At 63.6% G+C, this 55918-nt stretch carries 53 protein-coding genes (2 of these 53 running past the window's edge); 20 read left to right on the top strand and 33 right to left on the bottom strand.

What is annotated here, in order from left to right; translation table 11 throughout:
• Both cobA and ACQ4WO_RS20085 read left to right on the top strand, forming a co-directional pair.
• Positions 1-263: the 3' end of a uroporphyrinogen-III C-methyltransferase gene (gene cobA / locus ACQ4WO_RS20090; protein ID WP_436482947.1), read on the top strand. 502 nt of this gene lie to the left of the window's left edge; 263 of the gene's 765 nt are visible here — the last part of the coding sequence; the start codon falls outside the window, past its left edge; it ends in the stop codon at positions 261-263.
• 245 nt (positions 264-508) lie between these two features.
• Positions 509-1159 (top strand): hypothetical protein, encoded by a 651-nt coding sequence (locus tag ACQ4WO_RS20085; protein WP_436482946.1) that lies wholly within the window; start codon positions 509-511, stop codon positions 1157-1159.
• Here ACQ4WO_RS20085 and ACQ4WO_RS20080 read toward each other — a convergent pair.
• The 4 genes from ACQ4WO_RS20080 to lptF are packed head-to-tail and all read right to left on the bottom strand — an operon-like array spanning position 1156 to position 4851.
• On the bottom strand, positions 1156-2136 hold the full coding sequence (locus ACQ4WO_RS20080) for a stealth family protein (RefSeq protein WP_436482945.1): 981 nt from the start codon (positions 2134-2136) through the stop codon (positions 1156-1158). The two genes, ACQ4WO_RS20085 and ACQ4WO_RS20080, sit on opposite strands and share 4 nt — an antisense overlap.
• Positions 2133-2540 (bottom strand): sirohydrochlorin chelatase, encoded by a 408-nt coding sequence (locus tag ACQ4WO_RS20075; protein WP_436482944.1) that lies wholly within the window; start codon positions 2538-2540, stop codon positions 2133-2135. The genes ACQ4WO_RS20080 and ACQ4WO_RS20075 overlap by 4 nt, the downstream gene beginning before the upstream one ends.
• On the bottom strand, positions 2540-3709 hold the full coding sequence (lptG, locus tag ACQ4WO_RS20070) for an LPS export ABC transporter permease LptG (RefSeq protein WP_152251680.1): 1170 nt from the start codon (positions 3707-3709) through the stop codon (positions 2540-2542). Before lptG ends, ACQ4WO_RS20075 begins: the two co-directional genes overlap by 1 nt.
• Positions 3706-4851 (bottom strand): LPS export ABC transporter permease LptF, encoded by a 1146-nt coding sequence (gene lptF, locus ACQ4WO_RS20065; RefSeq protein WP_128140144.1) that lies wholly within the window; start codon positions 4849-4851, stop codon positions 3706-3708. The genes lptG and lptF overlap by 4 nt, the downstream gene beginning before the upstream one ends.
• A gap of 68 nt (positions 4852-4919) precedes the next feature.
• On the opposite strand from lptF, the gene ACQ4WO_RS20060 reads away from it, so the two are divergent.
• Positions 4920-6413, top strand: a complete 1494-nt coding sequence (locus ACQ4WO_RS20060; protein ID WP_128140145.1) for a leucyl aminopeptidase — start codon at positions 4920-4922, stop codon at positions 6411-6413.
• Positions 6414-6504: 91 nt separating this feature from the next.
• On the opposite strand, the gene ACQ4WO_RS20055 is transcribed toward ACQ4WO_RS20060, so the two are convergent.
• Genes ACQ4WO_RS20055 through ACQ4WO_RS20040 form a run of 4 tightly spaced genes read right to left on the bottom strand, consistent with a single transcriptional unit; the run spans position 6505 to position 8115 of the window.
• Complete coding sequence (locus ACQ4WO_RS20055; RefSeq protein ID WP_436482942.1) at positions 6505-7029, bottom strand: hypothetical protein; 525 nt, start codon at positions 7027-7029, stop codon at positions 6505-6507.
• An 11-nt stretch (positions 7030-7040) separates the two neighbouring features.
• A complete protein-coding gene (locus tag ACQ4WO_RS20050; protein ID WP_128140146.1) occupies positions 7041-7511 on the bottom strand; it encodes a CreA family protein in 471 nt (156 codons plus the stop codon).
• A gap of 33 nt (positions 7512-7544) precedes the next feature.
• A complete protein-coding gene (locus tag ACQ4WO_RS20045; RefSeq protein ID WP_034751545.1) occupies positions 7545-7733 on the bottom strand; it encodes a DUF1653 domain-containing protein in 189 nt (62 codons plus the stop codon).
• 10 nt (positions 7734-7743) lie between these two features.
• Positions 7744-8115 (bottom strand): phiTE_015 family protein, encoded by a 372-nt coding sequence (locus tag ACQ4WO_RS20040; protein ID WP_034751548.1) that lies wholly within the window; start codon positions 8113-8115, stop codon positions 7744-7746.
• 569 nt (positions 8116-8684) lie between these two features.
• Here ACQ4WO_RS20040 and xth point away from each other — a divergent pair.
• Positions 8685-9449 (top strand): exodeoxyribonuclease III, encoded by a 765-nt coding sequence (gene xth / locus ACQ4WO_RS20035; protein WP_436482941.1) that lies wholly within the window; start codon positions 8685-8687, stop codon positions 9447-9449.
• Here xth and ACQ4WO_RS20030 read toward each other — a convergent pair.
• Positions 9446-13105: a sensor domain-containing protein gene (locus ACQ4WO_RS20030; RefSeq protein ID WP_436482940.1), complete on the bottom strand. Its 3660-nt coding sequence runs from the start codon at positions 13103-13105 to the stop codon at positions 9446-9448. The genes xth and ACQ4WO_RS20030 overlap by 4 nt on opposite strands.
• Positions 13106-13316: 211 nt before the next feature.
• On the opposite strand from ACQ4WO_RS20030, the gene prpR reads away from it, so the two are divergent.
• From prpR to ACQ4WO_RS20005, 5 genes are all read left to right on the top strand, one after another.
• Entirely contained in the window at positions 13317-14942 is a 1626-nt protein-coding gene (gene prpR / locus ACQ4WO_RS20025) for a propionate catabolism operon regulatory protein PrpR (RefSeq protein WP_436482939.1), read from the top strand.
• Positions 14943-14966: 24 nt separating this feature from the next.
• Positions 14967-15905, top strand: a complete 939-nt coding sequence (locus ACQ4WO_RS20020; protein WP_436482938.1) for a phytanoyl-CoA dioxygenase family protein — start codon at positions 14967-14969, stop codon at positions 15903-15905.
• A 90-nt stretch (positions 15906-15995) separates the two neighbouring features.
• Entirely contained in the window at positions 15996-16868 is an 873-nt protein-coding gene (locus ACQ4WO_RS20015; RefSeq protein WP_436482937.1) for an alpha/beta fold hydrolase, read from the top strand.
• A gap of 3 nt (positions 16869-16871) precedes the next feature.
• A complete protein-coding gene (locus ACQ4WO_RS20010; protein WP_223279161.1) occupies positions 16872-17930 on the top strand; it encodes a sensor histidine kinase in 1059 nt (352 codons plus the stop codon).
• Positions 17927-18646, top strand: coding sequence for a LytR/AlgR family response regulator transcription factor (locus ACQ4WO_RS20005; protein ID WP_436482936.1), 720 nt, complete (start codon positions 17927-17929; stop codon positions 18644-18646). The genes ACQ4WO_RS20010 and ACQ4WO_RS20005 overlap by 4 nt, the downstream gene beginning before the upstream one ends.
• Before the next feature lie 5 nt (positions 18647-18651).
• Here the strand turns inward: ACQ4WO_RS20005 and ACQ4WO_RS20000 are convergent, their stop codons facing one another.
• Positions 18652-22005: a S41 family peptidase gene (locus ACQ4WO_RS20000; protein ID WP_436482935.1), complete on the bottom strand. Its 3354-nt coding sequence runs from the start codon at positions 22003-22005 to the stop codon at positions 18652-18654.
• A 37-nt stretch (positions 22006-22042) separates the two neighbouring features.
• On the opposite strand from ACQ4WO_RS20000, the gene ACQ4WO_RS19995 reads away from it, so the two are divergent.
• On the top strand, positions 22043-22252 hold the full coding sequence (locus ACQ4WO_RS19995; protein WP_436482934.1) for a hypothetical protein: 210 nt from the start codon (positions 22043-22045) through the stop codon (positions 22250-22252).
• A gap of 49 nt (positions 22253-22301) precedes the next feature.
• Here the strand turns inward: ACQ4WO_RS19995 and clpA are convergent, their stop codons facing one another.
• Together clpA and clpS are read right to left on the bottom strand one after the other, a co-directional pair.
• Positions 22302-24602, bottom strand: coding sequence for an ATP-dependent Clp protease ATP-binding subunit ClpA (gene clpA, locus ACQ4WO_RS19990; protein ID WP_034751575.1), 2301 nt, complete (start codon positions 24600-24602; stop codon positions 22302-22304).
• Complete coding sequence (clpS, locus tag ACQ4WO_RS19985; protein WP_034751577.1) at positions 24599-24901, bottom strand: ATP-dependent Clp protease adapter ClpS; 303 nt, start codon at positions 24899-24901, stop codon at positions 24599-24601. Before clpS ends, clpA begins: the two co-directional genes overlap by 4 nt.
• A 321-nt stretch (positions 24902-25222) precedes the next feature.
• Between clpS and cspE the strand changes: the two genes are divergently transcribed.
• Positions 25223-25426 (top strand): transcription antiterminator/RNA stability regulator CspE, encoded by a 204-nt coding sequence (gene cspE / locus ACQ4WO_RS19980; RefSeq protein WP_010395943.1) that lies wholly within the window; start codon positions 25223-25225, stop codon positions 25424-25426.
• Positions 25427-25515: 89 nt separating this feature from the next.
• Here cspE and icd read toward each other — a convergent pair whose 3' ends face one another.
• A complete protein-coding gene (icd, locus tag ACQ4WO_RS19975; protein ID WP_070303844.1) occupies positions 25516-26769 on the bottom strand; it encodes an NADP-dependent isocitrate dehydrogenase in 1254 nt (417 codons plus the stop codon).
• Positions 26770-27052: 283 nt separating this feature from the next.
• On the opposite strand from icd, the gene ACQ4WO_RS19970 reads away from it, so the two are divergent.
• From ACQ4WO_RS19970 to ACQ4WO_RS19960, 3 genes are all read left to right on the top strand, one after another.
• Positions 27053-27616, top strand: a complete 564-nt coding sequence (locus tag ACQ4WO_RS19970; protein WP_436482933.1) for a pseudouridine synthase — start codon at positions 27053-27055, stop codon at positions 27614-27616.
• A gap of 109 nt (positions 27617-27725) precedes the next feature.
• Complete coding sequence (locus ACQ4WO_RS19965) at positions 27726-28004, top strand: hypothetical protein (RefSeq protein ID WP_436482932.1); 279 nt, start codon at positions 27726-27728, stop codon at positions 28002-28004.
• 132 nt (positions 28005-28136) lie between these two features.
• A complete protein-coding gene (locus ACQ4WO_RS19960; protein WP_436482931.1) occupies positions 28137-28580 on the top strand; it encodes a DUF192 domain-containing protein in 444 nt (147 codons plus the stop codon).
• Positions 28581-28748: 168 nt separating this feature from the next.
• On the opposite strand, the gene rpsT is transcribed toward ACQ4WO_RS19960, so the two are convergent.
• On the bottom strand, positions 28749-29015 hold the full coding sequence (gene rpsT, locus ACQ4WO_RS19955) for a 30S ribosomal protein S20 (RefSeq protein WP_010395935.1): 267 nt from the start codon (positions 29013-29015) through the stop codon (positions 28749-28751).
• 297 nt (positions 29016-29312) lie between these two features.
• Between rpsT and murJ the strand changes: the two genes are divergently transcribed.
• Positions 29313-30860 (top strand): murein biosynthesis integral membrane protein MurJ, encoded by a 1548-nt coding sequence (gene murJ / locus ACQ4WO_RS19950; protein WP_436482930.1) that lies wholly within the window; start codon positions 29313-29315, stop codon positions 30858-30860.
• A gap of 95 nt (positions 30861-30955) precedes the next feature.
• Here murJ and ACQ4WO_RS19945 read toward each other — a convergent pair whose 3' ends face one another.
• The 12 genes from ACQ4WO_RS19945 to gspG form a co-directional block, all read right to left on the bottom strand.
• Positions 30956-31435, bottom strand: coding sequence for an FxDxF family PEP-CTERM protein (locus ACQ4WO_RS19945; protein ID WP_230515353.1), 480 nt, complete (start codon positions 31433-31435; stop codon positions 30956-30958).
• Between the two features lie 240 nt (positions 31436-31675).
• Positions 31676-32326, bottom strand: coding sequence for a type II secretion system protein (locus ACQ4WO_RS19940; RefSeq protein ID WP_436482929.1), 651 nt, complete (start codon positions 32324-32326; stop codon positions 31676-31678).
• 5 nt (positions 32327-32331) lie between these two features.
• Positions 32332-32724 carry a type II secretion system protein gene (locus tag ACQ4WO_RS19935; protein ID WP_436482928.1) on the bottom strand — a complete coding sequence of 131 codons (393 nt, stop codon included), beginning with the start codon at positions 32722-32724 and terminating at the stop codon, positions 32332-32334.
• A 3-nt stretch (positions 32725-32727) separates the two neighbouring features.
• The gene (locus tag ACQ4WO_RS19930; RefSeq protein WP_436482927.1) at positions 32728-33219 is read right to left on the bottom strand and encodes a type II secretion system protein; all 492 of its coding nucleotides are present in this window, start codon (positions 33217-33219) and stop codon (positions 32728-32730) included.
• On the bottom strand, positions 33216-35243 hold the full coding sequence (locus tag ACQ4WO_RS19925; protein WP_436482957.1) for a secretin GspD/PilQ domain-containing protein: 2028 nt from the start codon (positions 35241-35243) through the stop codon (positions 33216-33218). Before ACQ4WO_RS19925 ends, ACQ4WO_RS19930 begins: the two co-directional genes overlap by 4 nt.
• Complete coding sequence (locus ACQ4WO_RS19920) at positions 35243-35764, bottom strand: hypothetical protein (protein ID WP_436482926.1); 522 nt, start codon at positions 35762-35764, stop codon at positions 35243-35245. Before ACQ4WO_RS19920 ends, ACQ4WO_RS19925 begins: the two co-directional genes overlap by 1 nt.
• The gene (locus ACQ4WO_RS19915; RefSeq protein ID WP_436482925.1) at positions 35761-36336 is read right to left on the bottom strand and encodes a hypothetical protein; all 576 of its coding nucleotides are present in this window, start codon (positions 36334-36336) and stop codon (positions 35761-35763) included. The genes ACQ4WO_RS19920 and ACQ4WO_RS19915 overlap by 4 nt, the downstream gene beginning before the upstream one ends.
• Complete coding sequence (locus ACQ4WO_RS19910; RefSeq protein WP_436482924.1) at positions 36333-36881, bottom strand: hypothetical protein; 549 nt, start codon at positions 36879-36881, stop codon at positions 36333-36335. The genes ACQ4WO_RS19915 and ACQ4WO_RS19910 overlap by 4 nt, the downstream gene beginning before the upstream one ends.
• The gene (locus ACQ4WO_RS19905; protein WP_436482923.1) at positions 36878-37696 is read right to left on the bottom strand and encodes a hypothetical protein; all 819 of its coding nucleotides are present in this window, start codon (positions 37694-37696) and stop codon (positions 36878-36880) included. Before ACQ4WO_RS19905 ends, ACQ4WO_RS19910 begins: the two co-directional genes overlap by 4 nt.
• A complete protein-coding gene (locus ACQ4WO_RS19900; RefSeq protein ID WP_436482922.1) occupies positions 37689-39383 on the bottom strand; it encodes a GspE/PulE family protein in 1695 nt (564 codons plus the stop codon). Before ACQ4WO_RS19900 ends, ACQ4WO_RS19905 begins: the two co-directional genes overlap by 8 nt.
• A complete protein-coding gene (locus ACQ4WO_RS19895; RefSeq protein WP_436482921.1) occupies positions 39380-40585 on the bottom strand; it encodes a type II secretion system F family protein in 1206 nt (401 codons plus the stop codon). Before ACQ4WO_RS19895 ends, ACQ4WO_RS19900 begins: the two co-directional genes overlap by 4 nt.
• 36 nt (positions 40586-40621) lie before the next feature.
• Complete coding sequence (gspG, locus tag ACQ4WO_RS19890) at positions 40622-41065, bottom strand: type II secretion system major pseudopilin GspG (RefSeq protein WP_034751618.1); 444 nt, start codon at positions 41063-41065, stop codon at positions 40622-40624.
• A 465-nt stretch (positions 41066-41530) separates the two neighbouring features.
• On the opposite strand from gspG, the gene ACQ4WO_RS19885 reads away from it, so the two are divergent.
• The 4 genes from ACQ4WO_RS19885 (at position 41531) to ACQ4WO_RS19870 (ending at position 47053) form a co-directional block, all read left to right on the top strand.
• Complete coding sequence (locus ACQ4WO_RS19885; protein ID WP_436482920.1) at positions 41531-42292, top strand: NF038120 family PEP-CTERM protein; 762 nt, start codon at positions 41531-41533, stop codon at positions 42290-42292.
• 45 nt (positions 42293-42337) lie between these two features.
• Entirely contained in the window at positions 42338-45490 is a 3153-nt protein-coding gene (locus ACQ4WO_RS19880) for a S8 family peptidase (RefSeq protein ID WP_436482919.1), read from the top strand.
• A 140-nt stretch (positions 45491-45630) separates the two neighbouring features.
• Positions 45631-46599 (top strand): IS1595 family transposase, encoded by a 969-nt coding sequence (locus ACQ4WO_RS19875; RefSeq protein WP_436482918.1) that lies wholly within the window; start codon positions 45631-45633, stop codon positions 46597-46599.
• Between the two features lie 34 nt (positions 46600-46633).
• The gene (locus tag ACQ4WO_RS19870) at positions 46634-47053 is read left to right on the top strand and encodes a protease inhibitor I9 family protein (protein WP_436482917.1); all 420 of its coding nucleotides are present in this window, start codon (positions 46634-46636) and stop codon (positions 47051-47053) included.
• Here the strand turns inward: ACQ4WO_RS19870 and ACQ4WO_RS19865 are convergent.
• The 4 genes from ACQ4WO_RS19865 to ACQ4WO_RS19850 all read right to left on the bottom strand — a co-directional run bounded on the left by ACQ4WO_RS19865 (position 47050) and on the right by ACQ4WO_RS19850 (position 52257).
• Positions 47050-47721 carry a LuxR C-terminal-related transcriptional regulator gene (locus tag ACQ4WO_RS19865; RefSeq protein ID WP_436482916.1) on the bottom strand — a complete coding sequence of 224 codons (672 nt, stop codon included), beginning with the start codon at positions 47719-47721 and terminating at the stop codon, positions 47050-47052. The two genes, ACQ4WO_RS19870 and ACQ4WO_RS19865, sit on opposite strands and share 4 nt — an antisense overlap.
• A complete protein-coding gene (locus tag ACQ4WO_RS19860) occupies positions 47718-48431 on the bottom strand; it encodes a winged helix-turn-helix domain-containing protein (RefSeq protein WP_436482915.1) in 714 nt (237 codons plus the stop codon). Before ACQ4WO_RS19860 ends, ACQ4WO_RS19865 begins: the two co-directional genes overlap by 4 nt.
• A gap of 186 nt (positions 48432-48617) precedes the next feature.
• Positions 48618-49253: an NF038129 family PEP-CTERM protein gene (locus tag ACQ4WO_RS19855; RefSeq protein ID WP_436482914.1), complete on the bottom strand. Its 636-nt coding sequence runs from the start codon at positions 49251-49253 to the stop codon at positions 48618-48620.
• Positions 49254-49263: 10 nt separating this feature from the next.
• Positions 49264-52257, bottom strand: coding sequence for an ExeM/NucH family extracellular endonuclease (locus ACQ4WO_RS19850; protein ID WP_436482913.1), 2994 nt, complete (start codon positions 52255-52257; stop codon positions 49264-49266).
• A 597-nt stretch (positions 52258-52854) separates the two neighbouring features.
• Between ACQ4WO_RS19850 and ACQ4WO_RS19845 the strand changes: the two genes are divergently transcribed.
• Entirely contained in the window at positions 52855-53532 is a 678-nt protein-coding gene (locus ACQ4WO_RS19845; protein ID WP_436482912.1) for a PEP-CTERM sorting domain-containing protein, read from the top strand.
• Positions 53533-53602: 70 nt separating this feature from the next.
• Here the strand turns inward: ACQ4WO_RS19845 and ACQ4WO_RS19840 are convergent, their stop codons facing one another.
• From ACQ4WO_RS19840 to ACQ4WO_RS19830, 3 genes are all read right to left on the bottom strand, one after another.
• Positions 53603-54625 carry a TIGR03790 family protein gene (locus tag ACQ4WO_RS19840; RefSeq protein ID WP_436482911.1) on the bottom strand — a complete coding sequence of 341 codons (1023 nt, stop codon included), beginning with the start codon at positions 54623-54625 and terminating at the stop codon, positions 53603-53605.
• Between the two features lie 140 nt (positions 54626-54765).
• Positions 54766-55344 (bottom strand): FxDxF family PEP-CTERM protein, encoded by a 579-nt coding sequence (locus tag ACQ4WO_RS19835; RefSeq protein WP_102295176.1) that lies wholly within the window; start codon positions 55342-55344, stop codon positions 54766-54768.
• Positions 55345-55425: 81 nt separating this feature from the next.
• On the bottom strand, positions 55426-55918 hold the 3' portion of the coding sequence (locus ACQ4WO_RS19830; protein ID WP_436482910.1) for an FxDxF family PEP-CTERM protein. The gene runs 65 nt beyond the window's last position; the window shows 493 of its 558 coding nt (coding positions 66-558); its start codon lies beyond the right edge, outside the window; its stop codon occupies positions 55426-55428.

Here is a 55918-nt window from a genome sequence, read left to right as displayed (position 1 = left end):
TGGTGCAATACATGGGCGGCCGCGAAGCGATCGCCACGGCCCAGCGCCTGCTGGCCCAGGGCCGCCGTGCCGACACCCCGGTGGTAGTGATTGAAAACTGCAGCCGCCCGGACCAGCGCATCGTGCGCCTGACGCTGAGCGCGCTGGCGCATGGCCTCGACGCCAACCACGGCCCCGTGCTGGTGATGCTGGGCGACGCCATGGCCGCGCGCACGCACCAGGCCATCGAAGAAACGGCCGCAGTTCTCGCGCGCCATGCTTGAATAAACACAGCGTATTTTACCGACTTTAAAGTCAGTAACCGACGTCTTCCGTGGAAACATGATACGATGCTCACGCATCTTTTCTCGAGAAGTTGTTGCGTGATAGCAATAAATTCACGCTTCGCCCCGCCATAGCGCTTGCCATGCGGCCTCCCGGCTGACGGGAACCGTGGCAATCTCCCCGAAAAAAGCTGCGCCCGCAGGCTGCAATACCGCGCCGCGCAACTTTAGCCTTACGACCACACATGAATTTCACCTCCATGCGCGAAGCCATGACTTCGCTCAGCCGCAGCAATGTCGGCGTCGCCAGCGCTGTGCTGTTAAGCATGCTCGCCTCCATCGCCCTGTGGACAGTGTTTCCGAATATCGACGACGAAAACCATTTGCTGGAATGGCTGCAGGCGCTGTTCCTGGCTCTCGCTTGCACCGTGCACGGCGTGCGCGCCTGGCAAGAGACAGACCGCCAGTCCCTGCGCTTCCTCATGCATGCGGGCCTGTGCGCGCTGCTGTTCGGCTTCCTGCTGCGCGAACTCGATATCGACCAGTTCGGCACGGCGCCCGCGTGGGCGCAGCTGGAAAAAGCCCTGCGCGTGGTGGAGTTACTGATCCTGATACGCTTGCTGATCTTCTTCGCGCCGCGCGCGCGCAAGGTGTTTGCCCATGCGGGCCTGATTTTCAGCATGCGCATCACCATCCTGACGGCCATCGGCGGCTTGCTGATGGCCGCCGGCTGGCCCTTCGACAAGAAGGTCTTCCATGGCATGCCCGACGCCTACGCGCTGCTGGGCGAGGAAGTCTTCGAACTGGGCGCCTATCTGCTGCTGTTCCTTGCTTCGCTGTCCGACAGCACGGCCGCCGCCCGCATCAGCCTGGCGCCGAAGAAGAAATCGGCTTAACCGCCTTCAAATGAAGATGGCAGCGGCAGCAGCCGCTGCAAGGTAGCGGCCACGCGCAGCAGGCGCGGGTCGTCGTCCTCCGCCTCGTCGCAGGTGTCGTTGATACAGAAAAACGGCAAGCTGCCGAAACGCGCCGCCAGCTCCTCAAGCTGCCGCGGCGCTGCCACATCTCCGCTGGCGATATGCAACGGGTCGAGCATGCGCGAGCGCGCGAATCCCTGATGCACCATCCAGCGCGGCACCAGGTCGGGCAGCAATGCCGGCACCTGCCACGAGCGGAACACCGTTGCGCGCACGCCGGCAAACATGGCCGGCGCCAGCCCTTCCAGTGCATGCAGCGCGCTTTTCAGCATGGGCCGCGGCGCATGCGCATACAGGCGCGGTTCATGCAGGTATTCCGCATACTGCGCCGACAGCCATTGCCGCGACAGCGTAGCGCAGTTGACTGGCGCCGCCACGTCGGCGCGCAAGTCCTGCAGATCATCGTGCAGGTCATCCTGCAGCTCGCTCTCCGTGAAAACACTCAAACGCCCCTCCCCTTCCTCCCCGAACCAGAACGCGGGCTCGAACGGCGCGCCGAAAAATACGTCGTCGTTCAGGTAAAGGAAGCGTTCGGACAGGCCCGGAATATGGTGCAGATACGATTCGATATGGCCGGAGTCGAACACGGGCAAGGATGCATCAGGCATCAGGCTCGCATGGTCGATCACCGTCAGGCGCGGTGAGGCGCGCAGCCAGGCCGGCACTTGCCGATCCGTCAGCAGGTAGACATGGCCGTGGCCGGGGAAGAAGCGCTCGAGCGCGCGCAGGTTGTAGCGCAGTTCGCCGTTGTCGCGGTAGCGCCCCGCCACGTTGCCGTGCAGGGCCAGCTGGCCCGGATGCGCCTGCGCCCAAACGGCATAGGCGCGCTGCCGGCGCGCGCGCCAGGCGGGATCGGCGCCGTCTACCCACAGGTAGACGATGTCGATGCCGCTCAAGGGAGAATGCTGGAACCTGGCGCCGCCACGCAGTAATCAGCGATGGCGGCCAGCACGCTGGCGTTCTCGCCCACCGCCTCGGCCACCTTCAGGCGCAGTGCCGGATGCTGCTGGCGCAATTCTTCCAGCAGCAGCGGCAAGTCGCGCAGCACATGCCCGCCCTGCCCCAGGAACACGGGCACCACGGTGACGTCCAGGATGGCGCCGGCAGGCAGCTCGGCCAGCAGAGCCGCCACCAGTTCGGGCAGGCGTGGCGTCATCAGTTCCAGGAAGGCCAGGTGCACGCTGCTGCTCGGCATGCGCGCCTGGGTCAGGTCGCGCAGGCGCTCGAAGGGCGCGGCCCACGATGCGGCGCGCGCGCCATGGGCAAACAAGATCAGTGCCTGTTTCACGTTCGTCTCCATCAGTGCCGCTCCACCCACCACAGGGCACCCAGCGCCAGCAGCAGGTACAGGGCACTCGGCGCCACCGCCGTCAGGAAGGCCGGCCAGGTGCTGAGCAGCCCAAGATGCGAGAACAGGGTGTTGACCAGCATGAAGCTCACGCCGATCATGATGCCGATGAAGATCTTCAGGCTGATGCCGCCGCTGCGCGTATGCATGTAAGCGAACGGCAGCGCCAGCGCCATCAGCACGAAAATGGCCAGCGGATCGATCAGCTTTTTCCAGAAGGCGATGCGGAAACGCTCGGTTTCCTGCTTGTTCTCGGCCAGGTGGCGCGTGTACACGGCCAGTTCGCTGGCCGACATGCGCTCGGGATCGGACGCCGACACCGTCAGTATCTTCGGCGTCACTTCCGACATCATGTCCTTGCTGGCGCTTTGCACCGTGCGCACCAGGCTCGTTTCCTGCCCGTAGTAGTTCGCCAGCTTCGGCTCAAAGCCGGGGGACGTGGCCGCGCTGTTCGAGAACGAGGTTTCCGTCACATCGGTCAGGCGCCAGATATTATTGCCCTGGTACGTCGCCCCCTTGGCCACGGTCAGGGTACGCAAGCGCATATCGGTGTCGAATTCATACAGCTTGACGTTTTTCAGCTGGCCGTCCGGACGCGCTTCGCCCACATTGAAAAAGCGCGAGCCGGTGACGGTGCCCGTCAAGCCATCGCTCTTGACCATGTCCTTGGTCCACAGGCCCGAGCGAAACTCGCTCGACACGGCCGCGCCGCGCGAGGTCAGCTTGAGGCGTTCGGCCAGCGGTTCCGTGCGTGGCGTGATCAACTCGCCGAAGATAAAGGTAATGACGACGAAGACGATACCGATGCGGAACAGGAAACCGGCCGCCATCGCCGTCGACATGCTCGATGCGCGCATGATGGTGAATTCGGAACTGGCGGCAAACTGCGCCATCGTGTAGATGGTGCCGATCAGCGCCGCAATCGGCATCACCTCGTACACGTGCCCCGGTACCAGCACCAGCACATACAGGAAGGCATACTGGATGGTATAGCCATTGCGGCCCACCTTGGGCAGCTCGCCCGTCAGGTCGATGAAGGCTTGCAGTGCCAAAAAGGCCAGCAGCACGAACAGCACCGCCTGGAATATCGAGACCGCAAAATAGCGCTGTAAAATCTTCATTTCGGTACCGCTTTACTTGTATTGCCGGCGCGGCGCGCGCGCTTGAAAGCCGCCAGCAGGACCAGCGGATGATAGCGGTGGTTCACATTCAGACGCCACGCAAACAGCAGCACCACGGCCAGCGCCGCCAGCAGGTGCAGCGGCCACCAGGCCAGGCCGAAGGTCAGGCGGCCCTGCTTCACGCTCGCTTCGATGACCTTGATCAGGTTGCTGTACGTAAAGAAAATCAGCAGCGCGATAATCAGATTGGCCGAACTGCCGGCGCGCGGATTGACAAAGCCCAGCGGAATGGCCAGCAGGATCAGCATCAGGCCGATCAGGGGCGCGCTGACCCGCCACAGCAATTCGGCCATGGTGAACTGGTTGTTCGCCTCGACCAGCGCCATGGTGCTCATGGCGCGCACGCCCAGATCCGCGCCCATCTCCTGCTGCTTGCTCTCGATGCGCATGATGTACTGTTCGAATTCCATGGTCTGGAAGTCCGCCTGCGTCGGCACGCCCTGGTAGCGGCGGCCGCTCTTGAGCACGAGGAAGCGTTCGCCCTTGGCGTCGGTATTGATCACGCCTTCCTTGGCGACGACGACGACCGCGCTGCCTTTTTCATCGACGGTATTGACGAAGACGTTCTGCACCACGTTCTTCTCGCCGCTGACGCCCTCGACGAAGAAGATGCGGTTGCTGCCGGCCGATTCGCGGAACTGGCCCGGCGTGACTTTCTGCAGGTCTTCGCGCTTTTCAAAGCGCGCCACATATTCATCGCTTTTCTTTTGCGCCCACGGCGTGGCGTACAGGCTCAGGACGCCCGTGGCCAGCACCAGCGGCAAGCCGAAACTGAGCACGGGCCAGATCCAGCGCGACAGGCTCAGGCCGGAGGCGAACCACACGACCATCTCCGACTCCTTGTAGCTGCGCGTGACGACCATCAGCACCGAAATGAATCCGGTGAGGATGATGATGGTGGGCAGCTGCATCAGGGCGGAAAAAACCATCAGCGACATGACGTCGGACGACGCGATCTTGCCGCCCGCCGCCTTGCCGAGAATACCAATCAGCATCCAGGTGAGCAGGATGCTGAACAAAACTGTGAAGGTGGCCCCGGCGGCACTAGCCAATTCACGTCGAAGGGCGCGTTGAAAGATCATTCGGAGTTTATAATTCGGATCAGTTAGTTGAGTAACACGTTACTAGTAAAATGAAAACGGAGAACCAAATGGACTTTAGCATAAAAGCATTCGATACCAAGAGCACCCTCGGCACGGCCAAAAGCGGATGCATCGCGGTTGCGGTATTCGAAAACAAAAAACTGTCGCCAGCGGCAAAATCGCTGGACAGCAAAGGTGCGATTTCCGCTGCGCTGAAGTCCGGCGACATCAGCGGCAAGCCTGGCAGCACCTTGCTGCTGCGCGCAGTCGATGGCGTCGCCGCCGAACGTGTTCTGCTGGTAGGCATGGGCAGCGATGACACTGTCAGCGAAAAAAGCTTCACAACCGGCGTACAAGCCGCACTGAAGGCCTTCGGCTCGCTGGGCGCTGCGGACGCCATTATCGCACTACCGCTGGCTGAAGTGAAAGAGCGCGACGTAAATTGGGCAATCCGTTGCGTGGTGCAAGCCGCCCACGACAGCGAATACCGCTGCGACTCGCAAAAAAGCAAAAAAGATCCGGCGCCGGCAGGCGTGCGCAAGATCGTCCTGGCAGCGCCAGCGACAAGCGCCACGCGCGGCGCGCTGGCGCAAGCCATCGCCATCGCCAACGGTTCCGACCTGACGCGCAACCTGGGCGACCTGCCTGCGAACATCGCCAACCCGACCTACCTGGCCAACACGGCCAAGCAGCTGGCCAAGGATTACAAGTTCGAAGTCGAAGTACTGGACCGCAAACAGCTCGAAGCGCTGAAGATGGGCAGCTTCCTGTCCGTTACCAACGGCAGCGAGCAGCCGCCGAAATTCATCGTCCTGAAGCACATGGGCGGCAAGGCCAAGGATGCGCCGGTCGTCCTGGTCGGCAAGGGCATCACCTTCGACACGGGCGGCATTTCGATCAAGGCCGGTCCTGGCATGGATGAAATGAAGTACGACATGTGCGGCGCCGCCTCCGTGCTGGGCACCTTCCGCGCCATCGGCGAAATGAACCTGAAGCTGAACGTCATCGGCGTCATCGCCGCGTGCGAAAACATGCCATCGGGCCGCGCCACCAAGCCGGGCGACATCGTCACCTCCATGAACGGCCTGACCATCGAAGTGCTGAACACGGATGCCGAAGGCCGCCTGGTGCTGTGCGACGCGCTGACCTACGCTGAACGCTTCAAGCCGGCAGCCGTCGTCGATATCGCCACCCTGACGGGCGCTTGCGTCGTGGCCCTGGGTCACCACAACAGCGGCCTGTTTACGCGCAGCGATGCGGCGCATGACCAGCTGGCCAATGAACTGCTGGCAGCGGGCAAGCAGTCGAGCGACACGGCATGGCGCATGCCGATCGAAGAGGCGTACAACGAGCAGCTGAAGTCGAACTTCGCCGACCTGGCCAACATCGGCACGCCAGGCGGCGGTTCGGTGACGGCAGCGGCCTTCCTGGAAAACTTCACCAAGAAGTACACCTGGGCGCATCTGGACATCGCCGGCACGGCATGGAAATCGGGCGGCGCAAAAGGCGCGACCGGCCGTCCAGTACCGCTGCTGACGACGTTCCTGATCAACCGGGTCTAAGTTGACGCCTTGCCGGCAGCGCCAAGCTGCTGGCAAGACGACGCAGCCGCCACGGTCACTGACCATGGCGGCTTTTTTATGTGTATTTGAATCAGTAGACGACGGGATTGGGCAAAGGCGATGGCGCTACCTTGGGCTGCACCACCGTTTCCGGCACGGCGGCCGGCGGCGGCTTCACGGCTACGGGCGCGGGCGGCGCCAGGCGCGCGGGGTCTTGCATGACGATGGTCAGAATCGACGGGTAGTCGAAGCCGGCGCCCGTGTTGCGGTCGACGAAATAGCCGACGCCCAGGGTCAGGATGACATTGCCCCAGACGCTGCCATTGAGCTTGGGGTCGATATGGTCGTCCGTCGCGATGGCGGGCGAACCATGCTTGCGGCAATCGACCTTCAACGGTTCCTGGCTCTTGCGGATGGTGATGCGCCCGGGCGTGGTGACGAACCACTTGCCCACGTCATTGCTGAGGATGCAGCCGGCACCGGTCAGCTCGCGGTTGTCCTGGATGGTTTGCACCAGCACCATCTGCTCGGTGTTGCCCGTCAGGGTGGCGCAGCCGCCCAGGCCAAACAGCACCAGCGTCCTGGCGGCAAGGGCTGCAGACGATGGGACGCGCATGGGTAGCTCGCTTAACGGACGGGAATCGGCTGGTCGCCGGGCACGGCGACGGCGGTGACGCTGTTTTTCGGACTGCCCTCGATCAGGCGGTCGGAATACACGAGGTAGACGAGCGCATTGCGCTTGCTGTCGACCATGCGCACGACGCGCACATGCTTGAAGAAGATCGAGGCACGCTCGGTAAACACTTCTTCCTGGCGCGGCAGCTTGCCCTTGAATTGCAGCGGCCCCACCTGGCGGCAGGCCACGGACGCATCGGCCTTGTCTTCGGCCAGCCCGACGGCACCCTTCAGCCCCCCGGTCTTGGCGCGCGACAGATAGCAGCTGACGCCGGCAACGCGCGGATCGTCATACGCCTCGACGACGATCTTGTGGTCAGGGCCGATCAGCTTGAACACCGTGTCGACCGAACCGATGGTTTCGGCCTGTGCCGCAGCGCAGGCAAAGCCCAGCACCAAAGCGGCAGGCAGCAATTTACGCATGAAGAAAATCCCGGGCACGCACGCAGGCGGCCATCAGTTGATGGGAGCGAAACGCTGGACCATGACGCCTTCGACTTCGATCAGTTGAAAAAACACGTCTTTCGGCCGGGTCCAGATGGAACCGTCCTCGGCGCGATAGACGATCATCGGCGTCAGATCCGCTTCCAGCGTGGCTTCGCACACCAGTTCGTAAATGCCGCCCTTGTAGTGCCGATAACGCATCGCCATCCCCTCAAGCCGTTGAATCTTCGCTCTTGTCGTCGGCCAGCGCCTTCTGCTTCTGCTTCAGGCCCTGGATCACTTTCAGTATGCCTTCCATGCCGGCCGCGCCATCGGCGCCGCTGAAGGCGTCGAGCACTTCATTGAGCACCTTGTTGCGCACGGTCGCTTCATCGGAGGACATTTCCAGCGCGCGCTGGGCTTTCGCCGCCTTTTCGGCCGCGCTCACGCGCGGCTTGGCAGCCGTCTTGCCATGCGTCAGAGCTGCCTGCCAGATAACCCAGCGGCGCTGGGTCTCGAAAATCAGGTACTCATCCGGTTTGTCTTCTCTTCGCCGCACAATGTGGCCGTCACGCTGCGCCCACGCTTCAAATGCAGTTCGCATTTTCTTCCTTTGCAAATGCTACGCGCAAGTCTCACTATTAAAACTGCAACATTTCAAAATAGTACCATCTATTGATGTCGCAAAACAGTCTCATAGATACAGTACTGCAATTTATATAACAAGTCTGGCGGCGCCCGGAATGGAATTGACACTCCATCCCCGGCACAGTGGTCATGTAATCGGAATAGCAATTACAACTAATTACAACTGCTTCCTGTTCGGTTCTTAACTGGGCTGTAACAAAGCCGTATGACACAGTTGTTACATTGTGCCATTTTAGTAGTTTTTATCGCGTTTTAGCGAGAAACTTTACACCTTTGTCGCGCTACATGGCGAGACGCAGCCTGCCGCGCCAGCCACTTATGCCAAATCAAACATAGGGGTTGATCAATGATACACAAAAACATAATATTCATGCGCCACGATTGGTTAAATACAAATACTTTATTGGCACCCCTTTTTTCCTGCCAGTAAATAAAGCCATGCCCGGCAAGCGCGACAGGACGCCATCGACACGCATGCGGTAAGATTCGCGCCTATCGCCACCTATTCAAGCAAGGATTTTTCCCATGAAACTCGCCACCTGGAACGTCAACTCGCTCAAAGTGCGCCTGCCGCAAGTGCTGCAATGGCTGGCCGACAACCCGGTCGACATACTGTGCCTGCAAGAGACCAAGCTCACGGATGACAAGTTCCCCGTCGCAGAGATCGAGGCGGCCGGCTATCAGGTGGTCTTCAGCGGCCAGAAAACCTACAACGGCGTGGCCATCCTGTCGAAGCTGCCGATCACCGACGTGGTCAAGAACAACCCCCGCTATGAAGATGCGCAGCAGCGCATCCTGGCCGCCACCGTCAAAGGCGTGCGCGTCGTCTGCGCCTACGTGCCGAACGGCCAGAGCGTCGATTCTGACAAATACGAATACAAGCTGGGCTGGCTGTCCGCCCTGCACGACTGGCTGGCCGAAGAAGCGCTGCAGCACCCGCAGCTGGCCGTCGTCGGCGACTACAATATCGCGCCCGACGACCGCGACGTGCACGACCCCGTCGCCTGGGCCGGCCAGGTACTGGTCTCGGACAAGGAACGCGCCGCCCTGCAGCGCCTGTTCGACATCGGCCTGACGGACGCCTTCCGCCTGTTCGAGCAGGCGGACAAATCGTTCAGCTGGTGGGATTACCGCCAGCTGGGCTTCCGCTTGAACAAGGGCCTGCGCATCGACCACATCCTGCTCTCGCCCGCCCTGGCCGGCCGCTGCAAGGCTTGCGTGATCGACCGCGTGCCACGCAAGTGGGAACAGCCGTCCGACCATGCACCGGTGGTGGCTACTATCGACTAAGCAGGCAAGCGTTCCAGCAGCGATTGGGCATTCGCTGCCGGTACCGGCGCGGAAAACAGATAACCCTGCGCATAGCGGCAGCCGTTCGCCTGCAGCAGCGCGAACTGTTCTTCCGTTTCCACGCCTTCGGCCACGGCCGACAATTGCAGGCTGTCGGCCAGCGCGATGATGGCCGCCACGATGGCGCGGTCTTCCGCGCTGTGCTCGAGGTCCTTGATGAAGGCGCGGTCGATCTTGACCTTCTTCACGGGGAAGCGCTTCAGGTAAGCGAGGCTGGAATAGCCGGTGCCGAAATCGTCGATCGACAGGCGCAGGCCCATGCCATTGATCTGCCGTAGAATCTCCAGCGTATGCTCGCCGTGCTGCATCAGCGCCGTCTCGGTGATCTCGAATTCCAGCAGCGACGGATCGATGCCCGTTTCCCGCACCACGGCGCCAATCGCCGCCACCAGGCCCTTGTGCATGAACTGGCGCGGCGACAGATTCACCGCCAGCGGCACCGGCTGCAAGCCCTGGCGCTGCCAGGCCATGCTTTGCTCGCAGGCCTGGCGCATCACCCATTCGCCCACCGGCACGATCAAGCCATTTTCCTCCATGATGGGAATGAAACGGTCCGGCAGCACCAGGCCGTGGCCGGGACGGCGCCAGCGCAGCAGCACTTCCATGCCGTGCAGGCGGCGCGTGGCGATATCGATGACAGGCTGGTAAACCAGCTCGAACTGCTGCAGCGCCAGCGCCGTGCGCAAGCTGCTTTCCAGATCAAAATGCAGGGCCGCCGCCTGGTTCATCGTCTGCGTGAAGAACTGGTAGTTGTTGCGGCCATTGCCCTTGGCGTGGTACATGGCCGCATCGGCATGGCGCATCAGGGCGTCGACGTCGCCGCCATCGTCCGGATACACGCAGATGCCGATCGATGGCGTCACGTGCAGCACATGGCCGTCGAGCGGAAAGGCGGGCGTGAGCGCCTCGATGATTTTCTCGGCCACGCGCGCCGCTTCGTCGCCGCCGCGGATGCCCGGCACCAGCACGACGAATTCGTCGCCGCCCAGGCGCGCCACCGTGTCGCTCGCGCGCACGGCGCCGCACAGCCGGGCGGCCACTTCCTTGAGCAGCAAATCGCCCGTCATGTGACCGAGCGAATCGTTGATCGTCTTGAAGCGATCGAGGTCGATGAACATCACGGCCAGCTTGCGTCCCGAGCGCTGCGAGGCCAGCATGGACCGTTCCAGCCGGTCCGACAGCAGCGCGCGGTTCGGCAAGCCCGTCAGGTTGTCGTGGTAAGCCATGTGGTGCACGCGCGCCTCGGCCTGGCGCCGCTCGGCGATTTCGCCCTGCAGCAGCAGGTTGGCGCCGGCCAGTTCGGCCGTGCGTTCCTGCACGCGCAGTTCCAGTTCGTCGCGCGCGCGGCGCACCGCCTCGGCCGCCTCACGGCGCGCCGTCACGTCGTCGACCAGCCACACGGAACGCCCATGCGCATGCGCCAGATCGAACGGCCGGCCGGACAGGCGCGCCCAGAAGCGGCTGCCATCCTTGCGCACCAGCTGGTATTCCGACATGTGGACCCTGCCCGCCTCAAAATCGCGCGCCGTCTCGCCGCGCGCCACCTTCCACGCGGCCACGTCCGGATACAGGGCCCGCACGGACAGGCCGTTGATCTCGCCCGGCCCATAGCCGAACAGCTCTTCCATCTTGCTGTTGGCGCGCAAATTGTAGCCGCCCTCTATCACCGAGATGCCCAGCACGGCGCTGTCGAGGATGGCCTGGTTTTCCAGCAGCGCGTTGCGCAGGGATTCTTCGGCGCGCTTGGCTTCCGTGCGGTCCTCGATGATCCAGATGGTGCCGGCGGCCGGGTCGTCCGGGTTGACGACATAGGCGATCAGCTGCGCCCACAGCGTGCTGCCGTCGCGGCGCATCATCTCCACTTCCGTCTGGAACGGCTTGCCGACGGACAGGAAAGGAAACGCGGCCGCGCCCAATAAATCGTACGATTGCTGCGACACGTACAGCGCGCGCCCGGGCAGGCCCAGCGCCTCGTCGCCGCGGTAGCCGAACATCGCGGCAAAGCCCAGGTTATAGCGCGTGATCTGGCGGTTCTTGGTGTACAGGATGCTGACCGAAGCATTCGTCATGATGGCCGCCACTTCCATCTGCGCCTGGCGGCTGGCCGTGATGTCTTCGAGGATCCAGATGGCGCCTTGCTCGCTGTGCGTCTGGTCGACGGCCTTGGCGCGGATGCGGCACCAGAACAGGCTGCCGTCGCGGCGGCGGAACAGCGACTCGTCCTGCTCGTACGGCAAGCCCTGTCCCAGCAGCGGCGTGGCCTGCACGCCAAACTGCTCGTAGGCGGCGGGCGAGGGAAACAGTTCGGCGGCGGGCAGGCCGATCATCTCGTCCTGCGTGTAGCCGAACATTTCGGCGAAGCGGGGATTGCAGCGCAGGATCAGGCGCGAACGCGAAAACAGGATGCCGACGGAGGCGTTGTCGAGGATGGCCTGCTGCTCGAGCATCAACTGGCGCGTCGCCTCCTCGGCCGCCTTCTGCGCGCTGCGGTCATCGAACAGCCAGATCGTGTCGCGCAGCGCGCGGTCGGGCTGGTTTTCCGGGTTCAGCACATAGCCGTAGGCCAGCGCCCAGAAGGTCGAACCGTCGCGGCGGCGCATTTCCATCTCGCCCTGGAACGGCAGGCCGCGCCGCAGCAGGGGCGCGGCCTGCCGCACGACGTTCTCGTAGGCCGCGCGCGACGGATACAGGTCGGCGACGGCCAGGCCCACGCCGCTGTCGCCATCGAAGCCGAAGCATTCGGCGAAGCGCCGGTTGTAGCGCAGCACGCCCTTGTCGCGCTGGAAGCCGATGGCCAGCGGCGCGTTGTCCATCACGGCCTGCATTTCCAGCATGGCGCGGCGCAGCTGGTCTTCATCGCGCCGGTGGTCGCTGATATCTTCGATGATCCAGACCGTGCCGTCATGCGTATTGAGGGGATCGACGGCGCGCCCGTGCAAACGGCTCCAGAACAAGCTGCCATCCTGGCGCCGCAATTCCAGCTCCGTGCGGTATGGCTTGCCCTTCGAGAGCAGCGGCGCCGCTTCCAGTCCCAGGGCACGGCAATGCTCGGCGGAGCGGTACAGCACCGCGCCCGGCATGCCCGTCAGCTGATGGCGCGCATAGCCGAGCATCTCGGCGGCGCGGATATTGCACTCCTCGATGAAGCCGCCCTTGGAAAAGATGATGCCGACGGCCGCGCTTTCCAGGATGGCCTGCTGTTCCAGCATGGTCTTGCGCAAGGCTTGCTGGTCGCGCTGCTGCACGCGGATGTCGGCAAACACGAGGGTCGCGCCCGGCAAGCCGTCGTCCACCAGCAGCGGCCTCGACCAGACCTGCACGGCGATGGCGCCCGATACCCCTTGCAGGCTGCTGTCCCACTGCCGCTCGCGCCCGGCCGCACCGAGCGCGCCGCGCAGCATGCTGGTGCTCGATGCGCGGTAGGCGTCCGTAAAACAGTCGGCCAGCAGCCGGCCCGCTATATCCCTGCCCAGCAAGGCGGTCAAGGCGCCATTCGCCGCCACCACCATGCCGCAGGCATCGCAGGCGCAAGCCGGCAAGGCGATCAACTGCAAGGCATCGGCGATGAAATCGGGACTGGTCGGTACGCGGTTCATGGACACCATGGGACGGTTAAGGACGAGATAAACATGTGCCTGGGCAAAAAATCTCTCAAGCATCATGGTGCTGTCAGATCATAAACCAGTTTCCCGGGGTTTTTTCATATTCCTCATTGGCAATATCTGAAACGCCACAGACCACTTGCAACACGTTCGTTGCAACCCCGTTGCATGGCAAAAAAATGAAACAAATCGTTTAGAATAAAGCATGCGCCGCCCTCCCCAACCTCCGCTCGATCACCGCGACAAACCCGTCATCTGGACCGTCTCCGTCTCGCGGCTGTTCGACCTGTTCCGCGACATCACGCTCGAGTATGACGACCTGGCGACGATAGAACCGATCAACCTGGGCTTCGACGACGCCGTTCGCCATATCCGCGAACGCATGGCCACCGAGCGCTGCGATGCCGTCATCGCGGCCGGCTCGAACGGCGCCTACCTGAAAGGCCGGCTGTCGGTGCCCGTCATCATCGCCAAGGCCAGCGGCTACGACGTGATGCAGGCGCTGGCGCGCGCGCGGCGCATCTCGCCGCACATCGGCGTCGTCACCTACCAGGACCCGATGCCGGAACTGGCCGAATTTGCCGCCACCTTCGGCTTCCAGATCGCGCAGCGCACCTATGCCACCGAGGAAGACGCGCGCGCGCAGATCAATGAACTGAAGGCGGCAGGCGTGAAAGCCGTCGTCGGCGCGGGCCTCGTCACCGATCTGGCCGAGGAAGCCGGGCTGGACGCCGTCTTCGTGTATTCGGCCACGGCCATCCGGCGCGCCTTCGACGACGCGCTGGAACTGGCGCGCCTGACCCAGATCGAGTCGAGCAGGGGGCGCCGCGCGGTGGTAGCCGATACCTTGCGCGCGCGCCACGGCCTGCACGATTTGCGCGGCGAATCGGAAGCGATGGAAGCGCTGCGCCAGTCGGTGGTGCTGTTTGCGCGTTCGCCGGCGACGGTGCTGATCCAGGGCGAGACGGGCAGCGGCAAGGAACTGGTGGCGCAGGCGATCCACCGCGAAAGCCCGCGCAGCCTGGGCGCCAACAGGCCCTTCATCGCCATCAATTGCGGCGCCATCGCCGAGTCATTGCTGGAATCGGAGCTGTTCGGCCACGAGGACGGGGCCTTCACGGGCGCGCGCCGGGGCGGCCATGCGGGACTGTTCGAAGCGGCCAACCACGGCACCCTGTTCCTCGACGAAATCGGCGAAATGCCTCTGCCCCTGCAAACGCGCCTGCTGCGCGTGCTGGAAGAGCGCGAAGTGGTGCGCGTGGGCGGCACGCGGCCCATCGCCATCAACGTGCGCATCATCAGCGCCACGCACTGCGACCTGGAGCAGCGCATCCGCGAAGGACGCTTCCGTGCCGACCTGTTCTACCGCCTGGCCGTGCTGCGCCTGCATTTGCCCGCCCTGCGCGAACGCGCCAGCGACATTCCCGGCCTGGCCGAATGGTCGCTGAAAAATGCGCTGGCCGCGCTGGGCGCCCGTCCGCACCCCAACCTGCACGCGGAAATCCAGGCTTGCGCGCCGCTGCTGCGCCGCTACGGCTGGCCCGGCAACGTGCGCGAACTGCGCAACCTGGCCGAGCGCCTGGCCCTGTTCCTGGCCGCCGAACCGCTGCAGGCGCTGACGCCCGCCTTCGTGCTGGGCGTGGCGCCGGAACTGGCCAGCGCTGCCGGCACGTCGGCGCTGCCGCCGGCGCCTGCCGCCACCGTGCCGCCTCGCCTGGAAGTCGAAAGCGCCAGCGCCGTGCTGGCACGCTTCGGCGGGCGCCGCGACGCCGCCGCCCATTACCTCGGCATCAGCCGCACCACCCTGTGGCGCCGCCTGCGCACCGGCTGATTTTTCAACCATACCAAAAACGCCATGGACGACTGGCCCCACTTGCACGATTTATGGCAGCGCTGCACGGGACATGGTGGCGCGAGCGGCAACCAGGGACTGGCGCGCGACCACCGGGACATCAAGGCGCTGTACGCGCGCGGCATTTCCATGGAAGACGCCATGCAGTTCCTGTTCCAGCACCGCCCTACCCTGGAAGCCTTCCAGGCGTGGCTGGCTGGCCGCACGCGCATCCGTCCGGCGCACGCCGCCAGCCCCCACCAGGACGTGCTGTCCGCCGCCGAGCTGCGCCATTTCGAGGAGCACGGCTATCTGGTGCTGCGCGGCGCCGTGCCGCGCGCGCAGTGTGCAGCTGCCCGGGCGGCCATCTGGAACTACCTGGGCGCCAGCCCCGATGATCCGGCATCGTGGTACCGGCCGCACCCGGGCAAGCGGGGCCTGATGCTGCAATTTTCCGACCATCGGGCCCTCGAGGAAAACCGCCACAGCGCACACATCCGCCATGCCTGCCAGCAGCTATATGACACCAGCGCCGGTACCAGCACCGGCATCTACGCCAGCATCGACAAGGTGAGTTTCAATCCGCCGGAAACGCCGCAGCACAGCTTTCCTGGCAGTGCCCTGCACTGGGACGTCAGCCTGCAACAGCCGGTTCCCTTCAAGCTGCAAGGCATGCTGTACCTGAGCGACTGTCCCGCGCAGCATGGCGCCTTTCACTGCGTGCCCGGCTTCCAGCACCACATGGCCGACTGGCTGCGGCAAGTGCCGTCGGGCCGCCAGCCGCGCGAATGGGCCGTCGACAACTTGCGGCCCGTGCCCGTCGAAGGCATGGCCGGCGATTTCATCATCTGGCACCAGGCCCTGCCCCATTGCGCCACGCCCAACCGCGGCCCGGCGCCGCGCATGGTGCAATACCTGACCTACCTTCCCGACCATTGTCAGGACCAGCATGTGTGGATATGAACCACTCATCCCGCCCTGCCGCCGTTCATCCTGCGGCGCTGGCAGCCGAACCCAGGCGCCGCTAGCATGGTCGTCAAGGAGGAGTACCCCATGAAACGATCACTGCAAACATGTATCCTGCTCGCCGGCGTGCTGCTGGCGGGCGCCAGCCAGGCCGCCGCGCCTGCGGCCTTCACGGTCGACGTCACGGGCCAGGGCCGCCCAGTGATCCTGATTCCCGGCCTGGCGTCGTCGGGCGAAGTCTGGCAAGGCACGGTGGCGCGCCTGTGCGGCCCGCAAGCCGCACGCCAATGCCACGTGCTGACCCTGGCCGGCTTTGCCGGCGTGCCGTCCATCGAGGGCGACCTGCTGGCGCAGGCGGAACAACAGCTGGCCGATTACATCGTGGCGAAAAAACTGGGCCAGCCGGCCATCATCGGGCATAGCCTGGGCGGCTTCCTGGCCCTGAAAATGGCCATCGACCATCCGCGGCAGACGGGCAAGCTGCTGATCGTCGACTCGCTGCCGGCGCTGGGCGCGACACAGCTGCCCTCCATCACGCCGCCGCAGCTGCAAGCCATGTCAAGCCAGATGCAAGCGGCCATGCGCGCGCAGGATGGCGCCACCTACGCCGCCAGCCAGCGCCGCACGGTAAGCAGCATGGCCAGCGCGCCGGCCGACGTGGAGCGCATCATCGGCTGGGGCCAGCACTCGGACCGCGAAACGGTCATCAACGCCATGGGCACCCTGATGGCCAGCGACCTGCGCCAGGACGTGGCGAAAATAAAATCGCCGACCCTGGTGCTGGGCACCTGGATCGCCTACAAGGATTACGCGCCGCGCACCGCTATCGAAGCGACCTTCCAGCAGCAGTATGCACAGCTGCCCGGCGTGCAGATCGCGCTGGCCGACACGGCGCGCCACTTCATCATGTACGACCAGCCGGACTGGATGGTTGCGCGCATCGAACAGTTCCTGGACTAAGCGGTGAACGCACCCTTGCACCGGCCGCCGCTGCTGGCCAGGATCAACTGGTACTGGACCTTCCAGCTGGCCGGCTGGGGCGCGCTCGCCCTGTTCAACAGCGTGTATGGCGGCTCCTCGCAGCTGCGCATCGTCGTGGCGATTGCCTGCTGGGGCTCGCTGGGAGGGCTGCTGCTGTCGCACCTGTGGCATGGCGTCCTGCAGCGGCGCGGCTGGGCGGCGAACGGTCTGCGCTGGACACGCATCGTGCCGTCGCTGATCGTGCTGGCCGCCATCCAGACGGCCAGCGTGACGGCCGCCTTCCACGTCATGTATCCGCCCGATGTCCTGCGCGGCCTGGCCTGGCTGCCCGGTGCCCTGCTGTTCTGGTTCGGGGTATTTTTGACCTGGACGGTGTTTTACTTCACGGCGCTGTCGCTGCGCCGCGCCGCCCACCTGGAAGCGGAAACCCTGCGCCTGCAGCTGCATGGGCGGGAAGCGGAACTGCGCGCCCTGCAGGCGCAAGTCAATCCGCATTTCTTCTTCAACAGCCTCAATAGCGTGCGCGCGCTGATTTTCGAAGACCGCGACGCGGCCGCGCACATGATCGACCAGTTGGCGGGCCTGATGCGCCACGCCCTGCAGTCCGGCCAGCATGCCACCGTGCCGCTGGCGGCCGAACTGGACGCCGTGCGCGCCTACCTTGCCATCGAGCAGATACGCTTCGAAGAGCGCCTGCGCGTCAGCTTCGCGATCGAGATCAGCGCGCCCGCCCTGGAACACGTGCGCGTGCCGCCCATGGCCGTGCAAACGCTGGTGGAAAACGCCGTCAAATACGGCGTCGAAGCGAGCGCCGACGGCGGCGACATCCGCATCGCGGCGCAGCGCGGCGCCGGCGTGGACATGCTGCAGATCGAGGTGGCCAACACGGGCGAACTGCGCGGCGCGTCCGGCTCCACCGGCATCGGCTTGCGCAATGCGCGCCAGCGCTTGCAGCTGGCCTGCGGCGAGCGCGCCAGTCTGGCCTTGCGCCAGCAGGCGGGCTGGGTGTACGCCACCATCGACCTGCCGGAGCCGCCATGAACGGATCGCCGCTCAAGGTAATGCTGGTCGATGACGAGCGCCTGGCGCGCGCCGAGCTGCGCCGGCTGCTGGTGCCGCATGTGCAGCACGGCGCGGTGGAGATCGTCGGCGAGGCGGCCAGCGCGGCCGATGCCGTCGCGCAGATCGGCAAGCTGCGCCCCGACCTGCTGCTGCTCGACGTGCAGATGCCGGGCGGCTCCGGTTTCGACCTGCTGGCCGCGCTCGATGAGGCGCCCGACGTCATTTTTTGCACGGCCTTCGACCAGTACGCGCTGCAGGCGTTCGAGGTGAGCGCCCTCGATTACCTGCAAAAACCCGTGCAGGCGGCGCGCCTGGCCACGGCGCTGGCGCGCGCCGGCGCGCGGGCGCAAGCCGTGTCGCCGTCCGTGCCGCGCAAGGTCTTCATCAAGGATGGGGAACGCTGCTGGTTCGTCGCGTTTGACGATATCCGCCTGCTGGAATCGGAAGGCAACTACACGCGCGTGCATTTCGGCGCACAGCGGCCGCTGATGCTGCGCACTCTGAACCAGCTGGAAGAAAAGCTCGATCCCGCCCTGTTTCTGCGCGCCAACCGGCGCCAGATCGTCAACCTGGCGCAGGTGGCGCGGCTGGCGCCGAACGCCGCCGATGGCCTCGACCTGCACCTGCAGGACGGCAGCGTGGTCGAGGTGTCGCGCCGCCGCGCGCAGCAGTTCAAGGCCGCCTGCGGCCTGTAGCCGCCTTACTTCAGCGCGGGGATAGGCTGCGCCTGGAAGGCGGGTCGCGGCTGCTCCTTGAGCTTTTTCGCCAGCATGTCGAGCGCCACTTCCAGCTGGCGGTCGGCGCCATTGAAGGTGGCGTGCGGCGGGTTTTCCACCTCCACGTCCGGCACCACGCCCACGCCTTCGATCAGCCACTGGCCATCGATGCCGAACTGGCCATTTTCCGCCACGCGCGCCATGCCGTTGTCGGCCAGGCGCGTATTGTCGCTGAGCCAGACGCCCGCGCCGGCCGTGCGCTTGCCCACCAGCGGCGCCAGTTTCAATGCCTTGATGCCCGCCGCGAAGGTCTCGCCATCGGAATACGTGAGTTCATCGACCAGCACCACCAGATGGCCGCGGAAAGTGTTCTGCATGTTCGACGATGGCTGCACGCCAGGCGGCGCCCAGTAAGCCCAGGCCTTGCGCAGCAGTTTTTCAATGATCCAGCTGTCGATATTGCCGCCGTTATTGCGCCGCACGTCGATGATCAAGCCTTCGCGGTTGATGTTGGCGTAAAAATCGCGCGCGAACGAGGCGATGTCATTGGCGCCCATGGCGCGCAAGTGCAGGTAGCCGATGCGTCCCTGCGAGGCGGCAGCCACCTGCTCGGCGCGGCTCAATTCCCAGTCGCCATAGCGCAGCGCCGTCTGTTTCGCCATGTTGACGGGCGTGACGATGACGGCGCGCGGCGCACCCTTGCTCCGTTTGACCTGCAGCAGCACCTGCTTGTCGGCCTGGTTCAACAGCAGATCGCTGATGTCGCGCGCGGCCAGCACGTCCTTGCCGTTGACGGCCGTAATCACGTCACCCGCCTTCACATCCACGTCGGGGCGCGACAGCGGTGCACGCGCCGACGGCAATTCCGCTTCGCTGCGGTAGACATGCTCGACCCGGTAGCCCTCGCTGGTGCGCGCCAGCACGGCGCCCAGGCCCGCCGGCGTGCCTTCCTGCTCCGTGCGGCGCAGTTCGCCGGGACGGATCTGCGAATGCAGGGCGCCCACTTCGGCCACCATCATGCCCAGTACATCATTGAGCTCGGCGCGGTCCGTGACCCGCTCGACCAGCGGCGCATATTTGTCGCGCGCCGCCTTCCAGTTCACGCCCCGCATCTTCGCGTCATACAGGAAGTCGCGGTGCAAGCGCCAGGCATCGTTGAACATCTGCTTCCATTCCAGGCGCGGATTCGACACGAACGTCCAGTCGTCAACCTTGACCTTGGCTTTCGACAGGTCGGCCGGCAGCTTGGCGCCCGCCTCGATCACCAGCATCTCGCCCGGGCCGGTGGCTGCCGCGCTGGTTGCTGTCCTGTAGTACAAATGCTTTTTATCCTGCGCCAGGTCGAATTCGCGCACATTGGCCACCAGCAGTTCCGGCTTGGAGCCGGTATTGCCAATCGCTAAGGTCTTCAGGCTGGACTTGTTCTCGCCGCTGTCGCGCTCGAGGAAATACAGGCGTTTGTCGTCGGCGGCCAGCGCGCTGTAGTTGCCCGCCGCCAGCGGCACTTCATACAAACGCTCGGCCAGGCCCTGGCTGACGATGGCCGGCAAGGCGGCAGGCGCCTTTTTCACGGCCGACTTGCCGCCGGCCTTTTCCAATGCCTTTTCCGCTGCCTGTTCGGCCGCCTTTTCATCGTCTGTCTCGGCCGGCTTGACACCAGGACGGCTCAGCTCATCGTCGGCCTGGAATGGGAAACGGTTACCCGGCTGCAGCGCCAGCGCATACACGCCGACGCGCTTGTCGAACACGGGACCCATGTTGCGGTCGCCCCACGGCGAGCCATTGGCCAGCTGGAAATTGCGCGCCGACAGGAAGTACAACCACTTTCCGTCGGGCGAAAACACGGGTGAACCGGAGGTATAGCGGTCGCTGGTGACGAACTGCAGCTGTTTCGATGCGAGGTTATACAGGCCGATCTGCTCGCGCTGCTCGTTGCTGGCCACGCGCACGATGGCCAGGTTGCGGCTGTCGGGCGACCATTGCACTTCGTCGTGCTTGTCCACGCCCGCCTTGCCCGCGTCGTCGATCAGTTGATTGCCCCTGGTCGCCAGGTCCAGCAGCCAGAAGCGGCCCTTTTTATCCGTGTGGGCCAGCCAGCGCCCGTCCGGCGACGGATACAGTTTCCAGCGGTGGTTGTCGCCCTGCGTCGTCAGCTGCTCGCCCTTGCCCGAGCCATCGGCGGCGTACTTCCAGATTTCATTCTCTCCGCTCGTGTCGACGATGGCGAAGACGGATTTCTCGTCGCTGGAAAAGACGGCGTCGCGCGCCCTTGCCCCGTCGGGAATGGCGATGTCGACCCGGCGCAGGCTGCCCGTACCGGCGATGCTGACCTTGCCGCGCGCCGTGAGGATGATGCGCTCATCCTTGCCCGAGAGCTGCACATTGGAGAGGGTGTCCAGTGGTGAACGGATCTGGCGCGCGCGCTGCTGGTCGAAGTCGGACACGAGGCTGATCGGCAATGGCGACGAGTCCGTCCCTGCCGCCAGATCCAGCACGTGCAAATCGGCGCCCAATTGATACACGATCTTGCCATCGCCCAGCTGCGCATTGCGCACATCCCACTGCGTATGGGTCGTCAAGGCGCGGCGGTCGGAGCCATCGGGCAGCATGCTCCACAGATTGTCGCTGCCGCCCTCATCGCTGATGTAATAGACGCGGCCCTGCCACCACATGGGGCGCTTGTTGTTGCCGGCCGACACGGCAGGCTCCGTATGCATGCGCACGGCCTCGCCCTTGCCATCGAGCTCATAGCGCCACAGGGTGGCATGCGCGCCGCCGCGGTAGTTGCGCACATTGTCGTTGGTCATGGCCAGGCCGAAACGCGTGAAGAACAGCGTCTTGCCCGCGTCATCGAGCACGGCGTCGTTGGCGTCGGCCACGGGAAATACGCGCCGCGTCTGTTTCACGGGATCGATGGCGGCGACGATGCGGCGCGAGGCGGGACCATCCGTATTTTGCGTGCTGACCAGCACCTCGCCCTGCGCCGTCCAGCCCAGCACCAGCACGCCGCCATTGTCATACGAAATGCGGCGCGGCAAGCCGCCCGCCAGCGGCATCACGTACGCTTCCTGCGCCCCTTCGTAGGCGGCGGAAAACGCCAGCCACTGGCCGTCGCGCGAAATCGCCGCGTTCGTTTCATAGCCGGGATGCGTGGTCAGGCGCTGCGCCGCGCCGCCGCGCAGATTGCTTTTCCACAAATCGCCTTCGGCCGTGAAGACGACGGTGTCGCCGCGCACGGCAGGAAAACGGAAATAGCTGCCGGCAGGAGCGGCGGCGGCCGCGTCAGCCAGCAGGCCGGCGGACAACAGGAGCAAGGCAAGATTGCGGGAAATTTTCATGTGAGCATCCAGATAGCGGTCAGGGCGATGAGACGGCATGGACATCATGTCGATACCGGACAGCAATTCTGGCATAACTGAGGCCAAAGAAAACCTTCTTTATTGCCCACAAAGACGTAAAAAAACCCGCGCCACTTGCGTGGGCGGGTTTTTCGACAAGAGCAGAAACGCTTTGAACGCCGAACAAAACCGTGGCGAGCGGCAGCGAATTGCGGCCGAGAAGCGGAACTGTGCAAGAGCACAGTGAGCATCGGAGGCCGCAAATCGCGACGCGCAGTAGGTTTGGTTCGGTGTCCTTATTCCACTTCCACCGTTTCTGGTGCAGCCGTCGGTGCCGCGTCCGGCGGTTCCGGGAATTCCAGCAAGACCTGGTCCTTGTCGTCGAGGTCGACGGTGACGCGTCCACCGGTGACCAGGCGGCCGAACAGCAGCTCGTCGGCCAGGGCCTTGCGGATCATGTCCTGGATCAAGCGCGCCATCGGCCGCGCGCCCATCAGCGGATCGAAGCCTTTCTTGCCGAGGAAAGCACGCAGCTTCTCGGTAAACACGGCTTCGACCTTTTTCTCGTGCAACTGCTCTTCCAGCTGCATGAGGAACTTGTCGACCACGCGCAGGATGATTTCCTGGTCCAGCGCGCGGAAACTGATGGTCGCGTCGATACGGTTGCGGAACTCCGGCGTGAACATACGCTTGATGTCGGCCATCTCGTCGCCCGCCTGCTTCGAGTTGGTGAAGCCGATCGACGTCTTTTGCAAGCTTTCCGCGCCCGCGTTGGTCGTCATGATGATGATCACGTTGCGGAAGTCGGCTTTGCGGCCATTGTTGTCCGTCAGGGTGCCGTGATCCATGACTTGCAGCAGGATATTGAAAATGTCCGGATGGGCTTTTTCAATTTCATCGAGCAACAAGACCGCATGCGGCTTCTTGGTGATCGCTTCCGTCAACAAGCCGCCCTGGTCGAAACCGACGTAACCCGGTGGCGCGCCGATCAGTCGGCTGACGGCGTGGCGTTCCATGTATTCCGACATGTCGAAACGGATCAGCTCGATACCGAGGATGAAGGCCAGTTGCTTGGCCACCTCGGTCTTGCCGACGCCGGTCGGGCCGGAGAACAGGAAGGAGCCGATCGGCTTGTCCGTCTTGCCCAGGCCGGCACGGGCCATCTTGATGGCCGAAGCCAGCGCGTCGATGGCGGGATCTTGCCCGAACACGACATTGCGCAAGTCGCGGTCGATCGTCTGCAGCTTGCTGCGGTCGTCCTGGTTGACCGTTTGCGGCGGAATGCGCGCGATCTTGGCGATGATGTCCTCGATCTCGGCCTTGCCGATGGTTTTCTTTTGCTTCGACTTCGGCAAGATGCGCTGCGCCGCGCCCGCTTCATCGATGACGTCGATCGCCTTGTCGGGCAGATGGCGGTCGTTGATGAAGCGCGCCGCCAGTTCGGCCGCCGTCGACAGGGCCGAGGCCGAGTATTTCACGCCATGATGCTCTTCGAAGCGCGATTTGAGGCCGCGCAAGATTTGCACGGTTTGCTCGACGGTCGGCTCGTTGACGTCCACTTTCTGGAAACGGCGGGAGAGTGCATGGTCTTTCTCGAACACGCCGCGGAATTCCGTGTACGTGGTCGCGCCGATGCACTTCAGCTGGCCGTTGGCCAGTGCCGGTTTCAGCAGGTTCGACGCGTCCAGCGTGCCACCCGACGCCGAGCCCGCACCGATGATGGTGTGGATCTCGTCGATGAACAGGATGCCGTTCGGATTGTCCTTCAACTGCTTCAGCACGGCTTTCAGACGCTGTTCGAAGTCACCGCGGTATTTGGTACCGGCCAGCAAAGCGCCCATGTCCAGCGAATACACGACGGCATTCTGCAGGATTTCCGGCACGTCGCTTTGCGTGATGCGGTAAGCCAAGCCTTCGGCGATGGCCGTCTTGCCCACGCCCGCCTCGCCGACGAGCAGCGGATTATTCTTGCGGCGGCGGCACAGGATCTGGATCACGCGGTCGACTTCTTCCTCGCGGCCGATCAGCGGATCGATCTTGCCTTCGGCAGCGGCCTTGTTCAGGTTTTGCGTGAACTGGTCGAGCGGGCTTTCCTTCGGCTGGCCATCGACGGGCGCTTCTTCCACGCCTTCGGAGGCTTTCGCGCTTTCCGTCGACTGGTCCTTGCGCACGCCGTGCGAGATGAAATTGACCACGTCCAGGCGCGTCACGCCCTGCTGGTGCAGGTAGTAAACAGCATGCGAATCCTTTTCGCCGAAGATGGCCACGAGCACATTGGCGCCCGTGACTTCCTTCTTGCCGTTCGAGGCGGACTGGACGTGCATGATGGCGCGCTGAATCACGCGCTGGAAACCAAGCGTCGGCTGGGTGTCGACTTCGCCCGTGCCAGGCACGGTCGGCGTGTTATCGCCGATGAAATTGGTGAGGGTCTTGCGCAGGTCTTCTATATTGACCGCGCAGGCACGCAACACCTCGGCAGCGGAGGGATTGTCCAGCAGTGCCAGCAGTAAATGCTCAACCGTGATGAATTCGTGCCGTGCCTGCCGAGCTTCGACAAACGCCATGTGCAAACTTACTTCTAATTCCTGCGCAATCATACTTCCTCCATCACGCACTGCAGGGGATGCCCCGCCTTGCGCGCATGCGTTAAAACGAACTCCACTTTGGTACACGCTATATCTTTAGAGAACACGCCGCACACTCCTTTGCCGTAGCGGTGAACACTGAGCATGATTTGCGTCGCCGTTTCACGGTCCTTGTTGAAATACTCCTGAATGATGGCCACCACGAATTCCATCGGGGTGTAGTCGTCATTGAGCAAGGCCACCTGGTAGAGCGGTGGCGGCTTCAGCACTTGCCGCTCCAGCAGGGTTTCTGTGTCGTGCTTGGTTGCCATACGCTTATTCTAATGCTTTCACAGTGGTTGTCATGCGCAATATCTACGCCTTTCCAATTGTTTTCAATCTTACGCGTTTTCTTAATAGTGCGCAGATGGCGACCTTGCCGCCAAAATCAAGAGTTGCTTTTTTGGTTGTCGTGAAGAATTTGGCAATATCGATGGAAAAGCGCTTGACTTCAGTATTTATTCCGCCAACAATGCTGTATCGACTGTTGCAGTAATGTACAGCTTGATAAGAAGTGAGACGTCGAGGAGGGGGCAAGAAGCTTCTTGCTTTTATGGCTCGTGTGATTTGTTTTAATTTTGAAAGTTCTTTTTATGGCAACAGGTACAGTTAAGTGGTTCAATGATTCCAAAGGTTTTGGCTTCATCACTCCAGATGATGGCGGCGAAGATTTGTTTGCTCATTTCTCCGCAATCAACATGAACGGTTTCAAGACCCTCAAAGAAGGTCAAAAAGTTCAATTCGAAGTCACGCAAGGCCCTAAAGGCAAGCAAGCTTCCAACATCCAAGCAGCCTAAGCATCGCCGGCCCTCAGATGTGAAAAACCCCGTTTCCTTGAAGCGGGGTTTTTTTTCGCCTGCAGGGTGCGCGGCACCCTGCCCTCCAGTTACATGTGCTCGATCATCACGTCGCCGAATCCGGAGCACGACACTTGCGTCGCGCCTTCCATCAGGCGGGCGAAATCGTAGGTGACGCGCTTCGAGGCGATCGACTTTTGCATCGAGGAAATGATCAGGTCGGCCGCTTCCAGCCAGCCCATATGGCGCAGCATCATTTCCGCCGACAAAATCAGCGAACCGGGATTCACGTAATCCTTGCCCGCGTACTTCGGCGCCGTGCCGTGCGTCGCTTCGAACATGGCGACGGAGTCGGACAGGTTGGCGCCCGGCGCGATGCCGATGCCGCCCACTTGTGCCGCCAGCGCGTCGGAAATGTAATCGCCGTTCAGATTCAGGGTGGCGATGACGCTGTATTCGGCCGGACGCAGCAAAATCTGTTGCAGGAACGCGTCAGCGATGGAATCCTTGACGATGATGTCCCGGCCCGTCTTCGGATTCTTGAACTTGCACCATGGACCGCCATCGATCAGCTCGGCGCCGAATTCCTTTTGCGCCAGCGCATACGCCCAGTCGCGGAAGCCGCCTTCCGTGTACTTCATGATGTTACCTTTGTGCACGATCGTCACGGATGGCTTGTCATTGTCGATCGCGTACTGGATGGCCTTGCGCACGAGGCGCTCCGTGCCTTCGATGGAGACGGGCTTGATGCCCAGGCCCGACGTGGCCGGGAAGCGGATCTTCGTCACGCCCATTTCATTGACGAGGAAATCCATCAATTTCTTGGCTTCGGGCGAGCCTTGCTGGTATTCGATGCCGGCATAGATATCTTCCGAGTTTTCGCGGAAAATCACCATGTCCGTCTTTTCCGGCTCTTTCACGGGCGATGGCACGCCCGTGAAGTAGCGCACGGGGCGCAGGCAGACGTACAGATCGAGCTGCTGGCGCAAGGCCACGTTCAGCGAGCGGATGCCGCCGCCGACGGGCGTCGTCAACGGGCCCTTGATGGAAACCACGTAATCTTTGAGTACTTCCAGTGTTTCTTCCGGCAGCCACACATCGGGGCCGTACACATTCGTCGATTTTTCGCCTGCGTAGATTTCCATCCAGCTGATCTTGCGTGCGCCGCCGTAGGCCTTGGCCACGGCAGCGTCGATCACCTTGATCATGACCGGGCTGATATCGATGCCCGTGCCATCGCCTTCAATGAAGGGAACGATGGGATTATCTGGTACATTCAGCGAAAAATCGGCGTTGACGGTGATTTTTTGGCCGTCAGCAGGTACAGTGATATGTTGATACATCGTGATCTCCGAAGTGGGACACACCGCTGGCGGGCAACACAGGCCGGCGACGCGCTCTGCGGGTGCAGAGTTTACAAAAACAAGTCCGAACAGGGCGGCAACAACGCACTTTAGCAGGGAAAGAACACCCGGGCCATCCGCATCGCCAAAGAAGCGCATCGTCATAGTCTTCTATAAGACATAAGACTAACATTTCACATTATGCACCAGTATCTTACAGGGCGCCACGCTTTTGCGGCGCCGACCAGCAGCCACCATCGTTTACATCAATTCCCCTACCAGCATGCCACTCATCCTCTTCAATAAACCTTTCCAGGTCCTGTGCCAGTTTTCGCCGCAGGAGGGCCGCGCCACCCTGGCCGACCATCTCACCATCCCCGGCATCTACCCGGCCGGCCGGCTCGACGCCGACAGCGAAGGCTTGCTGCTGCTGACGGACGACGGCCGCCTGCAGCACGAAATCAGCCACCCGGACCGCAAGGAAGCGAAAACCTACCTGGTGCAAGTCGACGGCGTGCCCGATGCGGCCAGCCTGGCGCGCCTGCAGGCGCCGCTGGACCTGGGCGACTTCATCACCAAGCAGTGCAAGGCCGTGCGCATCGCCGAGCCGGACTGGCTGTGGCCGCGCAATCCACCGATCCGCGCACGTGCCGACAAGCCGACCTCGTGGCTGGCGATCACCTTGAAAGAAGGAAAAAACCGCCAAGTGCGGCGCATGACGGCGGCCGTCGGCCTGCCCACCCTGCGCCTGGTACGCAGCGCCATCGGCCCGTTCTCGCTGGCCAGCCATCCATTGATGCCCGGCGAATGGTGCGAAGTGCCGGCCGAGAACATTGGCAAGGCCTAAGCAGCACAAGAAAGAACGGCGGCGGTACCAAATTTTCCAATAAGCACTATTTATTTTTAGATAATGCATTAAAATCATCCGACCTTAACATGACGGAAAAGGAAAGATGATGAAAAAAGTAATACTAACCCTGGCCGCTTCCCTGCTTGCCAGCGCCGCACTGGCCCAGTCGGGCGCCCAGGTGCATGCCTCCGCCGCGACCGATGCCGTCAAGCCGCCACCCGCATCGGCAGCCAGCCACGCCTCGGCCGCCACCGACGCCAGCAAGCCCGTGCCGCCGGCGTCCGCCTCCGTCAACGCATCGGCCGCAACCGATGCGCCGCGCCTGATTCCCCAGGCGCGCAAGACGAAGCAGCCGGCCGCTGAAGCAGGCAAGCCCGTGAAATAAGCGCGGTTCCCGGGGTTACGACGGCGAGAATGTTGCTGTAACCCCACGCTTTCGATGCGGCCGGGCAGCATGCTTGACCAGGCGGCCGCCAGCATGGCTTAATCGCCGCTTCGATCGCCACCGCCCCGCCCCATGAAAAATTGCCTGCGCCGTCTCAGTCTGTCCATCACCCTGTTGTCCTGCGCCAGCATGGCCCAGGCGCAAACAAAGAGCTTGCAACTGTCGGCCGGCATGCATTTGATCCAGGCGGAAGTGGCCGCCACGGAAGCGCAGCGCGAACAGGGCTTGATGTACCGTGAAAAGATGGCGGCCAATGCGGGCATGCTGTTTGTCTTTGGCAACCCATCGACGCAATGCATGTGGATGAAAAACACGCCGCTGCCCCTGTCGGTGGCCTTTATCGATGCCAGCGGCAAGATCGTCAACATCGAAGACATGCAGCCGCACACGCTCGACAGCCATTGCTCCACGAAGACCGTGCCCGTGCGCTATGCGCTGGAAATGCATCTGGGCTGGTTCAAGCAAAGGAACATCAAGCCAGGCATGAGCATCGGCAACTTGCCGGCGGCGCGCTAGGCCGTCGCGGCGGGCCGCTGGCGAACGCGGCCATAAAAACCTGTACAAAAAACGGCAAAAAAACGCGAAAAAACCCGCCAGAACGAATCTGCGGGTTTTTGCTTTTCAACCAGTGCCAGCGTACCGGCACAGGCAAGGCCACCGTGGTGGCTTGCCTGCTGGCGAATATTAAGCGGACAGTGCTTTCAAAGCAGCTGCCAGACGGCTCTTATGGCGAGCTGCCTTGTTTTTGTGGATGATCTTCTTGTCAGCGATACGGTCGATGGTCGACACGGATGCTTGGAAGATTGCAGCAGCAGCTGCCTTGTCGCCGCCCTGGATCGCTTTGCGAGCAGCTTTGATAGCCGTGCGCAAGGTCGAACGTTGGGACGAATTGTGTGCGTTTTGCTTAACTGCTTGACGAGCGCGTTTGCGCGCTTGTGCGGTATTTGCCATGGAATTTCCTAAAACAGGGTCAAAGTGCGTTTGCAAACATTAGTGTTTGCCAACCGGTGCGTTCTGTGCGTCTGCCGAACCATGTGTGCCAAACCAGTGCCTGTCAAACATTAGTGTCTGCGTAACAGAATTCTGTACAGCCTTCGATTATAGCGATATTTTCAAGCGGGAGCAAATCAAAAAACCGTGTGTCACGCCAAAAACACGTGAAAATGGGGCTGGCAAGGGCGAATCGGCGGCAATTGTTACCATATTTTAACCGTTTAACGGTACCGCGCCCGGCTATAATCTGCCCCCATGAACTTGCTTAAAACCCTCGCCGCCATCTCCAGCATGACCATGCTGTCCCGTGTAACCGGATTATTGCGCGAAAGCCTGTTCGCGCGCGCCTTTGGCGCCGGCGCCTACACGGACGCCTTCATTGTTGCCTTCCGCATCCCCAACCTGTTGCGCCGCTTGTTTGCCGAGGGGGCGTTCTCGCAAGCCTTCGTGCCGATCTTGTCTGAATACAAGAACCAGCACGGCCAGGAAGCGAGCAAGCAGCTGGCCGACCACGTGGCCACCACGCTCGTCTGGGCCACCCTGCTCGTTTCCGCCATCGGCATCATCGGCGCGCCCTGGTTCGTGTATGTGATCGCCACGGGCCTGACCAAGGATGCGGGCGCTTTTGACGCGGCCGTGTGGATGACGCGCTTGATGTTCCCTTATATTACTTGCATGTCCTTCGTGGCCCTGGCCGGCGGCATCTTGAATACCTGGCGCGAATTCAAGATTCCCGCGTTCACGCCCGTGCTGCTGAACCTGTCTTTCATCGCCGCCTCGCTATTCCTCGCGTCCTATCTAAAACAGCCGATCTACGCCATGGCGATTGCCGTGTTCGCCGGCGGCCTGCTGCAGGTGGCGATCCAGATTCCCGCGCTGATCAAGATCGGCATGCTGCCGCGCCTGTCGATCAATCCCGCCATCGGCCTGTCCGACGGCGGCGTGCGCCGCGTGCTAAAGAAGATGGGACCGGCCGTGTTCGCCGTCTCGGCGGCGCAGATCAGCCTGATGATCAATACGAGCATCGCGTCGCGCCTTGCCGAGGGCAGCATTTCCTGGCTGTCGTATGCGGACCGCCTGATGGAGTTCCCCACCGCCATGCTGGGTGTGGCCCTGGGCACCATCTTGCTGCCCAGCCTGTCGAAGGCGAACGTGGATGGCGACAAGACGGAATACTCGGCCCTGCTGGACTGGGGCTTGCGCCTGACCTTTTTGCTGGCCCTGCCCGCCGCCGTCGGCATGGCGACCCTGGCCACGCCGCTGATCGCCACCCTCTTCCACTACGGCAAGTTCACGGCCGAATCCGTGACCATGTCGACGCAGCCGCTCGTGGCCTACAGCCTGGGCTTGATCGGCATCATCCTCGTCAAGACCCTGGCGCCCGCCTTCTATGCGCGCCAGGACATCCGTACGCCCGTGAAAATCGCCATCGGCGTGCTGATCGCCACGCAGCTGATGAATCTGCTGTTCGTGCCGTATATCGCCGTGGCCGGCCTGGCCCTGTCGATCGGCCTGGGCGCCTGCCTGAACGCCAGCTTCCTGTACTGGGGCTTGCGCAAGCGCGGCATCTACCAGCCGAAACCGGGCTGGGCCAAGTTCTTCCTGCGCCTGCTGCCCGCACTCATCGTGATGGGCGGCGTGGCGTATGCGGGTGCCGTGCGCATCGACTGGATTGCCATGCAAGCCCATCCGCTGCTGCGGGCCGGCGCGCTGGCCCTGGTGGTGGCCCTGTGCGGCGTGGCGTACTTTGCCACTCTCTTTATAGTTGGCTTCCGCTTCCGCGATTTCAAGCGCCACGCGTGACAAGCTGCGCAGGACGTTGTTGCCTGCGTCTTGCCGAACTGACGCAAGACGAAAAAAAACCCGCCGAAGCGGGTTTTTTTCATTACAACGAAAGCTTAGGCAGCTTTTTTGGCGCGGCGACGGGTCATGAAGCCCAGCAGACCCAAGCCACCCAGCAGCATGCCATAGGTTGCTGGTTCTGGCACTGCGGACACCGTGTAAGTGCCGGTGTAGTTGGCGCCAGCCAAGGCGGTGCCGAACAGTTGCAGTTTGAATGGACCAACACCACTGTATTCCACGCCGAAGAACTTCAGGCCGCCAGCCGAGAAGGCTTCGCCCAACTGGTTGTTCAGATTCGACGTGAGCGCATTGAACGTCAGCTTCTGGCCGGTAATCGACAAGCCGATGTTGTACGTGCCAGCACCGAGGCCGCTCAGGATGATCTCATCCAGGCCACCGGACAAAATGCCATCGCCAACAACGGCGTTGAAGGTGTGAACATTGCCGTCAGGGGTGATATCCAGGATCTGATCGCCTGCCGATGCGCTGAACGATGCTGCTGCCATGATGCCTGCAGCGATAAATTTCAATTTCATAGTTTATCCCTTAAAAAGTAATTTATGGCTGCAATGCGCAGGCCACCAATAATTTGAGTACCGGAAGTACTGAACAGAATGGTAGCATAATTGCATTGAATTACTTATAAATATTTTATCGAAGTTTCATCCGAGATAACTATTTTCGAAATGAACTATTTGCCGTTATCGACGAATTTCCGCACAAAAATAGTTACCGACGCATACATTTATTTTTGTCACGTTTTAAGGTAAAAACGCCTATTCGGCAGTGTTTTCAGCGGAATTTTGCGATTCAGGCTGCTCAATTGGCTCTGATGGCGGTTGGTCTTGCGGTGGAGTAACAGGGCGAGAAAACAACGGTGACACCGGCAAGGCGGGCGCGGTGCCGGTCTCATCACTTGCCGGCACAGCTGCCGGTCCTGCGGACGGCACGGATGACACCCGGGCATCGACCATGAAGCGCCATTCCGAGAAATGCGCCTTGCCTTCGAAGCCGGCGAACCTGGCCTCGAAATTGCCGACCTTTAATGGCGCCGCCTGCGACAGGCTGTGCACGCCAATGATGCCATTGCTTCCCGGCTGGTACAGCAAGCCCCACTCGGCGCGGCCCGTGATGGGATCGACAAACAGCTTGCGCAAATGCCGGCGCAGCTGGGGCGTACGGGGATCGCGCAGCAAGGCGGCCAGGCTGGGCGGCTGTTGCGGCTGGCCCGGCGGCGTGGCGGCCGCATAGCTGTAGAGGGCATCTGAAAACTGCGCGCCAATGTCGAGCAATTCCTGCTCGGCCGCCTGGCGCTGCAGCAAGGAACCCATCTTCAGGCCGGCCGCTCCCACGAGGCCCAGGATGGCCACGAGGATAATCAGGCCCAGGTAAGTAAAACCGCGCTGGCGGCGCGCAGGACGGTGCATGACCGCTACCAGTCGGCAAACGGCGTACCGCTGCGGTCCTTGCCGGGCGCACCGCTTTTCACGTCATACACCTGGCCCGGCGTATCGTCGGGCGGCGGCACGATGAGCCAGCTGCTGTCGCTGTCCGTGATGGGATCGATGGGCATGGCGCGCAGGTATTTCTTTTCCACCAGTTGCTCCAGCGAATCGGGATAACGGCCCGTATCGCCGTGGAACTGGTCGATGGTCGTGCGCAGATTGCGCAGGTTGTCCGCCAGCACGGTTTCCTTCGCCCTGTCGAGGCTGGGAAAGTAGCGGGGCACGGCCAGGGTCAGCAGCAGCGCCACGATGCCTAGCACCACCAGCAATTCGATCAGGGTAAAGCCGCGTGTGCGGACTCGGGTGTTTTCAGCGGCCATGGTTCACCATAGACGGTAAGGCACGTTGTTCAAGCCCATCTTGCCGGACGTGGAATACACATCATAGACATCGTCCCCCTCGCGCGGTTCGGCCGCTTCGCTGGCGTAGCTGCGCTTGCCCCACGTTTGCGCATCACTAAGGCCAGCATCCCCATTGAACGGGTCGCGCGGCAAGCGGCGCAAAAAGAACATCTTGCTGCGCTTCGGGTTGCGCTGGTCCGCCACGCCCTCGACCAGCAGCTCCAGACTTTTCGGATAACCGCTGGCGTCTGTCGCGCGCACAATGCGCCCCTCGTCGCCAGCACGCTTATACGCATCGATCCCCTGGCGGATCTCGCGCAGCGCGCGCCGCAATTCCTGCTCCTGGCGCCGCTGCACCGTCACTTGCGTGACGGGGATCACCAGGGTGGCCAGCACGCCCAGGATGGCCAGGGTCACCAGCAGCTCGATCAGGGTAAAACCGCCCTGCCCCCTCTGCGCATGCGCCAGTCTCATTTGGCAGGGGGCGGCGGCGGGCTCACCGGTACCGGCTGGCTCGACGACAGCGGCAAGGGCGCCGCCTGCAGCGGTACGGGCTGGCCCGACGATATCGGCAAGGGAGAGGCGGCCGGCTCGGGCGACGGCGCCACTTCCGGCGCGGGCACCGTCTGCGGCAGCGGCGCCGGCAAAGCGCCCGGTGTCATCATCGGCTGAGCCGGCGCCGGCTGCATGCCGACGGCCGACGGGCCGGAACGCACGATCACCGTGCCCGGCATCTGCGTGGGCGCCTTGGCCGCCATGTCGGGACGGCGGCGGAAGCTGCCTTCCGTACCGGCCGAGAATTCCGACTCTTTCGCTTCCGGACGCTGCACCGTGCGCACCAGGTGCGGCGTGATCGACAGCACGATTTCCGTCTTCTGGCTGTCATCCTTGCTGCTGCCGAACAGCCGCCCCAGCACAGGGATGTCGCCCAGGCCCGGCACCTTGTTGCCAGAGCTGCGCTCTTCATTGTTGAGCAGGCCCGCCAGCACCTGGTTTTCGCCATCCTTCAGTTGCAGCATGGTCGACGCCTGGCGCGTGCCGATCTGGTACAGGGTCGAGCCGCTGCGGGTGGTGGTGGCCGCGCCCAGGTTGCTCACTTCGAGCGAGATGCGGATGCCCACCTCGTTGTTCAAATAGATGGTCGGCTCGGCGTTCACCGTCAGGCCCACGTCCAGGTAGCTGATCGACTCGGAAGCGAAGCCGCCCGTGCCCGGCGAAATCGTGGTGGTCACCACGGGCACCCTGTCGCCGATGACGAACTTCGCCTTTTCCCGGTTGCGCACGCGGATGCGCGGGTTGGCCAGGATGTTCGCGTCGCCGTCCGTCTTGTTGGCGTTGGCCGTCACGGACAGGTCGCTCACGCCGATGGTGCGCTGGTTCAGCTTGTTCAGGTCGCTGATGGTCAGGCCGATTCCGCCCGAGGTGGAAAGCGGCGTCAGGGTCAGGCTTGATGGCCAGGCCACGCCCAGCTCCATCAAGCGGCTGCGCTTGACTTCGAGGATTTCCAGTTCCAGCACCACTTCCGCCTCGGGCACGTCCTGCAGCGCGATCAGGCGCTCGGCCAGGCGGATCGCCTCGGGCGTGTCGCGCACGATGACGAGGTTGAGCTTTTCATCGGCCACCACGTCGCGCGTCTTCAAAATGGTCTTGAGCGTGTTGGCCACCTGCTTCGCGTCCGCGTTCGCCAGGAAGAAAGTCTTGACCAGCACTTCCTGGTACTCCTTCAATTTTGCCGCCACGTTCGGGTAGATCAAGATCGTGTTCGCATCCATCACCTGCTGCTCCAGCTGGTTCGTCACCAGCAGGAAGTAGACGGCCGATTCCACCGTGCTGTTTTTCAGGAAGATCGAGGTTTTCGCGTCCGCCTTGACGTCCTTGTCGAAGACGAAATTGAGGCCGGAGCGGCGCGCAATCAGCTCGAACACCTGTTTTAACGGCGCGTCGCGAAACTCGATCGTGATCGGCTGCTTGTACGACCTGGCCAGGCCCGATTCGACCACGGGCGGCGCCGTTTTGTCGTCGACCTCGCGCAGCAGCGTGCGTGCGCCCGCATGGTTCGGCTGCTCGGTCAGGATGGCGTTCAGGCGCTGGCGCGCGGGGTCGTAGCGCTTGGCGTCGATATCTTTCTGCGCTTCGGCCAGCAGCTTGCCCTGGCGCTGCTCGCGTTCGAGCGCGCGCAAGCCGCTGTTGGCCCGCTCGTTCTGCGCATCGATTTCCAGCACGCTCATGAAGGAGGCTCGCGCCAGCTCGCCCTGCCCCGCCTGCGCCTGGCGCTCGGCCTGCTGCAAGCGGCTACCGGTCGCCCGCTCGCGCGCCTGCAGATAGGCGCTGCGGTATTGCGCATTGCCGGGGTCTTGCCGCAGCGCTTCCTGCAGCTTTTGCAGGCCGGCCGGCACCTGGTCTTGCGCGATCAGCTCGCGCCCGTCGCGGTAGGCTTGCTGCCCTGCGCAGCCGGACAGCAACAAGAGCAACAGCGCCGATGAAAAGGAACGAGACATCACTCGGAAACTCCAATGTTGAGCTGCTGAACCTGGTTCAACGGCAGATAAGTGAGCGTCATGACGGGCGGCGCGATCGTCACGACCTTGTAGGCGCCATCGATGACGGTATTGGCGCGCACGATATACGTCTTGTCGGCGCGCGACAGAAACACTTCCCAGGCGCCGTCGGCGGCCGCCTTGCCCAAGTAGACGAAGGGTAGCGGCGGCGCCATTGGGGGCGGAGGCGGCGGCGCGGCCGTCACCGCCATTTTCGGCGGCGGCGGATTCCAGTTCTGGCTCTGGAAGACAGCACCGGCGCCGCCAAAGGTGTCGCCATCCTCGCCCGCCACTTCGCTGCGCGGCAGCAGGGCCAGGATGGCCGGCTGCGCGGCTGGCGCCTTGGCGGTGGCGTGGCGCGCGGGCGCGACGGCCCGCTCCACCGCCTCGGCCACGTCGGCCACGGGCTGGCGCTCGCCGAACAGCAGCAAGGCGCCCGCGCCCAGCACGCCGGCCAGCATCAGATAATGGCGCGGGGTCATGGCGCCACTCCCGCATCGCCAGGCATATCGGTCAGATAAAACGTCATGCGCAAGCGCGCTTCGAGATCCGTATCGGCGATCTGCTCGCGGCGAAAACTCAGTTCGTCGAGCGAGGCGAAAGGGACGGCGCGCAGCGCTTGCAGCGCGAACTGCGACACGGCCGCATAACTACCCTTCAGCGGCAAGGTCACCTGGTAGGTGGCGACCCGGCTGGCCTTGTCGTAGCCGCTCTTGTATTCGCCCTGCGCCAGCAGCAAGCCGTTTTTCGCGGCCAGGTCGAACAGCTGCTTGACCTGCTGCTCCGCGTGGCGCTGCTGTCCCAGCACGGCATAAAAGCGCGCCAGGTTTTCGCTGGCCGTCGCCGGCGCCGCCGCAGCGGCCACCACGGCCAGCGCTGGCTGCGGCAAGGGCCGTGCTTCCAGCTGCGCCGCCACGGCGCGCTGCTGCCAGGCCCAGACCCAGGCGGCCATGCCCAGCGCGAGCAAAGCCAGTGCCAGGCAGGCGGGCGCACCCAAACGGCGCAGCAGCAGTTGCGCGCGCAGGCGCAAGCTATTGATGTCGATGGCCATCATGGCGCACCCCAGCGCGCTTCGAGCTGGAAGCGCAACGGTTTGTTCGGATCAAGCGCATTGATTTCATGGCGCAGCAGCTGCACGCGCGTGCCGAACAACTCCTGCCGCTTCAATTGCGCGATGTAGGCCACCATGGCGTCGCTGCTGCCCGTTTCGGCCGTGATCTTCAGCACGCGCTTGCGCGCGTCCGGCTCCAGCGCCAGCAGCGCGACTGCGGGCGGCGTGGCGCTGGCCAGCGCATCTTGCAAGTCGCGCCACGGCAGGTTCAATTGCAGGATGGCCGCATTCACGGCCGCCGCCTGCGCGGGCGCGATCGGCGTGGACACCACCGGCGCCGGTCCCTGCGTGGCGGCCAGCACGCGCTGCTGCGCGCGCTGTAACTGCTCCTCGCGCAGTTGCTGGCGCTGCAGCGCGGCGCTGCCGCTGTACGCCGCCGTGACGGCCAGCGCCACGCCCAGCGCGCCGATGCACCACGCCCACGCGGGCACGCGGTGCAGGCTGCGGCGCCAGTTTGGTGGCGCGAAATCGATATTGAGGCGCGTCATGCCACGCCTCCGCTATGCGCCAACCGGGCGGCCGGCGACAAGCCGTTTTCGCCATCCGGCGCGGAAAAAACCTGGCAGTGGAACTCTTTCGCCGGCATCAGCCATGCGGGCGGCGGCGCGCCGCACAGCTGCAGCAGCGCCGGTGCGGATACACCTTGCAGCAGCGCCTCGCGCGCCAAGGTCTGCGCCAGCCAGTCCCTGCCAGCGCCAGGCGGCACGGGCAGCGCGCGCACGGCGCGCAGGCGGCCTTCGTGCCGCACGCCCAGGGTCAGGGCGCTCTCCTGCAATTGGCCAAACCAGGCGCCCGGTTTCAAGGCGCCGTGCCAGCGGTTCCAGTGGCGCGCGAATTGCGGCGTAATGAAAATCAGGGCCAGCTTGCGTGTTTCGGCCACGCGCGTCAGCTGCGCCAGCAAGGCACGGGGCACGGCGCAGAAAAACGGCGCGCGCGCATCCCAGGCACTGCTGCTGTGCCACAGGCCCGGTGCATCGCCATACAGCGACTGGAAGCGCAGCGCGGCGGCCGCCTCGATATCGGCCAGGCGCGCGGCGCCCTGCGGCATGTCCACTTGCCACAGGCGCGCCAGTCCATCGTCGAGCACCACGGACAAGGGCCAGCCCGCGTATTCGCCAGCCGGCAGTATCTGTTCCAGCGCCTGGCCCAGGGCGGCAAAGTCGCCATGCGGCGCGTCGTCCGGCGCATGCGCGGCTTCACCGAGCGGCGTCCACGCGGGCGCGCGCCAGCGGTTGCTGCGCCACAGGCTTACCTTGCCCGCCGCTACGCCCAGGCGCAATCCTTGTCCAAGACCTCTACGCATGCAGGGTGACCCTCTTGATTTCCGTGATGGTGGTGGCGCCCCGCTTGACCAGTTCCAGCGCCGCCAGGCGCAGGCTGCGCGTGCCGTTCGCATACGCGGCCGCCTTGATCTGGCGGATCGGTTTTTTATCGACGATCAGTTCGCGGATTTCATCGGTCAGCACAAGGATTTCGGCGATCGAACGGCGCCCCTTGTAGCCCGTGCCGCGGCAGTCGCCGCAACCCTTGCCCTGCTTGAATTGATAGTCGGCCACGTCGGCGCGCGCCAGGCCCACGCTGGCCAGCTCGGCATCGTCGGGCGTGTACTCCGTGGCGCAATGGGGGCAGTTGGTGCGGATCAGGCGCTGCGCCCAGATGCCGTTCAGGGCCGAGACGAACGCATACGGGTCGATGCCCATATGCGTAAAACGGCCGAACACGTCGAACACATTATTCGCATGCACGGTGGTCAGCACCAAATGGCCCGTGAGGGCCGATTGCACGGCGATTTCCGCCGTCTCGCGGTCGCGGATCTCGCCCACCATAATCTTGTCGGGGTCGTGGCGCAGGATGGAGCGCAAGCCCTTGGCAAAGGTCAGCCCCTTCTTTTCATTGACGGGAATTTGCAGAATGCCGGGCAGCTGGTATTCGACGGGGTCTTCAATGGTGATGATCTTTTCGCGCCCGTTGTGGATTTCCGTCAGTGCCGCGTACAGGGTCGTCGTCTTGCCCGAACCCGTGGGACCGGTGACGAGCAGCATGCCGTAGGCTTCCTGCGCCAGCGCGCGCAGGGCGACCAGCGATGGCGAGTCAAAGCCCAGCGCTTCGAGAGTCAGGGCGCCATACGCTTCGATCATGGCGCGCTTGTCGAGGATACGGATGACGGCGTCCTCGCCATGGATGCTGGGCATGATGGAGACGCGCAGATCGATTTCGCGCCCGCCCGACTCGACGCGAAAGCTGCCGTCCTGCGGCACGCGGCGCTCGGCGATATCGAGTTCGGCCAGCACTTTCAGGCGCGAGATGATGTGTTCCGCCACTTCGATGCCGTTGACGGATGTGGCGTGATCGAGCACGCCGTCGACGCGGTATTTGACGGCCAGGCCGCCGGCCGTACTTTCCAGGTGGATGTCCGAGGCGCCCGCCTTCAGCGCGTCATACAGGGTCGAATTGACCAGCTTGACGGCGGGGCTGGCCGCTTCCGACACGCTGGCGAACGACAGCACGGCGGCCGTCTTGCCGTCGCGCCGCGCGTCGGTGGCGGCGCCGGGCAGCAGGCTGTCGACGGCGCGCGCCGATTCTTCCTGTTTCGACAAGTAGGCGCCGATGTCGGCCTGCAGCGCCAGGCGCACGTCCAAGACGCCCTGCCCGGCGCGCGCATTCAGCCAGGTTTGCAGGTCGAGGTCGAACGGGTCGGCGATCACGCCCACCAGCTGGCCGCCGGCGGCGCGCAGCAGCACGCTGTGGCGCGCCAGCGCCTGCGACAGGGGCAGCACATCGAAGGCGGGAGACAAGGCCAGCATGTCGGCCGTTTCCAGCACGTCCAGGCCGAACGGGCGCGCCAGTTCGCGCACCACGGCGCGCGCCTCGATGCCACTCAGCTCCTGCAATTCCTCGACCAGGCTGCGCTTCGATTGCCGGCTCAGGATGCGCGCGCGCTGCAGCAGCGCGGGGTCGATGGCGGCGGGAACGGAAGAAATCTGGTTCATGAAATATCGCCGGCAAGGTCAAAAATGGGCATGTACAGCAGGATCACGATGGCGCCCACGACGAGGCCGATGGCGGCCATCAGCAAAGGTTCGAAGGTGCGCGTAAAACGGTCGATCCAGCGGCTGATTTCGCCGTCATAAAAGGCGGCCGACTGCGTCAGCATGGGGCCCATGTCGCCCGTGCGCTCGCCCACGCGCAGCATGCGCAGGGAAATCGGCGTCGTCAATTGATGCTGCTCAAATGCGGACGACAGCGGCTGGCCCGCCTCGATGGCGCCGCGCGCCTGTTGCAAGGACGCCTGCATGCCAGGCGAGACCATCGCCTGCACGGTGGCGATCGCCTGCACGATGGTGATGCCGCCCTCGGCCAGCATGCCCAGAGTCAGGTACAGGCGCGACAGTTCATAGATGCGCACGCGCTCGCCGATGCCGGGCAGTTTCGCCAGCAGGCGCGCCACGCCGCCGTTGCGCAGCACGCGCCGCACGGCCGTGAAAACGATGCTGCCGGCCAGCGCCAGGCCCAGCAACAGCAGCAGGCCATGTTCGGTGACGAACTGGCCCCAGCTGAGCATCACTTGCGACATCCACGGCAGGTTGCGGCCCGCGCCCTGGTAAACCTCGGCGAAACGGGGCACCACATAGCTGATCAGGAAGGCGCTGACGCCGCCGCCCACGGCCAGCAGGATGGCGGGATAGATGGCGGCGCTGACGATTTTGGACCGCACCGCATCGATGCGCTGCTGGTAGTCGATGTAGCGCGAGAGCGCGCGCGGCAAGTCGCTCGTGCCCTCGGCCGCCTTGACGATGCCGATGTACAAGGGAGGGAACAGTTCCGCCTGCTCCGCCAGCACGGCGGAAAAGCGTTTACCTTCGCGCAAGCCTTCGAGCAGACGCGTGAGAACGCTGCGCGTGGCCGGCGACGCTTCCTTTTCCAGCAAGGCTTCCAGCGCTTCGACGATGCCCAGTCCCGCTTGCAGCAGCGCCAGCAATTCCTGGCTGAACAGCAGCAAGGGCAAGGCCCGCGCGCGCTGGCGCCCGGCGGCACTGAACGGCGTGGCCCGCACGGGGCGGATGGCACTGACAAACAGGCCGCGCGCCTCGGCCTGGCGGCGCGCGTCGGCTTCGTCGCGGCCGTCGATCACGCACGTCTGCAAGGTAGTTACGGCCTGGTCCGTGGAAAGCGCGCGTACTTCGAACTGCATGATGGCTTGTCCGTAGGAAAAAGAATGGCGCTGGCGCTATTGCGAGCTGATGTCGGCGTTCTCGCCGCTGCCGCCCGGCTGGCCATCCTTGCCCATCGAGACGATGTCGTATTCGCCCTTGCTGCCCGGCGCGCGGTATTGATAGGCATGGCCCCATGGGTCGAGCGGCACGGCTTTTTTCAGGTAAGGGCCATTCCAGCGCGTGCCGGCGGCGGGCGGCGCCACCAGCAGTGCGGCCAGGCCTTCTTCCGTGGTGGGATAGCGCCCCACGTCGAGGCGGTAGGTGTCGAGCGATTTTTCAAACGCCTCGATCTGCGCCTTGGCCACCGTCACTTCGGATTTGCCCAGCTGGGCGAAATACTTGGGGCCGACATACGCCGCCAGCAAGCCGATGATCACGATGACAACCAGCAATTCGAGCAAGGTAAAGCCGCGCGCATGGCGCGTTGCCGCAAGGTTCTGCCTGTGTGCTGCATGCATCCGGTAACTCCTTATTGCCTACCTTCAATCCATTGCGTCGCTGCGCGCGGCGGATGGCCACGCACGGGCGACACGCGCTTGCCTGATGCTTATCAGCCTACCATGCCGGTTATGGTTAATACAATCTTTTCTTTGCTCTGTGAACAACAAATTCCTGCGGAAACCATCCAGTGTGCGCGAAACCGCGACGGCGCCGCGCGCGCTTGGCTGGCTGCTTAATAACTCAACTATTTTCAATGCGGAAACTATCTACTCCTGGTTACGAAATCATAGTAAGTGATGAATTTTATTCATTCATTATTTGTAACTTTCAAATTAAATTTGCAAGAATATCAAACAATGAAATTGCCTCTTTTGCTATAGTAAAAATTAATTTTCTACGTATTGGTCTTAGCCGTCCACGCAGAAAAGAGCATCCCAGACGCAAAACATATTGCATCCTACATAATCACCAAGGGAAAATTCATGACTCGTATTGTGCATTCGAAGGCAACTGCCGCAGCAAGTCCTTTCTCGGCCAAGCAGTGGACCGGCGCCGCCATCCTGGCCCTGTCCGCCGCCTGGGCCCCCGCCGCCATCGCGGACGTGATCAACTTTGACAACGTCGACAGCCAATTCGTCGGCCATGGCGACTCCCTGGAATTGAGCAAATTCCTGCTGACGGGCGCTTCGAATGCCGCCGGTGCCAGTTATGGCGACCTGGTCGGCGCCGTGTTCGACGGCACGGACCCGGCCGCCTGCGGCATGGCGTGCCCGACCAACAATGCGAGCAATTACTATGCCTCCCTCAACGACGGCATCGTCTACCTGGACCCGCTGAACCCGGGCGGCAGCGTCAGCCTGCAGGGCTTCGACGCCAGCTTCATCGGCTATGCCCAGGGCGTCACCTATCCGGCCGTAGCTGGCTTGCTGCGCGTGCAAGGCTTCTACGCCAACGGCTCTTCCATCTATGAAACCTACCAGCTGGGCGGCCCCATCGGCGGCAACTTCCAGTTCCAGCGCTACAACACGAGCGCCAACTTCGGCAGCCAGCAATTCGCCTCGCTGGCCTTCTTCGGCTTCACTTGCAACACGGCCGGCAGTTGCAACGCCTTCACGAGCAACAAGGGCCAGTTTGCGCTCGACAATATCGTCGCCTCGGTACCGGAGCCATCGACCTACGCGATGATGCTGCTGGGCCTGGCCGGTGTCGGATTCGCTGCACGCCGCCGCAGCAAGCAAGCCTGATTGCCGCCTCTTTTTGACTCCGATACCGATACAGGAAACCCTTACATGATATTCCGTCCCGCCTTGCGTCCCATTTCGCTCGCCGTGCTGAGCCTGTTTGCCAGCCTCAGCTTCCAGGCCCACGCCGACGACCTGCGCCGCCCCTACATCGTGCAGCTGACCGACAAACCGATCGCTTCCTACACCGGCTCGGTGGAAGGCCTGGGTGCCACCCAGCCTGCCGCCGGCGGCCGCCTCGACCTGGCCAGCACGCAAGTGCAGCTGTACGGCGACTACCTTGAACAGAAACAGGCCCGGGTACAAGCGCTCGTCGCCGCCGCGCCCGTGCAATACCAGTACAAGATCGTCCTCAACGGCTTTTCCGCCCTGCTGACCGACGCCGAAGTGCGCCAGCTGCAGGCGAGCGGCGAAGTGGCCAGCATCGCCCCCGACGAACCGCGCGCCCTGCAAACGAACTACACGCCCACCTTCCTGGGCCTGGATCAGCCGGGCGGCCTGTGGAGCCAGCTGGGCGGCAAACAGCATGCGGGCGAAGACATCATCATCGGCATCGTCGATGGCGGCGTGTGGCCGGAAAACCTGTCGTATGCGGACAAGGTCGACGCCAACGGCGCCCCGACCTTCGACCCGAACGCCACCCTGGCCTATGGCGCGCCGCCGGCCGCCTGGAAAGGCAGCTGCCAGGCAGGCGAAGGTTTTACGCAAGACCACTGCAACAACAAATTGCTGGGCGCGCAATACTTCAACGCCGTGCGCCTGACCGAGACGGACAAGATCCAGCACTGGAGCGAATTCACCTCGCCGCGCGATTCCATCGGCGACCCGAATGGCGAAGGCGGCCACGGCACGCACACCTCGTCCACCGCGGGCGGCAATGCGGGCGTGCCCGTGATCGTGAACGGCTCGCCGCTGGGCGCCATTTCCGGCGTGGCGCCGCGCGCCCGCCTGTCCGTCTACAAGGTATGCTGGTCGTACAACCTGGCCACCCAGCCGACCGGCGCGAAGAACGGCTGCTACGGCGGCGACAGCGTGGCGGCGATTGAAAAAGCCGTGCAGGACGGCGTACACGTGATCAATTATTCGATCAGCGGCGGCGGCACGGTCAACGACCCGGTCGAGCAAGCCTTCCTGCACGCGTCGAATGCGGGCGTATTCGTTGCCGCGTCGGCCGGCAATGCGGGCCCGGCCAATACCGTAGCCCACGTCAGCCCATGGATCACCACCGTGGCCGCCTCGACGCACAACCGCGCCAACCAGGCCAAGGTAACCTTGAGCAACGGCGCCAGCTACACGGGCGCCTCGCTCAACTACAACCCGCTGCCGGCCACTACCCTGATCCGCGCGCAAGACGCGGGCTTGCCCGGCGCCGATGCGCAAAAGCTGGCCCTGTGCTACCGCGCCGGCGACAACGGCGGCGTGGCCCTGCTGGACCCGGCCAAGGTCGCCGGCAAGGTCGTCAGCTGCCTGCGCGGCACCACGGCGCGTACCGACAAGGGCGTCGCCGTGCTCGAAGCGGGCGGCGCCGGCATGGTGCTGGTCGACACGGGCGTGGGCCTGGTGTCCGACCCGCACGTCCTGCCGGCCGTGCACGTGAGCGCCGCCGATGGCGCGCTGATCAACGCCCAGGCGCAAACGGGCACGGCCACGGCCGCCATCTCGCGCTTCGTCACCAACGGCAACGGCCCTGCCGCCCCCGTCGTGGCCGACTTCTCGTCGCGCGGCCCGAACCTGTACGACGCCAACCTGCTCAAGCCGGACGTCACCGCGCCTGGCGTGGACATCCTGGCCGGCGGCACGCCTGCCCTGTCGCGCGCCCAGCGCGACGCCGTGCAGGATGGCAGCCTGGTGCCGGCGCAAGCCTACATCTTCCTGCAAGGCACCTCGATGGCCAGCCCGCACGTGGCCGGCCTGGCCGCCCTGCTGCGCCAGCAGCATCCGGACTGGAGCCCTGCCGCCATCAAGTCGGCCCTGATGACGACCGGCAGCGCCACCTTGCCCGACATCCAGGCCGGCGACGCGCGCGGCATCCTGCCATGGGGCCAGGGCGCCGGCCATGTGACGCCGAACAAGGCGACCGATCCCGGCCTCGTGTATGACGCCAGCCTGGCCGACTACAAGAAATACATGTGCGGCGTCGGCATGACAGCCGAATGCGCGGGCGGCACCCTGGCCGGCTACAACCTGAACATGCCGTCCATCACCATCGGCAACGTGCTGGGCACGCAAACGGTGACGCGCCGCGTCACCAACGTGGGCAGCAGCAGCGCCACCTACACGGCCAGCGCCTCGCTCAGCGGCTACAGCGTGACGGTGGTGCCCGCCACCCTGGCGCTGGCCCCCGGCGAAACCAAATCCTTCACCGTGACCCTGGCGCGCACGACGGCGCCGGACAATGCCTGGCAGTATGGCGCCCTCGTGTGGAGCGACGGCGTGCACACGGTACGCAGCCCCGTCACGGCCCGCTCGGGCCGCGCGGTGCAGTCGCCGGCATTGCTGCAGGCCGACAAGGTCAGCGGCCTGCGTTCGCTGACCCTGTCCACCGGCTTTGCCGGCAAGGTCGGCGCGGCGACGGGCGGCTTGAAGGAAGTGGCGCGCAGCGAGCAAACCATCAGCCAGGCCGCGCCGGGCAGCATGGAAACGCTGGCGCAGATGGCCGACGCGTGCAAGGCGGGCGGCAGCGGCGTGCGCGTCGTCAATGTCAGCATTCCCGCCAGCACCGTCGTGGCGCGCTTCGAAATTTTCGACCGCGACACCACGGAAGGCGCCGGCAACGACCTCGACCTGCTGCTGCTCAACAGCGCCGGCGCGACCGTCGCCACTTCGGCCACGGCCGGCTCGAACGAGGCCATTACCTTGACCACCCCGGCGGCAGGCAACTACAAGGTGTGCGTGATCGGCTACGAACTGGCGAATGGCGTCTCGACCGGCTTCGGCCTGTCGTCGGCCGTCGTCACGACAGCCGACAAGGGCGGCAACCTGAAAGCCACCCTGCCGACCAAGGTGTATGTGGGCGGCAGCGCCACGGCCGGTGTCAGCTGGTCGGGGCTGGAAACGGGCAAGCGCTACCTGGGCGGCGTAGTCTTCCTTGATGGCAACAACGCGGCGGCGTCCACCACCGTGCTGTCGGTGGAGACCAACAACCCGTTGCCGCTGGCCGTTCCCAGCCAGCGCAACGTGAGAGCGGACGCCAAGCTGTAACGGTATCGCTCCAGGCAGTCACACGGCGCGCCCTGCGGGGCGCGTTTTTTATGGCTCTGTCATCGGCAAGTAGGGAAATGCCGGAATCTTCCCTTGGTTGTGTTGTCTGACTCTGCATACTTACCCTGCAGGAGCAGATCATGCGGCCAGCCGAATGGATCACCTTGATTGCGCAGTTTGCTCAGTTGAGTCAGCGTCAGCGGCAAGCAGGCATTGCCCTGCTACGTGGCAATGTGCCACACGACGCGACCGTCGCGCTGCTGGAAAGTGTCGCGCAGCCGCGATTGGCCTGTCCCGCCTGCGACTCCGCGCACCTGCACCGGCATGGTCATGCGCACGGACTGCAGCGCTACCGCTGCGTACCGTGCGGACGCACCTTCAATGCGCTCACCGGCACGCCGCTGGCCCGCTTGCGCCATAAATCGTTGTGGCTCGCCTATGCCGATTGCCTGCTGGCATCGGATTCCGTGCGCAAGGCAGCGTCACAGCTAGGTGTGCACCGTAACACCTCGTTTCGCTGGCGTCACCGGTTTTTATCGCTGGCAAAGACGGACCGGCCGCATGGTCTGCATGGCATTGCCGAAGCGGACGAACTGTATGTACTGGAATCGGAAAAGGGATCCAGAAACATGACGCGTCCGGCACGCCGCCGGGGCGGCCATGCCCGCCAGCGCGGCATATCGAATGAACAGGTCTGCATCCTGGTGGCGCGCGACCGTACGGGCCAGACCCTCGACTTCGTCACGGGCAAAGGGGCGCTAACGAAGGCGCAGTTGCATCACTGTTTGTTGCCCTTCATCGACAAGGATGTGCTACTGGTCACCGATGGTCATCCCGCCTACCGGGCCTTTGCTCAGGAAGCTGGCATCAGCCACCAGGCCGTCAACTTGCGCGCCGGCATCCGCGTGCAGGGCGCCGCCCACGTGCAGAACGTCAACGCCTATCACAGCCGCCTGCGGCAATGGCTCGGTCCGTTTCATGGCGTGGCGACGCGCTACCTGCCAAATTACCTGGGATGGCGCTGGATACTCGACGCCGGGCGCATCCGTTCACCGGAAACATTATTGAAAGCAACTTTGGGCGCATTCCCACATCTGATGGTGACATAGCCTTTTTTATGCGCGACGCGCGTACAATCGGCGCATGTCCACCTTTCGCCTCTGCATTGCCATCCTGGCCGGCATGGCCAGCATCCATGCCCTGCCTGTCGCGGCGCAGGCCGCTGCCGCGCGGCAGTCCTATCTGGTGCAATTGCGCGCCCCGCCGCTGGCCTCGCAAGCGGACGGCGTGCATGGGCTCGATACGCACAGCGACGCCGCGCGGCGCTACACGGCCCAGCTGGAAGCGCAGCAGCGCGCCGTGCTGGCGCTGGTACCCGACGCCTCCGTGCAATACCGCTACACGGCGGCCTTCAACGGCTTTGCCGCCATGCTGACACCGGCCGAAGTGGCGCGCCTGCAAGCAAGCCCGGACGTGGCGCGGGTATCGCCCGGCAGCATCGAACACACGCAAGATGGCAATGGCAATGAAAAGATGCAGGCCCGGCCGCAGGATCAGCGCTAGTGGCTGAGCAGGCGCAGCGCAATGCCGCGCGACACGGCTTGCATGCGGTTGCTCACGCCAAGTAATTTGTAGATGCGCTGCAAATGGCTTTTCACGGTAGTACCGCTGATGCCGAGGATTTGCCCCACCTCCTCATTGCTTTTCCCCTCGCGCACCCAATGCAGCACTTCCAGCTCGCGCGCACTGGCCGCGCGTGCAGCAACCGGGCCAGTCGCACGCACACGCTGGCTGCCTGGCAGCGCCAGCCAGTGCACGTGCAGGTAGGGCAGCAGCAATTCCAGTGCATACGCCTGGCGCGCCGCGTCCGCCTGCTTCACGGCGAACAGGGCAAAAAAACTGCCGCCGGCGTCACCCACGCTGCCATGCACCAGCACGCCGTCGATGACGCCCGCCCTCTGTCCACCGGCGCGCCAGGCCAGCGCAAGGTGGGCCAGCTGGCCCTGGCGCTCGCGCAGCTGCGCGTGATCGGGCGCGGCGCTGTGCCAGGCTTCGCTGCGCAGCACGGCCCCGTCGGCGTCCAGTCGCGCACACATCAATATGTCGTGCGGCAACAGCGTTTGCAGCGGCCCCTGGCTCCACAAAAAGAAATCGCCGGGCACGGCCATGCCATGCGCGCCGAGGATGGCGTGCAGCAGGTATTCCTGCTCCCTCCCCGTCAGCAGCATCATGTGCACACGGCGGCGTCAGAAGCCAGATAGCGGTAGCCGCTGCCGCGCACGGTTTCGATGCGGTGGCCGCAGCCGCCCGGCTGCAAGGCGTGGCGCAAGCGTCCCACGTGGGCGTCGACCGTGCGTTCATCGAGGTAGGCGGCATGGCCCCACACCTGGTCCAGCAGTTGCGCGCGGCTATGCACCCTGCCCGGATGATCCATCAGGAAATGCAGCAGTTTGAATTCCACGCGGCCCAGGTGGATGGGCACCTTGCCGGCCGTCACACGCAGGGTGTGCGGATCGAGCCGCAAGGCGGCAGCCCCGGCCGTGCCTGCGCCTGCGCGCAAGGCTGATGGCGCGCGCCGGCGCAGCAGCGCATGCACGCGGGCCAGCATTTCACGGGGACCGACAGGCTTGCACAGGTAATCGTCGGCGCCGCTTTCCAGCGCCAGCACCTTGTCCTGTTCGCTGTCGCGCGCGCTGATCATGATGATGGGCAAGTCGCACTGCACGCCATCCTGGCGCACTTGGCGCAGCAGCGCGATGCCGGACGCATCGGGCAGTTCCCACTCCAGCAGCAGCACGTCGGGTGGATCGGCCGCCAGCAGCGCCAGCGCGCCGCGCGCGTCCAGGGCGCAGCTGACCCGGTAGCCGGCGCCCGCAAGGTTGTGCGCCAGCAGCGCCTGCATGGCGGGCGCAGGGTCCAGCACCAGGATATGGCCAGGCATCGATGCATCTCCCGAAAAAAGTTGGCGGCAGTCATGAAAATACTAGACTGCCCGACAAGTTTTTTACTATGCATCAAGCGTAAAACGCTGACTAATACAATTTAGTTTCCTGATTTATAGCTATTGCGAATAAATAGATGAAAAAACACAGCGGCCAGCAGGCGCGCTGTGTTCAGGCTGGAAAGACTAGGCGCGTGTGACGGTCCGGCGGCGCAGAGCAAAACCGATCAGCGCCAGACCGCCTGTCAGCATCATCCATTCCGACGCTTCCGGCACGGCCGAGATCGACGCGATGCTCGCATATGTGCTGCCGGCGATGCTGGCGGGCAAACCGCCGTTGAGCGGCGTCAGTTCGAATTGCACGAGGTTGCCATTCGCATTGCCCAGGTAGGACGTGGCCGTAGAGTCGAGCAAGCCCACGCCAAAGGTCGTGCCCGCATTGCCGGCCGTGTTCAGGAAGTCGCCGCCAAAGACGATATTGAAACCGAACTTGCCGCCCAGGGTCACGTTGTGAAACCAGTCGTTGTAGGCGCCGCTATTGCCGAAGGTCAAGGTGCCGGGCAAGCTGCCGCTGACGTTGCCTTCCATCGATTCCAGTGCGCCGAACGCGCCCGAGAAATTGCTGAGTACGGCGCTGGCGCCCGGCGCCGGGCTGTTGCCGGCGATAAAGGCGAAGTCGAGGAAACCGGCGCCCGAGAACTGGCTCGTGTCGATTTCCACGCGGTAGCCGAGCGGGTCCGCCAGCGCCAGGCTGGAGCTGGCGGCCAGCACGGCGGCCAGCACGGCGCGGCGCAGGGTGAGATTGAATGTCGTTGTCAACATGATGGTGTCCTTAGAAATTGCCGGCGAAAATGCTGGCCGAGTAGGTGATCGTCACTTTCGACGGATTGCTGAAACTGACGGCAAACGAGGCCGTCGCGCCTGGCGCCAGGCTGGCGGCGTTCACCGTGACATACGCGGCGCCCGCATGGCTGCCCGTGGCATTGGCCAGGCTGACGCCGGCAGGCAAGCCGCCGAACACCACCTGGAACGGGCCGCTCAAAGCGCTCGTGCCCGTGTTGGTGAACGAGAACGTGCCCGTGTATTTTTGCGTCACGCGGTTGTACGTGAGGCCCGAGCTCGCTTGCGCCACGCCGGCCGTGATGTCGCGGTAGGCGGGCTGCAAGTCCAGGCTGATGACGACAGGATCGTGGTCCGACGCGCGGTACGGCAAGGCGTTGTACAGGTCTTGCGGCTTGGCAGAGTCGATGTTGTAGTCGATCACTTCCGGCTCATCCGCATTCACATGCCATTCGGCCACGCCGGCCACTTGCGGGCTCAGCGAGGCGCTGGCCAGGGCATGGTCGAGGTAGCCGCTCTGGCCGCCGAATACGTACGAATACGGCATGCCGGACGGCCGCACGAAACGCTCGAGTTCATTGACGAAGCCGGCACCCGTGATGACCTGGATCGGGTCTTCCGCGCCATACGAATTCAAGTCGCCGATGACCAGCACGTCCGCGTCGCCGGCAGCGGCCGCCACCTGCGGCACGAAGCTGCCCACCAGGCGCTGGGCTTGCTGCACGCGGGTGGCGTTCCAGCAGCTCTGGCTATCGTTCTGGTCCGCGTCCAGTCCGCTCGAGGGGCAGCTGCCCTTCGACTTCAGGTGGTTGACGATCAGCGAGAATTTCTCGCCATTGCCGGCGCGGAAGGTTTGCGCCATCGGCGGACGGTTGTTGATGGCGTTGGCGTCCGACAAGGCGCCGCCCACCAGGCCCAGCTTGGCTGGCTTGTAGATCATGGCCACGCGGATGGCGTCCGTGCCCGTGGCGGCCGGTTTCGGCACCACGGCGTACGTGACGCCGCCGATGGCCGCGTTCAGTTGTTCGACCAGGTACGTGACGGCCGTTTCAGCATTGTTCTGGATTTCCATCAAGCCCACCACGTCCGCGTCGATGGCTTTCAGTTCAGCGACGATCTTGTCGCGCTGGCGCACGAACTCGGCCAGGTTGTCGGCGCCGCGGCAATTGCTCCTGGTGGTCGAAGTGCCCACGGTGCAGCCCTGCCCCGTCTGGCCAAAGATATTGTTGCCATTGGTAAAGGTCGTAAAGAAATTCAGCACATTGGCGCTGGCCACCTTGACGTTGCCAGATGGCAGCTCCGGGCTGCCCGTGCGCGGGTTGTCACGCGAGAATTGCGGCGTCTGCGTCGGCTGCAATTTGTAGGCGGCACCGCCACCGCCGATGGCGCCAAAGTCCACCACGCCCGTCAGGTCGGCCACCGTGTCGCCGCTGCGCACGGTGTTGTCCTGGCCGATGTACGGTATCGTTGGCGGCGCCACGAAAATGCCGTCATCGAGCACGATCAGGTTGTTCGCATTGGCGGCGATCAAGGCTTGCGCCTCGGCGGAACCGGCCGGATAACGGTTGGTCGGCACTTCGCGACGCCCCGCCGACAGGCTCAGTTCGCCGCGCGCGCCCAGATAGGCATTTTGCGACACGGTCAACGGTTGCGTGAAGCGCACGAGCATGCCTTCCACAGCCGCCAGGTTCTCGTTCGGCAAAGTAACATTCGCCGGCACGATGCTGTGGCCCGCGCTTTGCGTGAGGATGGCCGTCACGTCCTTGAATTCCGTATAGGAATTTTTCGCACCCGATGGCGTGTACTCGACCACCGTGCCCGTCACGCGCACCAGTTCGCCCGGCTGCACGGTGGTGGCCGTCGCGCCCGTGTACACGAAGATGCCGTCCGACGTAGACGGGTCGCCATCGCCGGCCGCATCCTGGATGAAGAAGCCGGTGCCCACTTTCAGGGTCACCACGCCCTCGGTCGTCTGCACGGAATTGGCGTACGGGCTGCTGGCACCACTGCCCTGGATTTGCGGGATCGTGTGGCTGATGGCGGCCAGGCCTTGCACGGCCACATCGACCTTGCACGACGCCGTCTGCTGCTGGTCGTTGCTGAAATTTACGATGACCGGGTAATTGCCCACCGGCACGCCGGCGGCTACCAGCAGGTTCACGCTGGCGCTCTCGCCCGCCACGCCGGCCGCGCTGAAATTGGCCAGGCTGATGCCGGCCACGGCCGGCGACGTCATACTTGCCGCATTTACGACGCCATCGACGTCGGACGCGCGCAGCACGGCGCTGCCGCCATTGCCCACGGCCAAGGCCAGGTTGGCCGGGCAGCTGGTAATAATCTGGTGCACGACGGGGCCGCCGCACACATTCAGCGGCGACGCCGTATTGCGTGGCGCCACGCTGCCGGTGGCGAAGTCCGCGCTATTGTCGTCCGTGTCGCCGCAGCCTCCATTCGCGCGCGCAATCGACAGGGTATTCGATGGTGCGGGCGCCACGGCGCCTTCAAAACCGTTGGCCGTGCCGAAACCGACCAGGTCGACGATGGCGGCACCCGTCGGGCTGGCGCCCGTTTGCGCCGTCTTGCCATTGCTCAGCAGCACCTTGCCCGCCGTGCCAGACATGGCCGCGCCGCCCGTCGCATCCGGCGTCGGCAGCGCGGCCGTACCGCCTGCGCCCTTGGCTTGCTGGACCAGCAAATACTGGCCAGGTTGCAAATCGATAGCCGGCAAGGCCGTGACGGCCCAGGTCGTACCGGCGGCGGAGGCGTATTGCACACTCCAGTTATTCACATTTACCGGGCTCGCGCCGCGGTTGAAAATCTCGATGAAATCGTGGGTGTACAGCGCCCCGGAATTGCCGCCACCGCCGTACACCTGGCTGATGACGAGGTCGGAAGCGGCCAGGGCCGGCACGGACAGGCTGGCCAGCAAAGCGGCCAGGATGGTCAAGCGCCCGGGTGGCGTGCACGCATGGAATGATGGGGACATGAAAAGATCCTGTTCGATGAATAAGGATGCTGGCAAAAAGTGCTGGAGGAAGGTGCGGGCAACCGCAACCGCCGCCAGGGCAAGAACAGTGTCGCCACTGATGTTCCCACATTAACATTTTGCCATGACAGCTTAATGACATGGCATTCATCCGAACGGAGCAAAACGATAGCTTGAGAACATGAGTCTATGTCTTTTACGCAACAAAAAAACACCGTTTTTCCCAGCAGTTACGCCATTTATGGTATATTTCCAACATTCAATTAAAGTTTCACAGCAACAGAAAACGAGATCCGTGCATGCGCACCATGCGGTGCAGCCCTGGCGGTCGGCGCATTCCAGATGTTTGTGCGGCAAGCCATATCAGTTCCCCACGAGGCCCAAATCACGCCTCGTCCGGCCGAGTACGACTCCCGCCATGAAAATGCCGGAAAGTAAATTTCCGCAAGTAGTAAACGGCAATTAGCCAAGCAAGAGCACGCACCGCAGGCTGTGGCAGTATCTGCAAGCCTGTGCGGCGACAGCGAACAAGCGACCTATGAGAGCCTTACGATGAAAATCACTCCTACCTTACATTTAGCCTTACTTGCCAGCGCCATGTTCGCATTGATCCCTGCGGCGCAGGCACAAGGCAAGGCACAGGGCAATGCCCAAAACAATGAAAAACGCTGCGCGGCGACCAGTGAGTCGTCCGGCCAGCAAGCGCGCGCCAATGATGGCGACATGAACGCCATGAGCAGCAATTGCCGCCTGATCAACGGCGACATCGGCAGGGACAGCATGACCAACGATGGCAGCAGCGCCGATCAGGCATTTGGCCGCAAGAAGGAAGACCAGAGTTTCAACCAGTGGAATGAAGACGATGGCACGCATGCGCTGCGCAATGGCGGCGGATTATCGGGCAACAGCCGCACTGGCGGTGGCGGCATGCCCCGCGTGACGCAGGGCACGTCGCTGGCTGCCACTGACGAATTTGCGCAGCCGCAAGACAACAGCCTGCTGGGCTGGGGTGGCGCGCAGGCGCCCGCCTATGGCCGCATGGCCATGGCCACACCGGACGACACCAGCCTGCTGACGCGCGGCGCCAGCCTGCCCGGCGCCGTCGGCAACGGCGGCGGCATTGGCGGCGGCGGTGCGGCTGGCGGCCTGCAAGGGCGCCAGGATACCGTCACCGAACTGCCGGCCATTCCGGAACCCCACACCTATGCCATGGTATTGGCCGGACTCGGCCTCGTGGCATTTGCCGCGCGCCGCAAGCGCCAGGCCAGGGCATAAGCGGCAACCATATCAAAAAAGGCTCGCAAGAGCCTTTTTTTTCGTCCACGCATCCGTATGGCCGCTTGCCTCAGCGCCGGAACGCCGCATACGGTGCCGCCAGCGGATCGCCGATAAAGAGTCCCTGGGCCGGCCACGCGACGCTGCCCCAGTACGCTTCCAGCGCCGTCATTCCCGTCAGGTAACGTCGCAGCAGGACGGTTGGGTTCGGAAATTTCTGCCAGTGGTTGCACGGTTCGCTGACGGTGCCGTAACTGGCCGTCGCGCCCGCTTCCAGCCAGCGCTGGCTGCTCATTTGCGCCGTGCCCTGCAGGTCGCCGCCGAACGAGGTCAGGTGGTCGGCCAAAGCGCCAGGCAGGAAACGCAAGGTATCGAGCTTGGGCACCTTGGCCAGGCCCGTCTGGTAGACCATGACGTCCTTCGCCCCTTCCAGCGTGTCGGCCTTCAGATTGCGGATCGTCAGCTTGCGCTGGCGTATCACGCCGGCCGGCGGGAAGAAGCTGGCACGGCTGTTGCGCGCGCCATCACTGGTCGTCAGGTAGTACGCGCCGGCGGCGGGAATGGAAAAGCCGCTGGCCGTGCCACGGTCGACCACCGCCTTGGCTTCTTCCACGTAATCGACGGGCAAGAGCATGGACAGGCGCAGCCCCATCTGGGTGAACGGCTGGCCCACATTGCTGTTGAAATACGTACTGGGCTTGCCCGCGTCGCAGGTCTTGACGCATTGGCCGCCGTCGTACCCCAAGGTAAAGGCGGAAGTGATGGAATTGCATTCGACGGCGTACGGCGCGCTCCACACCATCAGCACAGCCTGGATGTCCGGCTTGAGCTGGGCATCGATGCGCGATTTGAGCTGCGCGAACTGGTCGACGCTGAGCTTTTTGGGGCGGTTCGGGATCGACACGTGCACCACGTTGGCGGCCGGAATGGCATGCGCCTGGCGGTAATACTCGCCCACTTCCACGCTGTTCGGTTCCGCATCATTGATGACGATGGCCAGTTGCGACGGCTGCAGGCCCGGTGCGACGGCGGGCGCATCGGCGCGTGCCATGCCGGCGGCCAGCAGCAGCGAAAAAGAGAGAAGTTTATGCAAGGGTCGGTATCGGAAGGTAAGTCGATCGAGGCAGCCAGGCCGCAGCGGCCAGCTGTGCCTGCCGATTATAGCGCCATGTCGCCACGCACCCAAAAAAAACGGAGGCCGCAGCCTCCGTCTTTATTTGTCGCCTATGCGTTTCAAGCCTGCGGCTTGCGGCGGCGCGCCATGAAACCGAGCACAGCCAGGCCGGCCAGCAGCATGCCGTAGGTTTCCGGCTCAGGCACTGGCGTGACGGCCAGGATGCCGCTGTAGCTGCCACCTGTCGGCGCGGCCACATAGCCGTCGATCTGCAGGAAGTAGTTGCCGGCGGCCAGCGGCGTGGCGCCGGACGCCAGGCTCCAGGCCTGGTCCTGCGCCGTGTAGTTGACCAGGTCCAGGGCGCCTTGGAACAGGATGCCGCTGGCATTGCCCAGGCTAAAGCCGGTCAGAGTCAGGCCCGAATTGATGCTGGGCTTGAGCGACGTCGCCAATGCGCTCAGGTCGTTCAAACCCGTCACGCTGAAGGTAAATTTGTCGCTGAAAAAGTTGTTGCCCGCGCCGGCCAGCTGGCCCGGTGCCAGAGCAAACGAGCCCAGCAGTTCGCTGCTCGAATAGTCGAGCAGGTCTTGCGTCAGGTCCACCGCCGCGTGGCTGAGGTCAACAGGCGCCGCGTGGGCGGCCAGGCTGCTGCCGGCAAACATGGCTGCCACAAACAGGGATTGCAGGAATTTTTTCATACTTTTCACCAAGAGTGCTGCAGCCAGTACGCACTGGCTGCGGGATAAGATGCGGAAGGGATCAGGAACGGCGAAGAACGCTCAGGCTCCCTTTTGGCGGCGGCGCGCCACGAAGCCCAGCAAGCCCAGGCCTGCCAGCAGCATCGCATACGTGCCCGGCTCGGGCACGGCCGACACCAGGCTGCCATTCGCGCTGAAGGCGGCGCCCGTGTGCGAGACCACGTTGCCGCTGACTTTCAGGTAATAGGCGCCGGCGGCCAGGTTGGCATACGACAAGCTCCACTTGTCATCGATACCAGTCAACAACTGGTTGCCACCCAACAGCAAGGTGTTGCCGACGCTGCTGTACAAGCCAAAACCTGTGAGGTTCAGGCCATTCGAGGCGCTGCTGCTGCGCGCGCTCAGAATCACGCTCAAATCGCTGGCCTGCGTCACGTTGAAAGTGAACAAGTCATTGAAAAAATTGCTTTTTTGATTGTTTTTGAATTTGTTGCCAAAGGTCAGCGAACCGCCCGCGGCCAGGTTGACGGCGCCAGGAACGGAGCTGATGTCGACCGGCGCAGCCATTGCCGCC

It is taken from the genome of Janthinobacterium aestuarii (assembly GCF_051380835.1).
Taxonomy (GTDB): domain Bacteria; phylum Pseudomonadota; class Gammaproteobacteria; order Burkholderiales; family Burkholderiaceae_D; genus Janthinobacterium; species Janthinobacterium aestuarii.
Note: the sequence above shows the minus strand (reverse complement) of the source record. Positions and strands in the feature narration are given on the sequence as shown.

Excerpts from the sequence above, each read along its gene's own strand:
- ACQ4WO_RS20085 (WP_436482946.1), top strand. The coding sequence starts at position 509 with ATGAATTTCACCTCCATGCGCGAAGCCATGACTTCGCTCAGCCGCAGC.
- ACQ4WO_RS20075 (WP_436482944.1), bottom strand. The coding sequence starts at position 2,540 with ATGGAGACGAACGTGAAACAGGCACTGATCTTGTTTGCCCATGGCGCG.
- lptG (WP_152251680.1), bottom strand. The coding sequence starts at position 3,709 with ATGAAGATTTTACAGCGCTATTTTGCGGTCTCGATATTCCAGGCGGTG.
- lptF (WP_128140144.1), bottom strand. The coding sequence starts at position 4,851 with ATGATCTTTCAACGCGCCCTTCGACGTGAATTGGCTAGTGCCGCCGGG.
- ACQ4WO_RS20060 (WP_128140145.1), top strand. The coding sequence starts at position 4,920 with ATGGACTTTAGCATAAAAGCATTCGATACCAAGAGCACCCTCGGCACG.
- ACQ4WO_RS20055 (WP_436482942.1), bottom strand. The coding sequence starts at position 7,029 with ATGCGCGTCCCATCGTCTGCAGCCCTTGCCGCCAGGACGCTGGTGCTG.
- ACQ4WO_RS20050 (WP_128140146.1), bottom strand. The coding sequence starts at position 7,511 with ATGCGTAAATTGCTGCCTGCCGCTTTGGTGCTGGGCTTTGCCTGCGCT.
- ACQ4WO_RS20045 (WP_034751545.1), bottom strand. The coding sequence starts at position 7,733 with ATGCGTTATCGGCACTACAAGGGCGGCATTTACGAACTGGTGTGCGAA.
- ACQ4WO_RS20040 (WP_034751548.1), bottom strand. The coding sequence starts at position 8,115 with ATGCGAACTGCATTTGAAGCGTGGGCGCAGCGTGACGGCCACATTGTG.
- xth (WP_436482941.1), top strand. The coding sequence starts at position 8,685 with ATGAAACTCGCCACCTGGAACGTCAACTCGCTCAAAGTGCGCCTGCCG.
- ACQ4WO_RS20030 (WP_436482940.1), bottom strand. The coding sequence starts at position 13,105 with ATGAACCGCGTACCGACCAGTCCCGATTTCATCGCCGATGCCTTGCAG.
- prpR (WP_436482939.1), top strand. The coding sequence starts at position 13,317 with ATGCGCCGCCCTCCCCAACCTCCGCTCGATCACCGCGACAAACCCGTC.
- ACQ4WO_RS20020 (WP_436482938.1), top strand. The coding sequence starts at position 14,967 with ATGGACGACTGGCCCCACTTGCACGATTTATGGCAGCGCTGCACGGGA.
- ACQ4WO_RS20015 (WP_436482937.1), top strand. The coding sequence starts at position 15,996 with ATGAAACGATCACTGCAAACATGTATCCTGCTCGCCGGCGTGCTGCTG.
- ACQ4WO_RS20005 (WP_436482936.1), top strand. The coding sequence starts at position 17,927 with ATGAACGGATCGCCGCTCAAGGTAATGCTGGTCGATGACGAGCGCCTG.
- ACQ4WO_RS20000 (WP_436482935.1), bottom strand. The coding sequence starts at position 22,005 with ATGAAAATTTCCCGCAATCTTGCCTTGCTCCTGTTGTCCGCCGGCCTG.
- ACQ4WO_RS19995 (WP_436482934.1), top strand. The coding sequence starts at position 22,043 with ATGGACATCATGTCGATACCGGACAGCAATTCTGGCATAACTGAGGCC.
- clpA (WP_034751575.1), bottom strand. The coding sequence starts at position 24,602 with ATGATTGCGCAGGAATTAGAAGTAAGTTTGCACATGGCGTTTGTCGAA.
- clpS (WP_034751577.1), bottom strand. The coding sequence starts at position 24,901 with ATGGCAACCAAGCACGACACAGAAACCCTGCTGGAGCGGCAAGTGCTG.
- cspE (WP_010395943.1), top strand. The coding sequence starts at position 25,223 with ATGGCAACAGGTACAGTTAAGTGGTTCAATGATTCCAAAGGTTTTGGC.
- icd (WP_070303844.1), bottom strand. The coding sequence starts at position 26,769 with ATGTATCAACATATCACTGTACCTGCTGACGGCCAAAAAATCACCGTC.
- ACQ4WO_RS19970 (WP_436482933.1), top strand. The coding sequence starts at position 27,053 with ATGCCACTCATCCTCTTCAATAAACCTTTCCAGGTCCTGTGCCAGTTT.
- ACQ4WO_RS19965 (WP_436482932.1), top strand. The coding sequence starts at position 27,726 with ATGAAAAAAGTAATACTAACCCTGGCCGCTTCCCTGCTTGCCAGCGCC.
- ACQ4WO_RS19960 (WP_436482931.1), top strand. The coding sequence starts at position 28,137 with ATGAAAAATTGCCTGCGCCGTCTCAGTCTGTCCATCACCCTGTTGTCC.
- rpsT (WP_010395935.1), bottom strand. The coding sequence starts at position 29,015 with ATGGCAAATACCGCACAAGCGCGCAAACGCGCTCGTCAAGCAGTTAAG.
- murJ (WP_436482930.1), top strand. The coding sequence starts at position 29,313 with ATGAACTTGCTTAAAACCCTCGCCGCCATCTCCAGCATGACCATGCTG.
- ACQ4WO_RS19945 (WP_230515353.1), bottom strand. The coding sequence starts at position 31,435 with ATGAAATTGAAATTTATCGCTGCAGGCATCATGGCAGCAGCATCGTTC.
- ACQ4WO_RS19940 (WP_436482929.1), bottom strand. The coding sequence starts at position 32,326 with ATGCACCGTCCTGCGCGCCGCCAGCGCGGTTTTACTTACCTGGGCCTG.
- ACQ4WO_RS19935 (WP_436482928.1), bottom strand. The coding sequence starts at position 32,724 with ATGGCCGCTGAAAACACCCGAGTCCGCACACGCGGCTTTACCCTGATC.
- ACQ4WO_RS19930 (WP_436482927.1), bottom strand. The coding sequence starts at position 33,219 with ATGAGACTGGCGCATGCGCAGAGGGGGCAGGGCGGTTTTACCCTGATC.
- ACQ4WO_RS19925 (WP_436482957.1), bottom strand. The coding sequence starts at position 35,243 with ATGTCTCGTTCCTTTTCATCGGCGCTGTTGCTCTTGTTGCTGTCCGGC.
- ACQ4WO_RS19920 (WP_436482926.1), bottom strand. The coding sequence starts at position 35,764 with ATGACCCCGCGCCATTATCTGATGCTGGCCGGCGTGCTGGGCGCGGGC.
- ACQ4WO_RS19915 (WP_436482925.1), bottom strand. The coding sequence starts at position 36,336 with ATGATGGCCATCGACATCAATAGCTTGCGCCTGCGCGCGCAACTGCTG.
- ACQ4WO_RS19910 (WP_436482924.1), bottom strand. The coding sequence starts at position 36,881 with ATGACGCGCCTCAATATCGATTTCGCGCCACCAAACTGGCGCCGCAGC.
- ACQ4WO_RS19905 (WP_436482923.1), bottom strand. The coding sequence starts at position 37,696 with ATGCGTAGAGGTCTTGGACAAGGATTGCGCCTGGGCGTAGCGGCGGGC.
- ACQ4WO_RS19900 (WP_436482922.1), bottom strand. The coding sequence starts at position 39,383 with ATGAACCAGATTTCTTCCGTTCCCGCCGCCATCGACCCCGCGCTGCTG.
- ACQ4WO_RS19895 (WP_436482921.1), bottom strand. The coding sequence starts at position 40,585 with ATGCAGTTCGAAGTACGCGCGCTTTCCACGGACCAGGCCGTAACTACC.
- gspG (WP_034751618.1), bottom strand. The coding sequence starts at position 41,065 with ATGCATGCAGCACACAGGCAGAACCTTGCGGCAACGCGCCATGCGCGC.
- ACQ4WO_RS19885 (WP_436482920.1), top strand. The coding sequence starts at position 41,531 with ATGACTCGTATTGTGCATTCGAAGGCAACTGCCGCAGCAAGTCCTTTC.
- ACQ4WO_RS19880 (WP_436482919.1), top strand. The coding sequence starts at position 42,338 with ATGATATTCCGTCCCGCCTTGCGTCCCATTTCGCTCGCCGTGCTGAGC.
- ACQ4WO_RS19875 (WP_436482918.1), top strand. The coding sequence starts at position 45,631 with ATGCGGCCAGCCGAATGGATCACCTTGATTGCGCAGTTTGCTCAGTTG.
- ACQ4WO_RS19870 (WP_436482917.1), top strand. The coding sequence starts at position 46,634 with ATGTCCACCTTTCGCCTCTGCATTGCCATCCTGGCCGGCATGGCCAGC.
- ACQ4WO_RS19865 (WP_436482916.1), bottom strand. The coding sequence starts at position 47,721 with ATGATGCTGCTGACGGGGAGGGAGCAGGAATACCTGCTGCACGCCATC.
- ACQ4WO_RS19860 (WP_436482915.1), bottom strand. The coding sequence starts at position 48,431 with ATGCCTGGCCATATCCTGGTGCTGGACCCTGCGCCCGCCATGCAGGCG.
- ACQ4WO_RS19855 (WP_436482914.1), bottom strand. The coding sequence starts at position 49,253 with ATGTTGACAACGACATTCAATCTCACCCTGCGCCGCGCCGTGCTGGCC.
- ACQ4WO_RS19850 (WP_436482913.1), bottom strand. The coding sequence starts at position 52,257 with ATGTCCCCATCATTCCATGCGTGCACGCCACCCGGGCGCTTGACCATC.
- ACQ4WO_RS19845 (WP_436482912.1), top strand. The coding sequence starts at position 52,855 with ATGTTCGCATTGATCCCTGCGGCGCAGGCACAAGGCAAGGCACAGGGC.
- ACQ4WO_RS19835 (WP_102295176.1), bottom strand. The coding sequence starts at position 55,344 with ATGAAAAAATTCCTGCAATCCCTGTTTGTGGCAGCCATGTTTGCCGGC.